Raw genomic sequence first — 57,671 nt, 5'->3', positions numbered from 1 at the left:
TTACCGCAATTATTGGTTTATTTATGGGGGCGTTATCCGCCTTTTTCTTAAAGAGTCTCACCTATGTAACAGATGTTCGTTTAGCAAATCCTTGGTTACTCTTTATCCTCCCCATTAGCGGTGTCGTTTTTACGTATTTCTATACGCGTTTTGGGAAAAATGCTAGCCGAGGAAATAACTTAGTGATTGAACAAGGCAATGGCGGGGAAGAAGATATTCCCTTGCGCTTAATTCCTTTAACATTGTTTGGCACGATTACTACGCACTTATTTGGTGGTTCTGTTGGTCGTGAAGGGACGGCGGTGCAAATGGGGGGCGCAATCGCGAATGCTGTAGGAAAAGTCTTTAAACTGTCCGCTTTGGAACGACAAGTAATTATTATCAGCGGAATTAGTGCAGGTTTTAGTTCTGTTTTTGGCACACCATTAGCGGGAACCGTTTTCGGATTAGAAGTTTTGGCGATTGGAAAAGTTCGTGCAGAGGCACTTTTCCCAAGTTTTTTTGCAGGCTTATTTGCTAATTTTGTGACTGAAAGTTTTGGTGTAACACATACGCATTATCCGATGGGCAAAATTCCGACTTGGTCGGTTGAACTATTTGTAAAATTATTTTTGGCATCGATTTGTTTTGGTTTGGCAGGTTGGGTTTTTAGTCGTTCCATTGTCTTTTTAAAAAAGACCTACGCAAATTGGTTTGCTAATGTCTACCTTCGTGCGTTTCTTGGCGCTGCCATTGTCGTTCTGTTTGTGCTCGTCTTAAACAACCAACGTTATTTAGGCTTGAGTTTACCTTTATTAGAAGATGCTTTTGCAGGCAATGCGCAGCCTTTTGATTTTGTTGGGAAATTATTCTTTACGGTGTTATCCTTGGGTGCCGGATTCCAAGGAGGAGAAGTGACGCCATTGTTTGAAATTGGGGCTACGTTAGGTAGTTCTTTGGCCTCTTTGTTACATCTGTCAATTCCTTTTTTAGCAGGTTTAGGATTTATTGGTGTTTTTTCTGGCGCCACGAATACGCCGATTGCTTGTTTCATTATGGGCATTGAACTATTTGGTAGTGACGCGGCGGTCTATTTTTTCATGGTCTGCTTAATCAGTTTTATGTGTTCTGGGAATAGTGGTATTTATGCTTCGCAACAAAGTTTGTATCGTAAAGGAACAGCAGAATATCCTCTCTTTAATGCATTAAAAAATCGACGTAAATAAGATGTTTTTCTATGAAAATATGCTAAACTAGAGAAGACGAGGTGAAGACATGAAAGACTATCAATATCCATTAGATTTAGATTGGACAACAGAGGAAATGGTGATTGTCACAAATATGTGGACAGCAGTTGAGCAAGCCAATGAAACAGGCTTACCTGTTGAAAAATTTTTAGCAACCTATGGACAATTTAAAACGGTCGTTAAAAGTATCGGTGAAGAAAAACGCTTAGGTCGTGAATTTGAAAATGCTTCAGGATATTCATTATATCGCACGCTTCAACAAGCCAAAAAACAGGGAAGCGGCAAACTAAAGCTGGGGGATGATTAGATGACAGAAATGCAAAAATTTGTTCAAACAATTCAACGTTGGCTTTTTGAAGCAGCCGATGTGATTCGCATGAACTTGGAATCAGAGTTAACCGTTCAACAGAAAAATGGCCGCACCGATTTAGTGACAAATATGGATGAACAAACCCAAGAATTTTTAATGCATAAAATCCAATCAAATTTTCCCGAAGATCAAATTTTAGGGGAAGAAAAAGGCTACAATACTTTAAAAAGTTTTGCTGGTCGCGTGTGGATTATCGATCCGATTGACGGCACAATGAATTTCGTGATGGAAAGAGAAAATTTTTGTATTATGTTAGCTGTTTATGAAGAGGGCATTGGTAAATTAGGCTTTATCTATGATGTGATGCGAGAAGAACTTTATTGGGGCGGCAAAGGTCTTGGCGTTTATCGGAATAATCAAGTATTAAAAGCGCCTACTATGAAAGCTTTGGCAGATGGATTATGGGGCATGAACGCTTACATGCATGGAAAAAATATTCATCACGCAACGGACATCGGACAAGCCAGCATGGGCGTGCGTATTAGCGGTTGTGCAGGCTTGGAAATTATCGCCATGTTAAAAGGCAACCATCATGGCTATTTATCTAATCTAAGTCCTTGGGATTATGCAGCAGGCTTAGTACTTTTGGAGGAGTTCGGGTTTAAATACTCTGGTATTACAGGAAAACCATTAACTTTTGCTGGTCGTGAATACTTTATTGCAGCAACTCCTGAAACCTATGATGAAGTATTTACCCGATATTTAAATGAATCGGAATAATCAAAGAAGAGCGTTGCTGAAAGGTAAGGCTCTTCCTCTTTTAAAAGAGAAAAATTTGTAAAAAAATGTCCTTGTTTTCAGAAAAAGCCGAATAATTTCTAAAACTTTCATTATTTTTGCAGGCGAAAGCCTTTTTTTAATGAAAAAAGTTTGCTATAATAAGCAGTCGGCTTTTATGGACTTAAGTAACATAAGCGTATATAGATAAGGAGCAATTAAATTGAAATACAGAGATGATATTCGTAACGTGGCAATTATCGCCCACGTTGACCATGGTAAAACAACCTTAGTAGATGAACTTTTAAAACAATCTGACACTTTAGATGGACACACACAATTACAAGAACGTGCAATGGATTCAAATGCACTTGAAAGTGAACGTGGAATTACTATCTTAGCAAAAAATACAGCCGTAGATTATAACGGTACACGTATCAACATTCTAGATACACCAGGACACGCGGACTTCGGTGGTGAAGTAGAACGTATCATGAAAATGGTAGACGGTGTTGTTTTAGTTGTCGATGCGTATGAAGGAACAATGCCTCAAACACGTTTCGTATTGAAAAAAGCATTAGAACAAAAAGTAACACCAATCGTGGTTGTTAACAAAATTGACAAACCTTCTGCTCGTCCGGAACACGTAGTAGATGAAGTTTTAGAGTTATTCATCGAATTAGGCGCAGACGACGATCAATTAGATTTCCCAGTTGTTTATGCTTCTGCTTTAAACGGAACTTCAAGTGAATCAGATGATCCAGCAGATCAAGAGCCAACAATGGCCCCAATTTTTGATAAAATTATTGAACATGTGCCAGCTCCAGTTGATAATTCAGACGAACCACTTCAATTCCAAGTATCATTACTAGACTACAACGATTACGTTGGACGTATTGGGATTGGCCGTGTGTTCCGTGGCACAATGAAAGTCGGCGACCAAGTTGCTTTGATGAAATTAGATGGCAGCGTGAAAAATTTCCGTGTAACGAAAATTTTAGGTTTCTTTGGCCTACAACGTGTGGAAATTGATGAAGCAAAAGCGGGCGATTTAATTGCCGTTTCTGGAATGGAAGACATTTTCGTTGGGGAAACAGTTGTAGATGTTCACAATCAAGAAGCATTACCAATTCTACACATTGATGAGCCAACCTTACAAATGACTTTCTTAGTTAACAATTCTCCTTTTGCGGGACGTGAAGGAAAATACATCACTGCTCGTAAAATCGAAGAACGTTTAATGGCTGAATTACAAACAGACGTATCTTTACGTGTTGATCCAATTGGCCCAGATTCTTGGACTGTATCAGGCCGTGGCGAATTGCATTTATCAATTTTAATTGAAAACATGCGTCGCGAAGGTTATGAACTACAAGTTTCTCGTCCAGAAGTTATTGAGCGTGAAATTGATGGGGTTAAATGTGAACCATTTGAACGTGTTCAAATTGACACACCTGAAGAATACATGGGCAGCGTGATTGAATCACTAAGTTTACGTAAAGGCGAAATGCAAGATATGATTAATGCCGGTAATGGACAAATGCGTTTAATCTTCTTAGCACCAGCTCGTGGCTTAATTGGTTATTCAACAGAATTCTTATCAATGACTCGTGGTTATGGTATTATGAATCACACCTTCGACCAATACTTACCAATGATTCAAGGAACGATTGGCGGCCGTCATCAAGGTGCGCTAGTTTCAATCGATACTGGTAAAGCAACGACTTACTCAATTATGAGTATCGAAGAACGTGGTACAGTTTTCGTTGAACCAACGACAGAAGTTTACGAAGGAATGATCGTTGGAGAAAACAACCGCGACAACGATTTAACTGTTAATATCACAAAAGCTAAACAAATGACTAACGTTCGTTCTGCGACGAAAGACCAAACATCAGTCATCAAAAAACCGAAAAAATTAACGTTAGAAGAATCATTAGAATTCTTGAATGAAGATGAATACTGTGAAGTAACACCAGAAAGCATCCGTTTAAGAAAACAAATTCTTAACAAAAACGAACGCGAAAAAGCAAGCAAGAAAAAGAAAAAAGCTGAATAATTTTTCGACAATTAAACATTTAAACCAACTATGCTCGTTTTACTACGAAAATAGTTGGTTTTTTTAATGAAAAAAATGGATTAATACGTATTTTAAGATAAGGATATTTTTTTATGTGTGGATAACTACTCGTTATCCACAACAAGCAAATGTCACTATTTTTAAAAGCTTTTGATAGCAAGCTTTCAAAATTTTTCATTCTTTTTGATGTTTCACGTTAACTGGTGTTTCACGATTGTGTCTTGTTTTAACACACCTTGTTCCTGTTAGATTAGCGTGTTAAAATGACTTGTAGAACAAAGATTGGAGCGCAATAAATGAGTGCATTACAAGAATTATTAAAAGATACATTTGGCTATGATGATTTTCGGCCAGGACAAGAAACGATTATTCGTCATGTATTGCGACAAGAAAATGTCTTAGGCATTATGCCCACAGGTGGAGGCAAATCAATTTGTTATCAGTTGCCAGCCTTACTTTTGGATAATTTAACATTGGTGATTTCCCCATTAATTTCTTTAATGAAAGATCAAGTAGACGCCCTGAATTTAATGGGGATTCCAGCTACATATATTAATAGTACCATTTCTTATCAAGAGATGAATCATCGTATTCAATTAGCGGTTAACAAAGAAGTCAAGCTATTGTATGTTGCGCCAGAGCGATTAGAATCTTATGATTTTCAACAGATGCTGACACATGTACCGATTGATTTATTGGCAGTAGATGAGGCACACTGTATTTCACAATGGGGTCATGATTTTCGTCCAAGCTATTTGCGTTTAGCAGAGATTATCGATCAATTTCAACAGCAACCAACTGTGATTGCACTAACAGCTACAGCAACGCCACAAGTAGCGGAGGATATCGTCAAGCAATTAAGAATTCCATCAGAAAATGAAATAAAAACAGGATTCGCTCGAGAAAATTTATCTTTTCAAGTCGTGAAAGACCAAAATAGAGACGTTTTTCTTTTGGAATATTTAAAGATGAATACTGGGCAATCAGGTATTATTTATGCAAGCACGCGGAAGGAAGTTGAACGAATTTATCATTTATTAGAAAGTAAAAAAATTGCGGCTGGGATGTATCATGGGGGCATGAGTGAACAGTTGCGCAGTGAAAATCAAGAAGCGTTTTTGTATGATCAAGTGCAAGTGATGGTAGCGACTAATGCCTTTGGTATGGGGATTAATAAGAGTAATGTACGTTTTGTCATTCACGCACAAGTACCAGGGAATATTGAATCTTATTACCAAGAAGCCGGCCGAGCTGGTCGTGACGGTCTGCCTAGTGATGCTGTGTTAATGTTTGCTCCACAAGATTTACAAATTCAACAATACTTTATTGAACAATCTGAAATGACCATTGATTATAAGCAGAAAGAGTACTTGAAATTACGGGAAATGTCACAATATGCGAATGCACAAATGTGTTTACAAAAATATATTTTACGCTATTTTGGTGAAGAAGGGACAGACTGCGGTCGCTGCTCGAATTGCTTAGATAATCGAGAATTAGTCGATATTACGGTCGATGCCCAAAAAGTCTTGTCTTGTGTAAAACGTATGGGGGAACGTTTCGGTAAGGGTTTAGTTGGTAAAGTCTTGACTGGCTCAAAAGATCAAAAAATTGATCAATGGCATTTTGATCGGTTGCCAACATACGGACTAATGAAAGGTCGCACCCAAAAAGAAGTCACACAGCTGATTGATTATTTGACAGCAGAACGTTATTTAATTCCTTCTGATGGGCAATTTCCGTTATTATCAGTCTCGACAGAAGGTGTTCAGGTGCTCTTAGGGGAACGGAAGGTCTTCCGAAAAGAAGACCAAAAAGTTCGAAAAGTAGCAGTGGATGATGCCTTGTTTGAACGATTGCGCGAATTACGTATGGACATGGCTCAAGAAGCAGGCGTGCCGCCATATGTAGTCTTTTCCGATAGTACACTTAAAGAAATGTGTGAAAAACTACCGCAAACAACGATTCAATTATTGCAAATAAAAGGGGTCGGTCAAAATAAATTAGATAAATATGGCACCGCCTTTTTAGAAGTAATTAAAGAATATCAAGAGATAAAAAAATGACATAGTTTGTTATTTTATTTAAAATTAAAAGCAGGAAATAAGAAAAAAGTCTTTTAATGTATTTGTTGTTGTATTGATAAAATAAGCTTGTTATATAAAGAGATTTCTTGCTTAATATATTGCTTGGTTTTAGAAAATTTCTTAAAGGAAATTTTCTGAAATCATCATGTATCTAACTGAGAATTATGTTATAATTATTTAATTAAGATAGGGAGGTTCTGTACAAATGGACGAAGGAATTTCAAAGAAATTTGCCATTCAATTATTAGAAGACGATGCAGAACGCATTAAAATGCTTATTCGTAATCAAAAAAACAGTTTGTGCATTTCTCAATGTAAAGCATTTGAAGAAGTGGTGGATACACAAATGTATGGTTTTTCAAGACAAGTGACCTATGCGACCCGTTTGGGGATTTTAACTAATGATGAAGGACATCGCTTACTAAGTGATTTAGAACGCGAATTGAATCAATTATATACAGATGTTTATGAAGAAACACAAGAAAAAAACGAGATTGGCAAGGAGGGTTAAGCTTTGCCAAACAAAGTAAAGAAACGGCATTTGCTAGACTATAGTATTTTTATTCCATATTTAATTTTAAGTATCGTGGGATTGATTATGGTATATAGTTCCACATCCGCATTACAAGTAATGAAAGGTTTTTCACCTACCTCATTCGTTATTAACCAGGTTGCCTTTTGGGTAGTAGGGTTAGTTGCAATGTTTTTTATTTATAAGATGAAAACATCCGTTTTCCAGAATCGAAGTTTTATCATGTTTGCCATTGCAGTAATTACGGTTATGGTTTTAGCCGTTCGGATTCCTGGTATCGGGAAAGAAATTAACGGCGCACGTGGTTGGATTGAGATTGGTGGATTTTCGATGCAACCAGCTGAGTATTTAAAAATTATGGTTGTTTGGTATCTGTCTTATATTTTAGCGCGGCGACAAAAGACAATTAATGGAGGTATGGATCAATTTAAACAAGCTGCTGGGCGGCCGTTAATGCTCGTTTTTGTATTAATTGCTCTAGTTGCCATCCAGCCTGACTTCGGGAATGCGGCCATTTTAACATTAATTACCATCGTGATGGTTTTAGCAAGTGGGATTAATTATATGTATACCTACTTGGTCGGTGGCTTGGGTATTTTAGGTAGTATCACGGCAATTCAGTTATTAATCATGTCTAAAGGAAAAATTTTCCCAGCGCGTTACCAATATATTTATAATCGTTTTGCTGTTTTTAAAAATCCATTTTTAGATGAACGGAACTTAGGGCATCAGTTAGCTAATTCTTATTATGCAATTAGTAATGGCGGCTGGTTTGGTAAAGGTCTAGGGAATAGTGTTCAGAAAAAAGGCTTTTTACCTGAAGCACATACGGACTTTATCTTTGCGATTACTTTAGAAGAGTTAGGCATTATCGGTGGTCTAGCGATTTTAGGATTGTTGATGTTTATGATTGCGCGAATTATTTTAGTCGGTGTACGCTCGAAGAAACCTTTTAATTCACTAATGTGTATTGGAATTGGTACAATGTTATTAATTCAAGTCTTTATTAATGTTGGTGGGATTACTGGGATTATTCCCTTAACAGGAATTACTTTCCCGTTCTTGAGTCAAGGTGGGAATAGTTTGCTGATTATTTCGATTGCTGTGGCCTTTGTCCTAAATATCAGTGCAGATGAAACACGGCAGAAATTAGAAAATGAGTACTATTTATCTTTAGAACAGAACCAATAAATTTGAAGGAAATTGATGGTAGGAGTGACGTTATGAAAAAGGTATTAGTTGCCAATCGTGGCGAAATTGCGATTCGAATTTTTAGAGCTTGTACAGAATTAGATATCCGTACAGTAGCGATTTATGCTGCAGAAGATGAGTATTCTGTTCATCGTTTCAAAGCAGATGAAGCGTATTTAGTTGGTAAGGGGAAAAAACCAATTGAAGCCTATTTAGATATTGAAAATATTATCCAAATTGCCAAAAAATCGGGAGCAGATGCCATTCATCCTGGTTATGGCTTTTTATCTGAAAACTTGCACTTCGCCGAACGTTGTGAAGATGAAGGCATCATTTTTGTCGGACCTAAAACACATCATTTAGATATTTTTGGCGATAAAATTAAAGCAAAAGAAGCAGCTGTAGCTGCAGGGATTGCTTCGATTCCAGGCTCAGATGGTCCAGTAGCAACGGTGGAAGAGGTCGTAGCCTTTGGCGAAACGCACGGCTTTCCTATCATGATTAAAGCAGCTTTAGGTGGCGGCGGTCGCGGGATGCGCGTTGCTCATGATGCTAAAGAAGCACGAGAAGGTTACGAAAGAGCAAAAAGCGAAGCGAAAGCAGCCTTTGGTTCTGACGAGGTTTATGTTGAAAAGTATATTTCTAATCCTAAACATATCGAAGTACAAATTTTAGGCGATCATCATGGGAATGTCTTGCATCTATTTGAACGTGATTGTTCCGTTCAACGGCGCCACCAAAAAGTGGTAGAAGTCGCACCATGTGTATCGATGAATGAAGAGCAACGAGCATCTATTTGTTCGGCTGCTGTACAGTTAATGACGCATGTCGGCTACGTGAATGCGGGAACGGTTGAGTTTTTAGTAGAAGGGGACCAGTTTTATTTTATTGAAGTGAATCCGCGTGTTCAGGTAGAACATACTATCACAGAAATGATTACAGATATTGATATTGTGATCTCTCAATTACAAATTGCGCAAGGGCTTGATTTGCATAAAGATATGCATTTGCCAAAACAAAACGAATTGACATTAAAAGGCGCGGCTATTCAATGTCGGATTACGACTGAAGATCCACTGAACCAATTTATGCCAGATACAGGGAAAATCGATACGTATCGTTCACCAGGCGGTTTTGGTGTGCGGTTAGATGTAGGGAATGCTTATTCTGGCTACGCTGTGACGCCATACTTTGATTCTTTATTAGTTAAAGTCTGTACGCATGGTTTCTCTTTTGAACAGGCAATCAGTAAAATGCAACGCTGCTTAAAAGAATTTCGGATTCGGGGTGTGAAAACAAATATTCCGTTTTTACAAAATGTTGTGAGCTATCCAGCGTTTCAATCTGGCGAAGCAAAAACAACCTTTATTGATAATACACCTGAATTATTTGAATTCCCTCGTATGCGTGATCGTGGCAATAAAACGATGAAATACATTGGAGAAGTAACGGTCAATGGGTTCCCTGGCATCGAAAGAACGGAGAAAAAATATTTTGAAGCTCCGCGTGTGCCGACAGATATTGAAGTTCCAGAAAAAGTGCTTACAGCTAAAAATATTCTAGACGCTCAAGGAGCAACCGCCGTTATCGATTGGGTTAAAAATCAAGAAAGCGTGTTAATGACAGATACCACGTTTCGTGATGCGCATCAAAGTCTATTAGCTACTCGTGTGAGAACACAAGACTTTAAAGCGATTGCTGGTCTAACTGATGCAGCCCTGCCTGAGCTGTTTTCTAGTGAAATGTGGGGTGGCGCTACGTTCGATGTTGCCTATCGCTTCTTAACCGAAGATCCATGGCAACGTTTAAGAAAAATTCGTCAGTTGATGCCAAACACACTTTTACAAATGCTGTTCAGAGGATCTAATGCGGTAGGCTATCAAAATTATCCTGATAATGTTATTGAAGAATTCATTAAAGAATCTGCTCGCCAAGGAGTCGATGTTTTCCGGATTTTTGATAGTTTAAACTGGATTCCTCAAATGGAAAAAAGTATTCAAGTCGTTCGGGATACTGGAAAAATTGCGGAAGCAGCAATTTGTTATACTGGGGACATCAATGATCCAGCCCGAGCAAAATATAATGTTCAATATTACCTTGATATGGCTAAAGAATTGGAAAATTTAGGCGCACAAATCATTGCGATTAAAGATATGGCTGGCTTATTGAAACCACAAGCTGCCTATCGTTTAATTAGTGAATTAAAGGCAGCCACGGATTTACCAATTCATCTACACACTCACGACACTAGTGGCAATGGGATTATCACTTATTCAGCAGCTACTAAAGCGGGCGTTGATATTGTTGACGTTGCAATGAGTGCGATGAGTGGCGCAACTAGCCAGCCAAGTATGAACAGTTTGTATTATGCTTTAGTCAATGGTGAACGAACACCAACTATTAACATTGATAATGCGCAGAAAATCAATCATTATTGGGAAGATGTGCGCATGTATTACCAACCATTTGAAAATGGGTTAAATGCACCGCAAACAGAAGTCTATATGCATGAAATGCCTGGTGGTCAGTACTCTAATCTGCAGCAGCAAGCAAAAGCGGTAGGCTTAGGGCACCGTTGGGATGAAATCAAAAAAATGTATCACACAGTGAATTTAATGTTTGGCGATATTGTAAAAGTGACACCATCTTCAAAAGTCGTGGGAGACATGGCACTCTTCATGGTTCAAAATCATCTGACAGAACAAGATGTTTATGCGCGTGGCGAAGAACTAAGTTTTCCTGAATCAGTTGTGACTTTTTTCCAAGGCGATTTAGGTCAACCAGTTGGTGGGTTCCCGAAAGAGCTCCAACGAATTATTCTAAAAGGTCGACCAGCTTTCACCGAGCGGCCAGGTGACTTAGCAGCATCTGTTGATTTTGCGAAAGTACAAGAAGAATTAGCTGAAAAAATTGGGTATCAACCTAAATTGGAAGAAGTTTTAAGTTATTTAATGTATCCACAAGTATTTTTAGAGTATCGTCAAAAATACGAAACTTTTGGAGATATAACCTTATTAGATACGCCAACATTCTTTAATGGTATTCGTCAAGGAGAGACATTGGAAGTTCAAATTGAACGAGGAAAAACGTTAATTATTCGTTTAGATGAAATTGGCGAACCTGATATTGACGGAAACCGTGTCTTGTTCTTCAATTTGAATGGGCAACGTCGTGAAGTTTTAGTTAAAGATGCCTCCATTAAGTCTGCTGTTCAAGTAAAACAAAAGGCGGAACCAACTAATAAAGAACAAATCGGCGCAACGATGTCTGGTTCTGTTCTACAAGTATTGGTCAAACGTGGCGATAAAGTAGAAAAAGGTCAGCCGTTGCTGATTACAGAAGCCATGAAAATGGAAACGACTATCGAAGCACGTTTTGCGGGCACGGTAGATCACATTTATGTTGAAGAAGGCGAAGCAATCAGCTCAGGTGATTTGTTATTAGAAGTGAAAGAAAAATAAGATGAGAGGGGAAAAAATGAAGCGATTTTGGGCCTTTACTGCTGTTTTTTTTACAGTTCTACTCATTGGATATTTAGAGCCAGTTTTTTTCCCTGCTGAAAAACCAACCGAAACAGCTCAGAGTGGGCGCTTATCCAGCGCTCACACCGCTGTTCCTCATGAAGAATTGCCAGCTTCTGGCTACGCAGTATACATAGGGAAAGATGTGGAAACCTTTATCCGCCAGTTTGGCAATCCTAAAGAAAAAATTAAAACAGGTCGTACGTATGAATTATGGACGTTCGGTTTGACGATGAATGATTACTTAGAAGTCAACGTTCGAGAAAATAAAGTCATCGCAATTAAGGCCTTCAACAATAACCAAATGATAGAACCGTTTAAGATAGATATGAAGCTTGCTGACTTGTCTGATTTAATGACGATTTATTCGAATTTTGCATTTAATTTTCATCATGAAGCTTACGATGTCGAGCTGATGGAAGAAGATATGAACTATCGACCATTGGTTGCTTTTGATAATGGCAGTTTTGCAGTGTTATTTTTTAATCAGCGGACAGGAGGTTTAATGGCAGTTAATTATGTCAACAAAGAGACATTGCTCACAGAAATGCCTTATCAATTAAATGAAGGTTCTCCTTTGCCAGTAGATATAACGCAGTCAATGACCTTCGATCCTGTTCAAAGTAACCAAGCGATTTATGTCATGAATCTGGTTAAACACCAAGAAAATCAAGTTGCTTTTTCAGTTTCCACACAAAGTCAAAAAAATGCCCAAACATTGTATCAAACAATGGCTGACCATACACCAACAATTTTGTCGGCAAATCGACAAGCGGAATTGTTACAAACGAGAGAGGAACATACAACCATTCATCCCTTTCAGTTGACTAAGGACGAATTTTCTTTATTAGTTAAAACGAGTAAACTTTCGTTGAGAGAGACGGCAGGTATTTTCCAAGAGCCTGTTTATGATAGTACCTTTACTATTTTGTCATGGTTTTCGGACCCGCAATATGATAGCTATTTTGCTGAGTCAGAAACGACAGAATTGGGCGTTGCCTTTTCTAATGAAGGTGTGTTAGTCTTATTAGAGAAACGACCAGAAAATAGGCAAATCACGGAGAGTAGTGAAAAGTTATGATTGTGACAGAACATTTATTTGCAATTGAAGATCAAACAGAATGCTTAATTTCAGCACTTTTAGAAAGTGATGCTGTTCAAAACTATAAAGAAACAAAAAAAGCCATGTATGCTTCGGCGGAAGTTGCTCAGTTACAAAAGGCATTTTTAGAAGCTAAGTCAGCTTTTGAACGAGTAGAAGCTTATGGAATTCATGCACCCGACTTTCGGGAGAAACAACGAGCCCTACGTAAAGCAAAGCGGGCGCTTGATTTAAATGAAATCGTTGCAAACTATCGTTTTGCTGAGACAAACGTTCAAACGTTGTTAGATACAATTGGTTTAAAGATTGCGCAACTAATTTCTGAAGATATTAAAGTAGATGCTGGAAATCCTTTCTTTGAACGAGGAAAGAAACATTCAGGTTGTGGAGGAAGCTGCCATGCAAGCTAAAGAAGAAAAAGAATTTACGCTTCAAGAGCGTCGTTGCCTAATTGTTTGGGTATACACATTAAAACCGTTAAAACAGTTACGCCGATATGGACTGATTCACTATGTTTCACGAAAAATGAAATATGTGGTGATTTACATGAATGAAGAAAATATTGAAAGTAACATGGAAAAAATTAATCAGTTACATTTTGTTCGTAGTGTCGATAAATCGTATCGACCAGATGTCGAAATGAATTTTGCTGAAAAAATTGGTACCAAAGCGGCTTATCAAGAACAAGAAGATGATGGCTATGTAGTAGAGGAATTATCTACAGAGATTCGCTTAGCAGAGAATGTCTAATGCAAAAGAGTGAGAAATGTTATGAGAAATTTCAAACATTTTTCACTCTTTTTGTTATAATGAATTATAAAAGAATGATTGATAAAGGAGTCGAAACAATGCGTGTTATTTCTGGAGAATATGGTGGCCGGCGCCTGAAAGCGTTGGATGGCGACAATACTAGGCCCACAACAGATAAAGTAAAAGAATCTATTTTTAATATGATTGGTCCATATTTCGATGGTGGAATGGCGCTGGATTTATATTCAGGAAGTGGCGGGTTAGCGATTGAAGCCGTTTCTCGTGGGATGGACAAAAGTATTTGTATTGAAAAGAATTTTGCTGCACTAAAAGTAATTAAAGAAAATATTGCAATCACAAAAGAACCAGAAAAATTTGAAGTTAGAAAAATGGATGCTAATCGTGCCTTAGAACAGTTTTATGAAGAAAAGTTGCAATTTGATTTGGTCTTATTGGATCCGCCCTATGCCAAACAAGAAATTGTTTCACAATTAGAAAAGATGTTAGAACGACAGTTATTCACAAACGAAGCCGTTATCGTTTGTGAAACAGATAAAACTGTCAAGTTACCGGAAACGATTGGTACACTAGAAAAAATAAGAGAAACCGTTTACGGAATCACTCAAGTAACGATTTATCGTCAGGAGGCGTAGGATGCGTAAAATTGCTCTATTTCCAGGAAGCTTTGATCCGATGACAAATGGTCATTTAAATTTGATTGAACGCAGTGCGAAGTTATTTGACGAAGTCATTATTGGCGTTTTTATAAATACAAGTAAGCAAACATTATTTACGCCAGAAGAGAAAAAATATTTAATTGAAGAAGCAACTAAAGAAATGCCAAATGTGCGTGTTATTATGCAAGAAACCCAGTTAACTGTGGAAAGTGCAAAATCATTAGGGGCTAATTTTTTGATTCGTGGCATTAGAAACGTCAAAGACTACGAGTACGAGAAAGACATTGCTAAAATGAATCAACATCTAGCGCCTGAAATTGAAACGGTTTTTCTATTAGCAGAAGAATCATATGCACACGTAAGTTCCAGTTTACTAAAAGAAGTTTTACGTTTTGGGGGCGATGTGTCTGCTTACCTTCCTCCCAATATTTATCACGCGTTAAAACAAAAGAAGAATGACTGGAGCTAAAATAATGAATAAAAAAACAGAAAAATTTTCGTTTAAATCACTCATTCCAATGGTATTGGCATTGCTGCTAATTGGTTTGTTTATCGTCCCAATTCCTTATTATATTGAAGGACCAGGAACGACAGAAAATTTAAAAGAGTTTGTAACTGTTGATGGGAAAAAAGATACGCAGTCAGGTGCTTTTTATTTAACAACGGTGGGCATTCGTTCGGCCACTATTTTTTCTGCCATAAAAGCAAACTTTTCGGATTTTCAAGAAGTCATGTCCAAAAAAGAATTAATGGGAGATAGTAGTAATAGCGAATATAATCGAATTCAACAATACTATATGGATTCCTCAAAAAACGCCGCAATTGAGCAAGCCTTAAAATTAGCGAAGGTTCCATATGAGATGAAATTTAAAGGCGTCTATGTGTTAGCGATGGAAGACAACTCAAGTTTTAAAGGAAAAATTGAAGTTGGCGATACCGTGACAGGCGTGGATGGTAAATCTTTTAAAAGCAGTGAAGAATTAATGAATTACATTAAAGCACAAAAAGTGAATCAAAAAGTCACTGTTCAATTTATTCAAGATGGCAAAACAAAAGAAGCGACCGGCAAATTAATTGAATTGCCAACAGATAAAAAAGCGGGGATTGGTATTGGTTTGACCGATCATACAGAAATTGATTCTTCTATCCCAGTATCTATTGAAGCGGGTGATATTGGTGGACCATCGGCTGGTTTAATGTTTACTTTGCAGACCTATGAACAATTAAGTCATAAAGATTTACGTAAAGGTCATGAAATTGCTGGAACGGGTACGATGAACAGTCAAGGAATCGTTGGTAGAATCGGAGGCATTGACAAAAAAGTTGTAACTGCCAGTGAGAACGGCGCAGAAATTTTCTTTGCACCTGATGATGAAATAACTTCAGAAATGAAAAAAGTTGAGCCAAAAATCAAATCGAATTATCAAGAAGCACAAGAAGCTGCGAAAAAAATTGGGACAAAAATGAAAATTGTCCCAGTAAAAACGGTTCAAGATGCCTTGAACTATCTAGAGAAATTAAAATAAAAGTACGCCTGGACCAAAAATTACTAGTGATTTTTGGTCCAGGTGCATTTTTTTGTTAAAAAATGCGTAATTATATTTTGAAGGGAGGACAAACGATGGATTGGTTGAAACAGTTACCCAAAAAGTGGCTATTGCTAGGTAGTGGCGCGTCTATAGTTATTTTGATAACTCTATTAGTGGGCATTTATTTGATGGTTAATAAGGAGCCACGAGTAGACACCACAATGTGGGAGGAGACAAGTCTGACCACTACGGCAGAGGTCGCCACAGATGCCACAAAAGAAAGGGCAGAAACAATGATCTATGTTGATATTAAAGGCGCAGTGAAAGTACCAGGAATCTATCAACTAAAAAATCAGCAGCGAATTTGGGATGCTTTAGCTTTAGCTGGAGGCGTGAGCGAGGAAGCTGATACTGCCCAGGTCAATTACGCGCAAAAAGTAAAAGATCAAATGATTATTTACGTGCCCAAAAAAGGAGAATCAGTGGCACAGTCATTAGAAACGCTGCAGGAATCAGCATCTGCTCAGCAAAATCAGGAGGAAAAAATCAACCTTAATACGGCAACAGAAGCAGAGCTACAAACGATTTCAGGAATCGGTGCGAAAAAAGCACAAGAGATTATTCGCTTTCGTGACGAACAAGGACCGTTTAAAACCGTCGAGGAACTGAAAAATGTTCCAGGTATTGGAGAGAAAACAGTAGAACGTTTAAAAGACATGTTGACAGTGACTGGCTAACTTTTAACAGAAAATTCCTGAGAATTCTTGACTATGGGATGCGGATAACATACTATTTGTAATAAGATTAAATGATTTGGCAAATCGAACACAGGAGTCATTAAAAATAAAGGAGGTTTATTATGGAACGAATTCCATGGGACCAATATTTTATGGGACAAAGCGTCTTATTATCATTAAGAAGTACTTGCACACGGTTAACTGTCGGAGCAACCATTGTTCGCGACAAACGAATTATTGCAGGAGGTTACAATGGTTCAGTCAGTGGCGGAACGCATTGTATTGATGAAGGATGTTATGTTGTTGATAATCATTGCGTTCGAACAATCCACGCAGAAATGAATGCAATTTTACAATGTGCGAAGTTTGGCGTCCCTACAGAAGGGGCAGAAATTTATGTGACACATTTCCCTTGTCTGCAATGTACAAAGATGATTTTACAAGCAGGGATTAAAAAGATTTATTATTTAAAGGATTACCGTAATGATGAGTACGCCCTAAATTTAATTGAACAAGTAGGTGCCACGGTTGAAAAAGTGACTTTAGTACCAAAATATTTTGCCGAATTACAATGGGGAGAAGAATTTGCCACACTTGAGGACAATCCTTCCTCAGCTGAGGAATAATTGGTTCTTCGTAGCTCTGCTGACTAGTTGTGGGCTGTGGTGTTTTTTCGCACCTAGTTTATTAGGAGTTCTTCTTCTTTCTATCACTGTTATCCGTATTGTCTGTACAAAAAGTTTTCCTGCTATATTGGGAGGTTTTTTGTGCATTTTAATAGTAGGAGGCGTATTGATTTTCCAGTGGTTAAAGCCAGTCTCTTTGTTGCCTAAAGAAGTCCGATTGTCAGGACAGCTAACGATATTGCCAGATGAAATACAAGTAGATGGCGATCAGGTAAAATTTCCTGCCAATTGGATCGTAAAAGGCAAAAGGCAGAAAGTGATGGCATTTTATCAATTAAAAAGTGTGAAAGAAAAACAGCAATGGCAACAACTAACCACAACCATTCAGGCAGCCGCTGTAGGTATTTTAGACTCGCCCCAAGGTCAAACCAACAAAAATGGCTTCAATTATCAACTATTTTTGAAGAATCAAGGAATCGAAGCTATTTTATTCATTGAGGAGATAGGACAACCACGTTCCTTTTTTTCTTGGCGGTTTAAAGAAATCATTAGCGGCTGGCGGAAATGGGCGATGGTACATATTCAGAAAAATTTTGGTGATACTAGTGCAATGTACATGAATGCGTTGCTTTTAGGTTTTCGTAATGAAGAATTTGCTGAAATAAGCGATAAATTTTCAGCATTAGGCATTTTGCATCTTTTTAGTTTGTCAGGGATGCATGTTTCTTTTTTCCTTCGTTTATTTCGCTTGCTAATGCTAAGAATTGCTCGCCGAACGCAAGAAAGTTATTTTTTGTGGCAATGCGTTTTTTCAATGATATATGCTGGTTTAACAGGATTCTCAGTCAGTGTCATGCGGGCGCTTTTACAAACAAACCTCAATACGTTCAATCAACGGTTTAATTGGCAGGTACCGGCCCTCGATTGTTGGAGTTTAACTCTCTTAGTGCACTTGATTGTTCAGCCAACCCTCTTTTTTTCAGTCGGCGGTCAATTTAGTTACTTACTTTCCTTTGTTCTGCTGTTTTTAGAGCAAACATTGGTTGGTTATTCTTCGTCTTTCATTAAAAATTGTTTAGGCTCTTTCCTATTGGCTGTGGCTTCCTTACCTATTTTAGTCCAATCATTTTATGAATGGCCCTTGTTAGGGAGTTTCTTAACCTTTCTCTTGTTACCAATTTTTGAACGGTTCTTGTTACCGCTTTTGACGTTGAGCTTTTTTCTAGTGATTATTATGCCAGCACGCTATTTAGCAGCCTTGCTCGAACCACTATTTTTAACAATGAATGGCTTATTTGAGTGGGTGCTAGTTCACTTAAATCCGAAGCTGACCATCGGCTATTTAAATTCTTGGATACAAATTAGTTTGTTATTACTAATCGGACTTTCAATGATTTATTTAACAGACAAGTCTAAAAAAATTTTTTTCTCAATCGGACTACTAATTGTTTTGATAAATAGTAAATACCTTTCGCCAATTGGCATTGTTGCAATGATCGATGTAGGCCAAGGGGATAGTTTGTTTATCCAAGCGCCTTTTCACAGAAAAAATACACTGATCGATACAGGGGGTCGGTTGTCTTTTGACAAAGAAGCTTGGCGGCAACGGAAAAATAGTCGATCAGGAGCGGAATATTCAGTGATTCCTTTTCTCAAAAGTCAAGGGGTCAAACGTTTAGATGAAGTGATCATCACACACGCACATGAAGACCATTTTGGCGATTTATTAGCCATTGCGCAGAAGGTTCCAATTTCTGTTCTTTATTTTCCTAAAGGAGCAGCTGAAGCCAATTTTTCGTTTCGCCAAGTCTTGAAACAACTCCAAAAAAGCGGGACAGACTGTCGGCCAATTTTAGCGCCCAAGCGAATTAATGGGCCCGTTTCTTTTCAAATTTTATCACCAAATAAGAGCAGTATTGGGGGCAATAATGACTCGATAGTGTTTTCCACACAATTAGGCGGACGGCATTTTTTATTTACTGGTGACTTGGAAGCCGAGGGAGAAGAACAAATGTTGGCTCGCTATCCCCAGTTGAAAATCGACATCTTGAAAGTCGGTCATCATGGTAGTAAAACGTCGTCTACTAAAAGATTTATCAAACAGCTTAATCCGCAAGAAGCATTGATTTCAGCTGGACTGAATAATCGTTTTAAACATCCTCATCAGGAAACATTAGCGACGCTGGAGGAGCAAAAAATTAATTATTATCGGACCGATTTTCAAGGAATGATTTATTATCAATGGTTACCTTGGCAAGGGCTTTCTAAAGCCAAATTTGTTAAAGAACAAGACTAGTATTTCCAGAAGTAACATGATAGGATAAACAAGAGAAACGAGAAAAGGAGCGAGCCAATGGAGTTACAAAAAGCTTTGAAAGAAGTGCGAGAGCAAAAAATCGCTCCAGTGTATTTATTAATAGGAACAGAACTTTATTTAACTGAATTATTTAAAACAACATTGATGAAAGAATTGTTGACGGAAGAGGATGATCAATTTAACTTTTTCTCATTTGATATGGAGGAAACACCTTTAAGTGCAGCGATTGCTGAAGCGGAAACAATTCCGTTTTTTGGTGATTATCGCCTTGTCTTTGTGGAAAATCCTTACTTTTTAACTGCCGAAAGAAAAACAAACGGTGTGGAACATGATGTCAATCTTTTATTGAATTATTTGGAAAGTCCATCACCAACAACTGTTCTTGTTTTTATGGCCTCTTATGAAAAATTAGATGAACGCAAAAAAATTACCAAAGCATTGAAAAAAAATGCCACAGTAGTTGACGTCAATCCAATGGATGAAAAGGCTATTCGTCAGTACATTTCTCAAACGATTGAGAGCGAAGGATACACTATTCGCTCCGATGCTTTTGATTTATTACTTCAATTGACAGACTTGAACTTATCAAAAATTATGGGAGAATTACAGAAGCTGTATTTATATGCCCTTGAAACGAAGACAATTACACGAGGAGCGGTTCAAGAATTAGTCCCTAAGTCTTTGGAACATAATGTTTTTGACTTAACCAACGAAGTTCTTTCTGGCAACAGTGAAAAAGCTGTTCAATTGTATGAAGATTTACTTTTACAAGGAGAAGAAACCATTAAGTTAAATGCAATCTTATTGAATCAGATTCGCCTTTTTCTGCAAACGAAAATTTTGGCTAAGATGGGTTATCAACAAGCGAATATCGCTGATACATTAAAGGTTCATCCTTATCGAGTCAAGTTAGCGTTACAACAGGTCCGACGATTTGAATTGTCTCGATTAGAAAGACTTTATGATGAATTAGTTGAAAATGATTATCGCATGAAAACGGGCCAAATGGATAAAGAATTACTATTCCAATTATTTATTTTAAAATTGACTGCACAAGTAAAATAAGAAAATGCCAGAGGCAATCGTCATACAACGATTGCCTCTGGCATTTTCTTATTATTTAGCTCCTAATAGTTCTTCTTTTCCGTGAACAAGCTGTGTCAACATGGCACAGAAAGGTGTTGCTACGTTGTATTTTTGTCCTTTGCGCCAAACGGCACCATTAATGTAATCAATTTCTGTGAGACGATGATTTTTAATTAAATCTTGATACATAGACGGATAGTGCAAGCCAATACCGTTTGGATCATAAGTTTGAGCAATATGTGTATAGACTTCTGCTTGATCTAAATGAATGGCTTCTTTTTCTGCGACTGCTGCAAATTCACTGATTAATGTTTTAACAAGGGATTCACTAACAGGTAATGCACCAAATTCGGCAATATTACAATCAAGGATTGTACACAAACCATTTAGCGTGCCATTGACACAGGCTTTCCGCCAAATAGAGTAGCGAACATTGCTACTATAGCTTGGATTTAAACCAGCTTTTTGGAAGACATCAACGACTTCTAAAGCAAATTCTTTACCAGAAGGATCAATATTTTCTAATTCAATTTCGCCATCACCTAAAAGTTTAACACGTCCCGGTCCTTCTAAACCAGCTGTCCACATGGTAATGCCGACCAAGATGTTTTCTTTTGGCACATATTTTTCTAGTACATCTTCATGACCTAAGCCATTTAATAAACATAGTACATACGTTTTTTCAGTAATCATTGGTTGAATCGCTTTAAACATTGCATCTAATTGTTGTGCTTTGGTTAAAGCAATAATTAAATCTACTTGTTCATTTTGATGGTCAATTTCTTCTGGTGAGAAGATTGGTAGTTTTGCGACAACTTCTTCTCCATTAAAATCAGCGATTAAACCATTTTTACGAATGGCTTCAATGTGCGCGGGCCATTGATCGATTAAAGTTACATCATTTCCGCCTTGATGCAACATAATTCCTAAACGGCTGCCCATAGCGCCGGCACCAGCAATTGCAATTTTCATGTGTATCCATCTCCTTAAAAGTTCTTTAACCGTTATTATTATACAGCAACTTTCCTAAAAATGAATAAATGGGACTTGCAAATTTGTTATTTTTTAAATGTTTCCTAAAAAGTAAGGATTGCATCAAATGGTAAAGTAAGCTAAAGTAAAGCGTGGAAAAGTTTATAAATGAAAGTAGAGGAATCGTTAATGACGAAAGAAAAATTTTGTCGAGAATCACGAGTGATTCAAACACATCGTGTATTTCCCTTTGATTTAAATCCCTTTGGTGCACTATTTGGTGGGAAATTAATGTCTTTAATTGATGACGCCGCATCCATTTCCGTTTCACGACATTGTCGGAGAGGGGCAGTTACAGCATCTTTAGATAACTTAAATTTTTTAAAACCTTTAAAAGAAAATCACTCAGTGTGTGTTGAAACGTTTGTTTCTGGCGTGCATCATAAATCGATGGAAGTATTTGTTAAAGTTGTAGGAGAAGATTTAACAACTGGAGAGCGTTATTTAGCGGCGACTTGTTTTACAACTTTTGTAGCCATTCCGTCTCATATGAATCCCGAAAGTGACTTCCAATTAGCGGCAGTCGTCCCAGAAACTGCAGAAGAAAAGTTGATTTGTTCAAATTATGAAACGAGAAGACAACAACGTTTAGCTTTGCGAGAAAAGACTAAATTATTTAGTCAACATCTCACAACAGATTTACCGTGGATTGATTCACCTTTATAAAAAAATGTCCGAGTCTTTGTGAAAACAGACTTGGACATTTTTTGATGAAAAAAGAAGCTAACATGAATGCTAACTTCTATCTCACATTATTTAGCTAATTTGCTTAAACGAATTTTATCGCGGTTAGCTTTGTTTTTATGGATTAAACCTTTAGTTGCAGCCATATCAACAGCTTTAACAGCTTCGTTGTATAAAGCATCGACGTTATCAGCTCCAGCAGCTACAGCTTCTTCAAATTTCTTGATTGCTGTACGCATTGCGTTTGTTTGAGATGAATTTTTCGCATTCGCGTTAGCACTTGTACGTACGCGTTTGATTGCAGATTCGATATTTGGCATTTGTTTCACCTCCGATGATTTAGGTTTTACACTGGTCAGCCAATGTAATTCAACAGTAATCATTATACCTAATCCATTGTTCCATTGCAATAAAAGACGACAAGTTTTTTTCCTTAACAGACAATTTCAAGAAAAAAATAAGAAAATTTGCCAGAGCCTTAAGAAAAAAGCATACATTTTTTTTAAAACATGCTATGATAAAATAGATAAATGAAAAATGGTGGTGTCTTTGTGAGTATTGCATTATTGGTAACGATTACTTTGGTAATGGGTGTGATTTTTGTTAACGGTTGGACGGATGCGCCGAACGCAATTGCAACCGCTGTCTCGACTCGGGTGTTAAAACCGAATGTCGCAATTTGGATGGCTGTTGTGATGAACTTTTTAGGTGCATTAGTCATGACCTTTTTTAATGCTCAAGTAGCTGAAACGATTAGTAACATTGTTAGTTTTGACGCAAATGGAAACGCTTCACAGGTGGCTTTGGCTGCTTCGCTTTTTTCAATTGTGGTTTGGGCAGTTGCTGCGTGGTATTTTGGTATTCCCACAAGTGAAAGCCATGCGTTAATTGCTGGCTTGACTGGTTCGGCAATGGCATTAGGTGGTTTGGGTGCAGTCAATGGCTCGGAATGGATCAAAGTGCTTGTTGGTCTAGTTGTTTCTACCGTTATGGGCTTTGGCGGCGGTTATTTGATTGCCAAACTTGTTGTGAAAGCTTTCTCGGCTGTGCCTAGAAGAAAAGCCAACAAATTTTTTACAGTTGGGCAAGCCTTTGGTGCAGGAGCTAATGCTTTTTTACATGGTGCGCAAGATGGGCAAAAATTTATGGGCGTGTTCATGTTAGTGCTTTTTTATAATAATTTAGTCGAAAAAACAGGTGGCGGTTTTGTGATTCCGTTATGGGTTATGGTTCTGTGTTCCATTACAATGGGCATTGGAACTTCTGTGGGCGGCATGAGAATCATTAAATCAGTCGGGATGGATATGGTAAAACTCGAACGCTATCAAGGCTTCACTGCAGATTTAAGCACGGCTATTTGTTTATTTTTAGCATCGGCTTTTGGGATTCCAGTTTCAACTACTCATACAAAAACGACAGCGATTATGGGAGTAGGTGCTTCTAAGCGAATCTCAAGTGTTGACTGGCGTATCGTGAAAGAAATGCTGATAGCATGGATTTTAACTTTCCCAGGATGTGGGCTGATCGCTTATGTGATGTCAAAATTATTTATTGCAATTTTTTAAGGAGAGAAAAACATGGCACGTAAAAAACAATTTGATTATTTTGGAGAATTAAACCAGTTAGCAACAAATGCTTATGAAGCGGCAAAGGTTTTGCAAGAAATTGTAGACAATTATTCATTAGAAAACTTAGTAAAAAAATCAGAAGCGATTCATCAATTGGAAAAAGAGAATGATGAAATTGTTCGTAAAATTTTAAATGAACTCTATATTTCCTTTATTACGCCGATTGATCGAGAAGATATTGTCGATATTACGGATCACTTAGATAACATTATCGATAGCATTAATAGTTTGTCTTATTTACTTGATCATTTAGTTGTCGAAGAAATGATTGCGCCCGCGCTAGAATTAACTGCTTATATTGTTAAAGCGACAGAAGGCGTTAAATCAGCAACGAAGGAATTTGCAAAATTTAAGAATTCTAAAACGTTAGTTTCATTGATTGATGAAGTGAATACGATTGAATCTCAAGGCGATAAATTATACAGTAGCGCCATGAAAGATTTGATGACTAACGAAAAAGATTTATTAAAAGTTATCAAGTGGAAAGATGTTTACGATCAGCTTGAGCGCACGATTAATGATTGTGAATCAGCTGTTAATATTATTGTCGGAATTGTCATCAAAAATACGTAAAGAAAAGAGGGGGAGCTGTTGGTTAAAGTAATTATTGATGCTGATGATTTTGGGATGTCAGAAGCGATTAATCATGGCATTATCAAAAGTTATGTCGATGGTTTAACGACGTCGACACTTTTGATGCCCAATTTACCAACAGCAGAACATGCCGTTGCGTTAGCAAAAAAATATCCAGGCTTATTTGTAGGTCAGCATACGAATTTTTTATTAGGGAAACCTTGTGCGGACCCATGTATGATTCCTTCACTGGTAGATGAACAAGGCAATTTTCATCGCTCTTCTTATTATCGTCAACAAAAGCAAGTAGCCTTCGTATATGAAGAAGTACGACTTGAAACGATTGCGCAATTGACGCGTTTTAAGGAACTGACTGGACATTATCCTGAACATTTTGATTGCCATTCGATTGGTGATGAAGTGGTTGATCAAGTATTTTTAGAATTAGCAGAAGAGTACGGACTTCATACAACCCTGAAATATAGTGGGGAAAAAGAATATCCACCGCAACAAGGTTATTTTCAGGTGACACATTTGTTAGAGTCTGGCGCGTTATCTTATATTCACGAAGGCGTATCAGTGGAGAATTTTTTAAAAGATGACTTTGGTTTATTACGGATGCCGGAATCGGCAATTGCTGAGATGCATTTTGATGTTGGGTATTTGGATCAATTTGTTTTAGACAATTCTTCATATACCACTTTACGCTGCAAAGAATTAGCAACGATTTGTGATCCTCGTGTTCGTCAGTGGTTTGAAGAACAGGGGATTGAGCGAATAACGTTTGGCGATTTAAAAAAATAAAACCGTTGCTTTCAATAGTGAAAGCAACGGTTTTATTTTTATGAGAATAACCAGTAGCCAATTAAAATCGCACCTAAAATTACACGATACCAACCGAAAACTGTAAAATCGTTTTTCTTCAAGTAATTCAATAAGAATTTAATCGCAATGATGGAAACAACGAAGGCAACAATAGAGCCAGTTAATAAAATAATGATTTCTTCTGATCCAAACGTATTTCCTTTAGCCAAGAATTTAAAGATTTTTAAAAAACTTGCTCCAAACATTACTGGAATTCCTAAGAAAAATGAAAACTCTGTTGCAACAAAACGTGAGGCACCAATTAAGATTGCCCCTAAAATGGTCGCTCCTGAACGTGAAGTTCCTGGAATTAATGCCAGTACTTGGAAAGCACCAACGATTAAAGCGGCTTTATAAGTGAAGTCTTTTAGATTAGTACACTTCGGTGCAACATTTTTATTTCGTTTTTCAATGATAATAAAAGCAATCCCATAAACAATTAACATAATCGATACTGTTAAAAAGTTATAAAAATGTGCATCTAAATAATCATCAAATTTTAGACCAATAACTGCCGCTGGTAAACAAGCGACTAAGACTTTAGACCAAAGAATCCAAGTATCTTTTTTCTCTTCGCCATTTTTCTTTGGTGAGAAAGGATTCAATTTGTGGAAGTATAAAATAACAACCGCCATAATCGCTCCCAATTGGATAACGACGTTGAACATTTCCATAAAATCTTTACTTAGATCGAGTTTAATAAACTCATCCACTAAAATTAAATGTCCGGTACTACTAATTGGAAGCCACTCGGTAATTCCTTCGATAATACCAAGAATAATTGCTTTCCATAGGTTAGCAAAAAGCATGTCACCATTCCTTTCTGAAATAAATGCAAAATACATCAAGTATAAGTATACCCGCTGACAAAGTAAATGCCAATGCAAATTCTTATTTTAAAATAAATTTTAGAATTATACAAAGGTGCCACTTGTAATTCATGAAACTTTTTTCTATACTAGTGATACTTTAAAAAATGGGGGAAGAGAAATGTTTGGATTTTTGAAGAAAAAGAATGAAGTTGTCGAAAATAATACAATGTATGCCGTTGCCAATGGAACCGTTATCCCAATTAGTGAAGTGAATGATCCTGTTTTTTCACAAAAAATGATGGGAGATGGCTATGCAGTAGTTCCAGAAAATGGTGAAATTTATGCACCTATTGAAGGAGAAGTTTTAAGCGTTTTCCAAACAAAACATGCCATTGGTTTAAAAATGACAAACGGTCTTGAAATTTTATTACACATGGGTATCGATACGGTAGAGTTAAACGGGGCACCGTTCACTATTAAAGTGAAAGAAGGCGACCAAGTGACTGCAGATACGGTGGTCGCAATTGCTGATTTAGAAGCAATTAAAGCAGCTAGTAAAGGAACTGAAATGGTTGTCATTATTACAAACATGGATAAAGTAGCACAATTTTCGTTAGAGAAAGCTGGCGTAGTTACAGCTGGTACACCAGTTGGCTCTGCCACAGCCAATTAATGCATTAGACAGATATTTCTAAAAAGAAATATCTGTTTTTTTTCGAACAATAATAAAATTTTATTTTGAAATTAAAAAATATTTAGAAAAATAGTTGAAATTTTATTTCAAACAAGTTATAATGAAAGCGTATTAGAGAGGAGCTAAAAAGATGTATGGTATTTCAGTTTTTCTTGGTGAAGAGATTACAAACGATACAATTATTTATATTAAAAAGATGAAAGCGCTTGGATTTGATGGTATTTTCACTTCTTTACACATTCCAGAAGATGATACCTCCCTTTATCGCCAACGCTTGACTGATTTAGGGGCAATTGCTAAGGCAGAAAAAATGAAAATTATGGTAGATATTTCAGGTGAAGCGTTAAAAAGAGCCGGTTTTTCTTTCGATGAATTAGAACCTTTAATCGAGTTGGGCGTAACTGGCCTCCGGATGGACTACGGCATTACGATAGAACAAATGGCTCATGCTTCACACAAGATTGATATTGGATTGAATGCTAGTACCATTACACTTGAAGAAGTGGCTGAGTTAAAGGACCACCAAGCTGACTTTTCTCGCTTAGAAGCTTGGCATAATTATTATCCAAGACCTGAAACAGGCATTGGAACAACATTTTTTAATGAAAAGAACCGCTGGCTTAAAGAATTAGGCTTACAAGTTTTTACTTTTGTGCCAGGTGACGGGCAAACAAGAGGCCCAATTTTTGCTGGTTTACCAACATTAGAAAAACATCGGGGGCAAAATCCTTTCGCCGCTGCCGTTGGCTTGATGGCTGATCCTTATGTTGATGCTGTTTATATTGGTGATCCCACAATTAGTGAGCGAACCATGATTCAATTTGGTTATTATCACCAAACCAATCAATTTCTGTTAGAAGTAGCACCTAGCGAGAGCCGTTATTTGAAGCGAATACTTGGAGCTCATACCAATCGTTTAGATGCTGCAAGAGATGTTTTGCGAAGTGAATTATCAAGAACGAGTGAAATGTTCAGGAAAGATGAAATTGCAACGATTGAGTCAGAGGAGACTGAAGCCCGTCCTGTTGGGACCGTAACGATTGATAATGAAAGGTATGGTCGCTATATGGGAGAAATTCAAGTCACACTTGTGGACTTGCCGAAAGATGAAAAAGTTAATACGATTACACGAATTATTGAAAAAGATCAAACGATATTGCCGTTAATTAAGGCGGGCAATCAATTTAAGCTAGTCACGGAAGGAACGATAGAGAATGAATTTAGAAAACTTAACGACTGAACGTAGAAATGAAAATACAATGGGTTTAGATGAAATGAGTATCAAAGAAGCTTTACAAAAAATGAATCAAGAAGACCAAAAAGTTGCAATTGCAGTGGGTCAAGAATTAGCGGCCATTGAACCAGTGGTAAAAGCTATCATCAAAAGCTTCAATCAAGGCGGCCGCTTAATCTATATGGGTGCTGGTACGAGCGGTCGATTAGGTGTCTTAGATGCAGCCGAATGCGTACCAACTTTTGGCGTCGAGCCAGAGATGGTTCAAGGCCTCATCGCTGGTGGCCAAAAAGCAATGACTGTTGCAGTAGAAGGGGCCGAAGATTCAAAAGAACTAGGTCGTCAAGATTTAATGGATTTAAAATTATCAGCAAATGATATTGTTGTCGGGATTGCAGCCAGTGGTCGGACACCTTATGTAATTGGCGGTTTGGAATATGCTGCAACAGTGGGTGCCGCAACTGCCACAGTGTCATGTAATAAAAATGCTGAAATTAGTAAGTATGCACAAATGCCGATTGAAGTAGATGCAGGACCTGAATTTTTAACAGGTTCGACTCGCTTGAAATCTGGAACAGCTCAAAAATTAATTTTAAATATGTTATCAACTATTTCCATGATTGGTATTGGGAAAGTCTACAATAACTTAATGGTTGATGTAAAACCAACCAATGAAAAATTAGTGGAGCGTTCCAAACGGATTATTATGGAAGCAACTGGTTGTAGCTATGAAGTTGCCGAACTAAAATTTGTAGAAGCAGAAGAAAATGTGAAATTAGCAATTGTGATGATTTTAACCGATAGTACCAAAGAAGAAGCAACACAAAAATTAATTGACGGGAATCAATTTATCAAGAATACATTAAATTAAGGAATTAGGAGGGTGTTTTAACATGGCAGAAGAAAGAATTAAACGCATTGCTGATGGGATTTATAAAGAAGTTGGTGGTCAAGAAAACGTGGACAAAGTTATCCATTGTATGACTCGAGTTCGTATGGATATCCGCGATTATGACAAAGTGAATATTGAAGGACTGAAAAAAATTGATGGCGTTATGGGTGTCGTAGAAGATGATACGTTACAAGTAGTTGTTGGTCCAGGGACTGTTAACAAGGTTGCGCAAGAAATGGTAGATCAAGCTGGTGTCAAATTGGGAGAACCATTTAATCATGGCACCGCAACTGATGATTCAGCAGGCAAATCTGGAAAAGATTTAGTAGAAGAAAAAGCCGCTCAAATGAAAGCGCAACAAAAAGCGAAGCAAAATAACACTTCACCATTTAAAAAAGTGTTAAAAGCCATTTCTAGTATCTTTGTTCCGATGATTCCTGCCTTTGTTGGGGCTGGTATTATTGGCGGGATTGCAGCTGTTATGTCTAACTTAGTTGTGGCCGGTGATATTTCAGCTTCATGGCAACAATATATTGATGTCTTAAATATCATTAAAAATGGGATTTTTGCTTATTTAGCTCTTTATACTGGGATTAACAGTGCCAGCGTTTTTGGTGCAACACCAGCATTGGGTGGTGTTATTGGGGCAGTCACAATGTTAACAGGAATGAATCCAGATGCACCAATCAGTAATATTTTTACTGGTGGAACATTATCTGCAGGGCAAGGCGGAATTATCGGTGTTATTTTTGCCGTATGGTTATTATCATTGTTAGAAAAACAATTGCATAAAATTGTTCCAGAATCAATTGATATTATCGTAACGCCAACCATTTCACTTTTAGTGATTGGCTTAGCAACTATTTTCTTAATCATGCCTGTAGCCGGAGCTATTTCTAATGGCTTGGTGGGTATTATCAATGTTGTTTTAGAAAAAGGCGGCATGTTCGCTGGCTTTACTCTTGGTTTAACTTTCTTACCAATGGTAATGTTTGGTTTACATCAAATTTTGACACCAATCCATATTGAAATGATTAATCAAACAGGGATGACTTTGTTATTACCAATCCTGGCAATGGCTGGTGCAGGACAAGTCGGTGCTGCTTTAGCTTTATGGATTCGTTGTAAATCAGATAAAAAATTAGTTGAAATGATTAAAGGAGCCTTACCAGTTGGGATTTTAGGTATTGGTGAACCATTAATCTACGGAGTTACTTTACCATTAGGACGTCCATTCATTACTGCTTGTATCGGCGGTGGTATTGGTGGTGCGGTGATAGGCGCTTTCGGTAATGTTGGTGCGATTGCTATTGGACCAAGTGGTGTGGCTTTAATTCCATTAATTGCCAACAACCAATGGCTGGCTTATGTATTAGGTTTATTGGCCGCTTACGCAGGTGGTTTTGTAGCAACATTATTCTTTGGGATTCCTAAAGATATGCAAACAACTAAATAATAAATAGAAAAAAGGAGAACTTGGCTTCTCCCTTTTTCTTTGTTAAAATTTAATTGCGTAGGAAATCGTGTATCAGGAGGGGTGTTTATGCAACAAAATATTGTCTTATCTATCCAAGATCGTCTACAACAATTACCAAAATCAGAACGAAAAATCGCAGAATACATTTTAAAAAATACAGAAACAGTTATTTCAATGAATGCACAAGAGTTAGCAAAACAAGCTGGATCAAGTCCAGCAGCAATTATTCGCTTTTGTCATTCTATGGATGTGAATGGTTTCACAGAATTGAAACTTTTATTATCAGCAAATCTGGGCCAAATGAAACAGCAAATGTACACAGAAGTTACTATGGGCGAATCAACAGCTGACATTAAACAAAAGCTACAAGCGCGCTTTGTTCATGTGGTCGAGCGAAGTGGTCAGACATTAGAGGATGTCGCGGTGAATGCAGCCGTTGATTTGTTGGAAAAAACAGAAGTAATTTTTGTCTACGGTCTAGGGGCCTCTTCGTTAGTTGCTCAAGATATTTATCAAAAGTTTACGCGATTAGGCCGAACGGTATTTACAACATTGGATCATCATTTATTTGCTTCTATGTTAGGCTCAACAGAGAAGCCTAGTGTTTTTATTGTTATTTCTAATTCTGGAACGAATAAAGAAGCAAGTGCTTTAGCTGATTTAGCGAAGCAGCAAGGGATTCCTATTATTAGTATCACACAAGATGAAAAATCAGTAATTGGTGAAAAAAGTGATATCGTCCTCCAAACCTCTAGTGGGGAAGACGTACCACTGAGAAGTGCGGCTACCGTTTCCTTGGTGGCGCAATTGTATGTAGTCGATGTTTTATTTTTTGCTTATGCAGCAAAAAACTATAAAGAAACCTTAGAAAAAATTCAAATCTCAAGAAAAAATGTAGAACGTTTAAAAGAATAAACAAAAAGAGAAGGTTATCTGTCATTTTGACAGATAACCTTCTCTTTTTGTTTACTATGAACGGCGCTTTTCAGCGATCTTTTTTCCTTTTTCGATATAAGAAATATCATTAATTCCTTGAATGGTAAATGTTCCTTTTTCGTAAGTTAAGGTCGTTACGCTACCATTCTCCAACGCCATCTGCATAGGCAAACTTGCATCAATTAAGGAAAGTAAAAAGGAAATTGTTAATCCATGGGAAACCACCATGACTTTGCCGCCACCATTTTTTTCCCGATGATGAGCGATATCTTCGAAACCAGACCAAACACGATCACGAATAACTTCATAAGGCTCCGCCCAATCAGCAGTATCGGCTTCAATAATAGCATTTGCTAAATCGCGATAGGTGATTTTTGTGGTCATCATATCCTCATAACTTTTAAAAGCTAGAATGCGCGGCACCACACCCCAAAGTTCACCATCATAGCCACCATCTAAAGAACCAAAACACCACTCACGAATCCGTTTATCGGTTAGGTAAGGAATCTTTTGGTGGTTTTGATGTTCTTGTAAAATAATTTGAGCGGTTTGCATGGCACGGCCACTATCACTACTATAGGCTTCCTTGAAGTCTATGTCTCTAAGACCTAAGCCTAAATGATAAATGCCTTCTTCTCCTTGTTTGGTTAAGGGGGTATCTGACCAGCCTTGGGTACGGCCAATCGTATTAAACATCGTTTTTCCATGACGAATAATATAAAGTGTCGTTGCTTCAGTCATTGCTACTCCTCCTAGGTTTCTTTAAATAGTGAATAAATCTCTAATTAAAAAATGGGTTTGTGGCTTTTTCGTGTTGAATGGTTGTGGCATCACCGTGACCTGGATAAACAGGAAATTCTTCCGGTAAAGTGAATAGATAGGTCGTAATGCTGTGTAATAATTGTTGCATATCACCAGTGTGTAAATCGGTACGACCAATACTGCCTTTAAACAACGCATCCCCAACAACGACAAAATCATCAAACACAAAGCTAACGCTACCAATTGAATGACCAGGTGTTGGGACTACGGAAAATTTCATGCCACCAATTTCATAATCGGTCAGTTTAAATTCATGTTCGGCGGGTTGAACAATAATATTTGCTATATCATCATGTCTGCCTAATCCTGAAAGATTCAAAATAGGATTGGGAAGCCACGCTTGTTCTAATGGACTAACATAAACAGGGATGTGATAATGATGTCGCAATTCTTCTACCGCACCAATATGATCATAGTGAGTATGTGTTAATAAAATAGCGGCTGGTTTCTTCCCTAAACGGGTAATTTCTTGAATTAGTTTTGCTCCTTCTGCACCTGGATCAATAATTAATAATGCTTCTTCATTATAAACAAGATAACAGTTTTCTTGAATAACACCTGTTCTAATTTGTTCGATCTGTATCATCTCAGGACCTCCTAAAGTTCTAACGATTCTCTTCAAGTATACCGAAGAATCTTAAGAATAGAAAGTTTTCTTGTTTATCCAAAGAAAAAATATATCTTTCTTAGAATGTTCGGTTTTTGATTGTTTCAACGTGGATTTTTATAAAAAAAATCACATTTTTATAGTTATTAAGCGAAAGTTTATGTATAATCGTCATGTGATAGTAAGGAGGAGTGTTAAATGTTTCATTTTGTAATAAAAGGAACCGGTTTTTCTAGTAAAAATTTGCAAGAGATTAAAGTTTATGAAAAGACACTTTTTTGTATAGATGAGGCAGGAGTAATTCAGGAAATAATTGAACCAGGTGCTGAAGCGTATGAAACTGTGCTAGCAGAACAAAAAGAGGCACAACGTTTTCAAGAATTGCCCCAAGATTCTTATCTTTTACCTGGCTTTGTTGATTTACATGTCCATGCACCTCAGTGGGCACAATCAGGGACCGCCTTGGATATTCCGTTGTATAAATGGCTGAATACGTACACGTTTCCTTTGGAGTCCAAATTTGCAGATCTAGCATTTGCCCAACAAGTCTATGATGAATTGGTAACCCAATTGTTAGCTAATGGGACAACAACAGCCCTTTATTTTGCAACCATTCATTATGAAGCCAGCCGTCGTTTGGCAGAGATTTGTGCGGAAAAAGGGCAGCGTGGCTTAATTGGTAAAGTTGTAATGGATGATCTTAATGAGAATCCTGAGTACTATCGTGATCAAACAACGCAACAAGCATTAGAAGAAACGGAGCGGTTTATTCAAGAAATTCAAACATTAGCGCAGCAAACAAAACAAGGTGTGTATCCTGTTGTAACTCCGCGTTTCATTCCTAGTTGTACAGAGGAAGCACTTAAAGGATTAGGAGAATTAGCAGCGAAATATCAAGTCCATGTTCAAAGTCATTGTAGTGAGAGTGATTGGGAACATCAATTTGTTCAAGAACGTTTTGGAAAAAATGATGCGCAAGCATTGAATGATTTTGGTTTATTAACAGAAAAAGCAGTGATGGCACATGCAGGCTTTTTAGAAGAAGCAGATATGAATTTATTTCATGAAACAGGGACGGCTGTGGCGCACTGCCCAATCTCCAATGCTTATTTTGGTAATGCAGTAACACCGATTGCAAAATTAGTACATCAACATCAAGTAGAAGTTGGTTTAGGTAGTGATCTTTCAGGTGGTTTTTCACCAAGTCTTTTTGACAACTTAAAGCAAGCGGTTATTTCTTCTAGAATGTTAGAAGATGGCGTCGATGCTACAAAAAAACCAGAAGTACGAGGTGTTAAAACAGCACGGATTACAGTAAATGAAGCGTTTTATTTAGCTACTGCTGGCGGTGGCCAAGCGCTAAGTTTACCAATTGGAAAATTAGAAAAAGGGTATGCTTGGGATGTTCAAATTATTAATACAAACTTGTCACAAGCACGAATCCCTAAAAATCCAGGGGAATCATTGCTTGATATTTTCCAAAAAATCTTATATTTAGCACGACCAGAAAATATTCGAGAAGTCTGGGTCCAAGGTGAAAAAGTGCATGATAAAAATTTAATGTCAGCAACTAAAGGAGCATAAAAAATGAGTGAAAAGAAACAAACTAATCTTCATTTAACAGTGGGGCCAGAAGATTCAGTATCTTTTGGGCAAGCCACTATGTTAGGGATTCAGCATGTCTTAGCGATGGACGTGTACGTCGTACCTGTGATCATTGCTTCAATTATTGGGATTAGCACAGCACAAACGTCTTCTTTAATCCAAGCAACATTCATAGCAGCCGGACTTGCCACGATTATTCAATCTCATTTTTGTATGAGATTACCAGTTGCGCAAGGCCCTTCATTTATTCCAATCGGGGCAATTGCAGGAATTTATTTTGCCAATAACCAACAAGGAAATGGCTGGGGCGCAGTTTTAGGTGCTAGTTTAGTAGGAGCAATTGTTGTTATTATATTAGGATTTACTGGTATCTTTAATCGTTTAATCACTAAATTTGTTCCACCAATTGTGGGAGGAACAATTATTTTTGTGGTGGGTCTTTCGTTAATGCCAGTCGCTTTATCGGATAATATTTACCATGCAAAAGGAGAATTAGGACAAAATATTTTATTAGCATTTATAGCAGCGGGGACGTTGATCTTCTTTGCACTCTTAGGTTCTGCTTTGAAAAAAGGGCGGATTTTCCGCGTTTCTTCTGTCATTTTGGCATTATTATTTGGGAGCATCGCGGCACAATTATTAGGGGTACTTGATTTATCAGCCGTTAGTGAAGCGGCTTGGTTTAGTTTGCCTCAGTTACCATTAGTTAACTTTTCTTTCCAATTTGATTGGTCAGCCATTGCCACGATGTTAGTTATTTATCTGGTTTTAATGGCGGAAACAACAGGCACTTGGTTTGCTGTGAGTCATGTTGTCGCTGAACCTTTGACCGAAGAAAAAATTAATCGCGGCGTAATTGGTGAAGGCTTAGGTTGCTTAGTTTCTTCATTCATTGGCGGCACGCCAGTAACTAGTTACTCTACAAATGCTGGGATTATTTCAATCACTGGAGTTGCTAGTCGCAAGGTTTTTGTGGCTGCAGGTGCGTGGTTTGTCTTATTTGGCTTATCCGGAAAACTTTCTACCTTAATTTCGGCCATTCCGGCACCAGTTATCGGCGGTGTTTTTGTGGTTGTTTGTGGCATCATTTCTGTAAGTGGAATGAAAGTTATGAGTGATGTAACGATTCATGAAAAACAGATGTATGTAATTGCCGTTCCGATTATTATGACGTTAGCGTTAACATTGTTACCAAAAGAGTTTTTGGAAACTTTACCACAATTTTTACAATATTTGTTTAGTTCACCCGTGGCAACTGCCTCGATTGTTGCTATTTTATTGCAGGCCATTTTACCAAACGTTCAAGAAGGATAAAAAGATTAATTTTCGTTAAAACGCCTTTGACAAGTGGCGGTAAATAGTGTAAATTAACAATGGTGTTTGTAAACACGAACGTTAAATGACCGAATGTTCGGTTTTTACGTTATTTTTGTAAATAACTAGGAGGCAGTAAGTATGAAAGTTTTTGATTATGAAGATGTCCAATTAATTCCCAATAAATGTATCGTGAATAGTCGTTCTGAATGTGATACGACGGTAACTTTAGGAAAACATTCGTTTAAAATGCCTGTCGTTCCAGCGAACATGCAAACAATTATTGATGAAACGATTGCGGAAACCCTTGCTGAAAATGGTTATTTTTATATCATGCATCGGTTTGATGAAGAGGCACGAATTCCATTTATTAAAAAAATGCAACAAAAAGGCTTGATCACGTCAATTAGTGTGGGCGTGAAAGAAGGGGAATACGCTTTTGTTGAAACGTTAGCCCAAGAAGGTTTAGTCCCTGACTACGTGACGATTGATATCGCACATGGACATTCAAATGCGGTGATTAACATGATTCAACACTTAAAAAAATCTTTGCCCGAAACGTTCGTTATTGCTGGTAATGTTGGAACACCAGAAGCCGTTCGTGAATTAGAAAACGCTGGGGCCGATGCCACCAAAGTTGGAATTGGACCAGGAAAAGTTTGTATTACTAAAATTAAGACTGGCTTTGGAACAGGTGGCTGGCAGTTAGCGGCTTTACGTTGGTGTGCCAAAGCTGCTCGGAAACCAATTATTGCAGACGGTGGGATTCGGACCCATGGAGACATTGCAAAATCTGTGCGTTTTGGTGCAACTATGGTTATGATTGGTTCATTATTTGCCGGACATGAAGAATCGCCAGGTGAAACAAAAGTGGAAGATGGCGTTGTTTACAAAGAATACTTTGGTAGCGCCTCTGAATTCCAAAAAGGCGAAAAGAAAAACGTTGAAGGCAAAAAAATCTGGTTACGCCATAAAGGGAAGTTGGCAGATACTTTAGTCGAAATGCAACAAGATTTACAATCTTCCATTTCATACGCAGGTGGTCGTGATTTAGAAGCGATTCGTAAAGTTGATTATGTGATTGTAAAAAATTCCATTTTTAATGGTGATACCATTTAACATTCAACGATAGACTGAAAAGAAGACAGCACGTAGTGCAGAAATCAAAATGATTTCTGCATTACGTGCTTTTTTTACTTTACCTATCGTAGTAATCATGTTAAGATAATTACAACGACAGACGTAGTACGATAGTTGAAGTACTTGAGGGAGGAATTTATGTGATTGGTAGTGATGCAATTCGAGGATACAACGATACCTTTATTCTCTCAATCTTACAATCCGGCGCTTCATATGGTTATGCGATTTCTAAACGCATTCGTGAAATTTCTAAAGAACAATATTCGATTAAAGAAACGACACTTTATTCTGCTTTTACACGTTTAGAGAAAAATGGCTACATTGAATCATTTCCAGGAGAAGTAACGCATGGCAAAAAGCGGACCTATTATCAAATAACCCATGCAGGAGAGCGTTATTTAGAGGAAAAGTTACTAGAATGGGAAGTAACAAAAGACGTCGTCGAAGCATTTGTAAAGGAGATGGGAAAATGAAAATTATAGAAGAATTTATTGATAGCTTATTTTCAGGCGTTGTTGAAACATCTGAAACAAAACAATTAAAGGCGGACTTATTAGCAAATGCTGAGGATCGTTATGAAGATTTGCTCAGCCAAGGAAAATCGGAAAATGAAGCAATCGGTACAATTATTTCTGAATTTGGTACTATTGATGAATTAATGGAAGAATTGAATTTAGAAAATAAACATGTTAATGAAACAAACGATTCAATGAACGATTTGCCAGAAATTTCAGTGGAGGAAGGACTTGACTATTTAGCTGTCCAACGCAAAGGTGCTATTCAAATTGGTCTTGGCGTTGTTGCAATCATGGTAGGTGTTGGCTTGCTGGTTGGTATGCGTGGTGTTCTTTCTAACGGTCTTGGTTTAGTTTGTCTTTTCATAGGTGTGGCAATCGGCGTTCCATTATTTATTGTTGCTGGTAATCGGTTTGTTGCAATGGACAAACAACTAGGACAACGATTGATTCCGACTAAGTTAAAAAAAGAAGTTGCACAAAGAGAACAAAGTTTTCAACGATCATTTATTTTTTGTATGGCAGCGGGGGTAGTTTTTTGTATTTTGGGTTTAATCCCAGTTGTTGTCTTTAGTAGTGGCCTTCATCTGATGATGCGCCGTTCCATGCATCAAATGATGGGCGGACAATATTATAATGGAACGCTGGGGATTAGTTGGCTCTTCTTTTTAGTATCGATTGGCGTCTTCTTGTTTATATTTGGTGGAGTAATTAAAGGCAGTTTTAATAAATTGTTAAATGAAACTTATTTTTATTCAGAACATGTCGGTCATCCTGATTTTACCCCTCAGCAAACAAAAACAGAGGAAGGTCCTGTGGGGAATCCTGTCGGTGCAATTATTGCATCCGTTTATTGGCCCTTAGTTGTAGCGTTCTATCTATTTATTAGTTTTGTTTTAGGGGATTGGCGGTTCAGTTGGTTAATCTTTATGTTTGCAGGAATCTTTTATAACACCATCCAAGCATTTTTACACAAGTATTGAGAAAAACCTGTTAATAGTAAAACAGAAAAGTGGGACATTCGTCAAAACGACTGTCCCACTTTTCTTGTATTTTCGATTGACAAAAGCATTGAACTGGATTACTTTTAACTCATCCAATTGTTGAGGTGATGGCTATGTGGCAACTTAAAAAAGAACAAAATGTTCCCATTTATCGGAGTATTATGGAAATGATTGTTCAAAAGATTCAAACAGGCGAATTATTACCAGGTGAAAAAATCCCTTCGGAACGTAAACTGGCAGAATACTTGTCTGTCAATCGTTCAACCGTTGTTCATGCATTAGATGAACTGGTGGACTTAGGCTGGATTGTGCGAAAAAGAGGGAGCGGAACGATCGTCAACGAAGGAAAATGGGGGGTAATGATGACGCCACGAACGGATTGGCATCGTTATTTAGAACAAAATGTGTTCAAACAAGTTCATCCCTTGGTGGCAGAGATTGAGTTACGAGCTAAACAAAATTTACCAACTGACTTAGATATGTATACAGGTGAGTTGCCGTTAGACTTAATTCCCAGTTTCGATTTTCCAGCATTAAATTGGAAACAATTTTTAAAAGAGGAAGCACAAGATGAATTAGGTTATTTGCCGTTAAGAAAAGAAATCCAAGCCATTACAGCAACGGAATATCAGCTTCATTTACCAAGTGAAAGTTTATTGCTTACTTCAGGTGCGCAACAAGCACTTTTTTTAGTTTTGCAAGTTTTATTGAGACAAGGAGATAGTGTTGCCGTAGAAGATCCATCTTTCTTCTATGCCTTACCAATTTTCCAAGCTGCTGGTGTGCGCTTATTTGGTGTGCCCATGACAGAGGAAGGGATTGATCTTGAAGCGCTAGAACAAACAATTCGACAACATCGCATCAAAATGGTTATGGTTAATCCTTCCTTTCAAAATCCCACTGGGACAGTGATGCCTTTGAGAAAAAGAGAACAGCTTGTGAAAGTCTGTCAAACGTATCAAGTTCCTATTTTAGAAGATGATGTTTTTGGGCAGTTAAGTTTTATCCCGAAAACAGAAATTCCTCCTTTAAAAAAATTAGATCCAGATAATGTCTTGTATATCGGTTCGTTGTCAAAAATTTTAGGTTCGACCACGAAAATTGGTTGGTTAAGTGCGCCCGCCTCCGTGACGAAACAAATTGCAGAAGCCAGAAAAATGATGGATGTATCGTTGAGTATTTTTCCGCAGATGCTCGCTAAAATGGCGATTGAAGATCCTTCTTTTTCTGAAAAAATTACGTTATTAAATAAACAAGTGGAACAACGAGCAACAGCTGTATATCAAGTGTTTAAATCGTTGCCAGAATGGGAAGTTTCGCCAGTAAAAGGTGGTTTTTATTTATGGGCACATTGGCGTCAAGGGGTGCTTAAGCCAGAAGATTGGCAAGTATTTTTACGAGAAGGTGTTTTGGTAGCGCCAAGTGTAGCTTTTAGTGAAAAACGTGGAAGTATTCGCTTGAACTGTTCCCGGATTTCACCAGAAGAAATGCCTCTTTTTTATGAGCGAATGGTACGGATTACACGACAGCTTTCTGAAAATAGACAAACAAAAATAGAACAGTAAGTAAGATTTTTCTTATAAAAATCATTTGCTGAGAGAAAACGCTACAACTTCCCTTTTCTAAACGAATATCCAATGCTATACTTAAAAAGTAAAAACAAAAAAACAAATGAGGTGTTTTCCATGTCTTGGGAACAAGTTTACCAACAATGGTTAAATGAAGAAAATATTCCAGAAAATTTAAAAAATGAATTAAAGGACTTAAATACAGACCCTGAAAAATGTGAAGATGCATTTTACGCACCATTAGAATTTGGGACTGCCGGGATGCGCGGGATTTTAGGCGCCGGTATTAATCGGATGAATATCTTTACAGTTCGTCAAGCGACAGAAGGGCTTGCACGTTTTATGGATACGCAAGATCCTGAAACAAAACGTCGCGGTGTAGCTATTGCCTATGATTCACGTCATATGTCTCCAGAATTTGCAATGGAAGCAGCTAAAACATTAGCTAAACATGATATTCCTTCTTTTGTGTTTGAAAGCTTACGACCAACACCAGAATTATCTTTTGCGGTCCGTTACTTTAAAGCTTTTGCGGGAATCATGATTACGGCTTCTCACAATCCAGCTGCTTATAATGGCTACAAAGTCTATGGTGAAGACGGTGGTCAAATGCCGCCAGCTGATGCTGATGCATTAACTAAATATGTTCGTAGTATCGAAAATCCTTTGAAAATTGATGTCTTATCAGATGAAGAAGTTGCCCACAGCGGTTTAATTAACATTATCGGTGAAGAAGTCGATAACGCATATTTGAAAGAAATTAAAACAGTTACGATTAATCAAGAATTAATTAACGAAATGGGTAAAGAATTAAAATTAGTTTACACTCCCTTACATGGAACTGGGAAAATGTTAGGAGAAAAGGCATTAAAACAAGCCGGTTTTGAAAAATTTGTTTTAGTACCTGAGCAAGCCATTGCTGATCCTGATTTTACTACAGTTAAGTCACCAAACCCTGAAGAACATTCAGCTTTTGAATACGCGATTCGTTTAGGGGAAAAAGAAGGCGCTGATTTATTGATTGCAACAGATCCAGATGCTGATCGTTTAGGCGCTGCTGTGCGGATGCCAAACGGCGAATACCAAGTATTAACAGGAAATCAATTAGGCTCAATTATGATTCATTATATTTTAGAAGCCCATCAACAAGCAGGCACGTTGCCTGAAAATGCTGCGGTTCTAAAATCAATCGTTTCTAGTGAACTTGCTACAGCGATTGCTGAGAAATATAATACGAAGATGTTTAATGTTTTAACAGGTTTCAAATTTATTGCGGAAAAAATTCAACAATACGAAGAAGACCACAGTCAAACGTTTATGTTTGGTTTTGAAGAAAGTTATGGTTACTTAGTGAAACCTTTTGTTCGTGATAAAGATGCGATTCAAACGTTAGTTTTATTAGCGGAAGTAGCGGCCTTTTATAAAAAACAAGGAAAAACGTTATACGATGGCTTACAAGATATCTTTGAAGAATTTGGTTACTTTGAAGAAAAAACCATTTCAGTAACAATGAGTGGAATTGAAGGAAGCGGTAAAATCAAAGCTTTAATGGCAAAATGTCGGGAACAAGCGCCAACTGAGTTTGCCGGGATTCAAGTTGCTCAAACGGAAGACTTTAAAGAATTAACACGTACTTTTGCAGATGGTCAAACAGAACAATTACAAACGCCTCCTTCTGATGTGCTGAAATATCATTTAGAAGATGGCAGTTGGATTGCTATCCGACCATCAGGAACAGAACCAAAAATTAAATTCTATCTAGCGACAAAAGCAACAAGTAGTTCAGAAGCTTCTGAAAAAATTGCTGCGTTTGAAGCAGTCGTTAATGAATTAACAAAATAAAATAAACGAAATAGGCTGTACGAATGTTAGTGTTTGTGTCAAAATTCAATTAGCTTTTGACACAAACACTTTATTTAACTAAGGAGGGAATGCTATGAAAATTGGCTTTATCGGTGCTGGCAGTATGGGCGGTGCCATGATTAAAGGGTTACTGAAAGCTGAGGCAGTCAAGAAGGAACATTTATATGTGAAAGGCGGCTCAAGTGGAACAGCAGAAGCACTTCAAAAAGAGTGGGGCTTTCAACTTGTCACAGATTATGCACTTTTCCAAGAGTGTAAGGTTATTTTTATTGCGACAGGAGCAAAGGTCGTGTTACCTGTCCTTCAGGAATTAGCTCCTCATTTTTCCAACGAAAGTCTATTGATTTCTGTTGCAACAGGTCATACCATACAAGAAGCACAAATGGCCCTTGGCAATAAAGAAGCCAAAGTTGTTCATGCCATTCCTAATACACCAGTTAGCGTGAATCAAGGCGTGCTTGGTGTAGCCTTAGCACCAACAATTGAAGGCCAAACGAAGGAACTGGTAATGGAACTTCTTGCTACTTTAGGGTTAGTCAAAGAAATTCGCGAAGCGCAACTGGAAACTTTTGGCACTGTGGCTGGTTGCAGTCCAGCTTTTGTTGATATCTTTATGGAAGCATTGGGAGATGCAGCAGTCTTAGAAGGGTTACCAAGGGACTTATCTTATGAAATTGTCGCTCAAATGATAAAAGGAACGGCGACCTTAGCCTTAGACACGAAAAAACACCCAGGAGCATTGAAAGATGAAGTGACTTCTCCAGGAGGAAGTACGATTCGCGGTGTCGTAGCTCTAGAAAAAAATGGCTTCCGTTATGCCGTGATGGATGCAGTTCAGCAAGCCAACCACGAATAGATGAAGAAAGTTGGAAAATCGACAAGTTTGTCATTTTTCCAACTTTCTTTGTGCCATATTTTTCGTAGGAAAGAACAATCGCAGTTCTTATTTTAAAAAACTCTGTGTTATAATGAGTGCAAAGTGAGGCGACTATAATGAAACAAATGGAAGAAATCAAACAAGTAAGTCAATTATATAAAGTATTAAGTGATCCAACACGTTTAAGAATTTTGCTACTTTTAAAAGAAGGCGAGCATAACGTAACGGCGATTAGTGAACAATTGGGAATGGAACAGTCCGCCGTTTCTCATCAATTAAAATTATTAAGAGATAGCCGGGTTGTCAAGGCACGTCGCGAAGGAAAAACGATTTTTTATACATTGGATGATCATCATGTAATAGATATTTTAAATCAGACCTTTGAGCATATTGAACATCGATAAAAAGTAGGAAAAAAAGCGTAACTAGAATAGCGCTGTTGATGGAGGTAAAAATGAAGGATACCTTAAAGATCGGGTTACTAGGATTAGGGACTGTAGGCACTGGCGTTTTAACTCTCTTGAAAGAACATCAAGAGAAAATTTCACAAGTGACAGGAATGAATGTAGTCATTGAAAAAGCATTTGTCCGAAATCTTGAAACGAAACAAGTGCAAGCGGAAGAATACGGTCTTTCTTTGACAACTTCAATTGATGATATTTTAGAAGATAAAGAGATTCAAATCGTTGTGGAATTAATGGGAACCATTGAACCAGCCAAAACGTATATCATGAAAGCTTTAGAAAAGGGCAAACATATTGTGACTGCCAATAAAGATTTACTGGCGCAACATGGGAGTGAATTAGTAGCGTTAGCCCAAAAACATCATTGTGATTTATATTACGAAGCAAGTGTTGCTGGCGGGATTCCAATTTTAAGAACAATTGCTAATAGCTTAGCGGCAGACAATATTCAAAAAGTTTTAGGGATTGTGAACGGTACGACGAATTATATGCTTACGCAAATGGTTTCTGCTGATAAAAGTTATGAAGAAGCTTTAGCAGAAGCGCAAGCGTTGGGATTTGCTGAAGCGGATCCGACAAATGATGTCGATGGAATTGACGCAGCCTATAAAATGGTTATTTTAAGTCAATTTGCTTTTGGGATGAATGTTTCATTACCACAAGTTGATATTCGTGGAATTCGCGGATTGTCTTTAGATGATGTCGCCATGGCTAAACAACTGGGATATGAAATCAAATTGATTGGCTCTGCTGAACAAAATGAGCATAGTATCTCGGTGGAAGTGGCGCCTATGCTAGTCAATCAAAAGCATCCTATTGCATCTGTTCGGAATGAGTACAATGCAGTATTTATAAAAAGTGCAGGTGTGGGCGAATCAATGTATTACGGTCCAGGAGCTGGCGCTAAACCGACAGCAACCAGTGTTGTCAGTGATTTAATTACGATTGCTAAAAACATTCGCTTGGCAACGACTGGCCATATGTTCAATTCGTATCAACATAAAACCCAATTGACGAGTTCCGAAAATGTATTTGGGCAGTACTATTTTTCATTAGATGTTCCAGATACACCAGGACAATTTTTGCAGTTGACGCAATTAATGACTAAAGCAGAAGTCAGCTTTGATCAATTAGTTCAACAGAAATCAGATGGACAGCGAGCAAGAATTGTTGCCATTACGCACCAGATATCAAAAGCACAAATGCAACAAGTTGTGACAGCTATTCAAAATACGGAAGCCTTTCAGTTATTGAATGTAATGAAGGTTATAGGAGATGAGTAAACATGTATGAAGGTTTGTTAAAACAGTATCAAGCGTATTTGCCAGTAACAGAAAAAACACCAATGATTTCTTTAGCCGAAGGAAATACGCCACTGATTCCTTTACCTAATTTATCCAAAGAATTAGGTATTCAATTATATGGAAAATACGAAGGCTTAAATCCCACTGGCTCATTCAAAGATCGCGGGATGGTGATGGCTGTAGCAAAAGCGGTAGAAGAAGGTGCCAAAGCGATTGTTTGTGCTTCTACAGGAAATACTAGTGCTGCCGCTGCTGCGTATGCCACACGAGCAGGCATTAAAGCGTATGTAGTGATTCCAGAAGGTAAAATCGCACTGGGAAAATTAGCGCAAGCTATTATGTATGGGGCGGACATTATTTCGATTCCAGGTAACTTTGATGAAGCATTAAAAGCGGTGCGAGAAATTGCGAAAACTGAGGCAGTTGCGCTAGTTAATTCAGTGAATCCTTATCGTTTAGAAGGGCAAAAGACAGCAGCTTTTGAAGTTTGTGAACAATTGGGTCAAGCGCCTGATGTTTTAGCGATTCCAGTTGGAAATGCCGGCAATATTTCCGCTTACTGGAAAGGCTTTAAAGAATGGCATGAAAAACAAGGAACAACTTTACCAAGAATGCATGGTTTTGAAGCAGAAGGTGCCGCGGCAATCGTGAAAGGCCAAGTGATTGAGCAACCTGAAACCGTGGCAACAGCGATTCGGATTGGAAATCCTGCTAGTTGGCAATTAGCAGAACAGGCACGCGATGAATCGGGTGGTTTCATTGATCCCGTGACAGATCAAGAAATTTTAACGGCTTACCGAAAAATTGCTGCTCAAGATGGGGTTTTCATTGAACCTGGTTCGGCTGCCTCATTAGCTGGAGTTATTCAACACGTTAAAAGCGGTAAAATCAAAGCAGGTGAAACCGTCGTGGCAGTCTTTACTGGTAACGGACTAAAAGATCCTGATACAGCAATGGAGACAGAAGTAGCTATTTCAAAAATGAGTGACGTGGAAGAAATGCGTCTGCACTTACGAAAAGGAGTCGCAACACTATGAAAATAAGAGTACCTGCCACTAGTGCCAACTTAGGACCTGGCTTTGATTCATGTGGCATTGCATTATCCGCTTATTTAACAATCAACGTTTTAGGTGAAAGTGAATTTTGGGAAATTCAACATTCTTTGGGAGAAGAGATTCCTACTAATGAAGAGAATTTATTAATTCAAACGGCATTGAAAATTGCACCAGAATTGACACCAAAAGTTATTCGGATGGTTTCTGACATTCCCCTTGCAAGAGGCCTAGGCAGTAGCTCAAGTGTGATTGTAGCAGGCATTGAATTAGCTAATCGACTAGCACATTTAAATTTGTCGCCTAAAGAAAAAGTCCGTTTAGCCACAGAGATGGAAGGCCATCCAGATAATGTTGCCCCAGCTATTTTAGGGGATTTCGTGGTGGCTAGCCATGTAGAAAATCAAGTCTACCATGTCAAACATCACTTTCCAATGTGTGATGTCATTGGTTTTATTCCAGAGGAAACGTTATTTACCGAAAAAAGTCGCGCTGTTTTGCCAGAAAAATTGGCTTATAAAGAGGCGGTCGCGGCCAGTTCAATTGCCAATGTTATGATTGCCGCAATTTTAAACGGGGATTTACCTTTAGCAGGCAAAATGATGGAACAAGATAAATGGCATGAAACGTATCGGCGTTCCTTGGTTCCTCATTTAAAAGAAATTCGTCGTTTAACTCAGCAAAAAGGTGCTTATGGCTCTTTCTTAAGCGGAGCTGGTCCCACTGTTCTGATCTTGTCGCCAGAAGAACGAACCAACGAAATTGTTCAAAGCTTGGAAAAATTATCTACCAAAGCGAGCATCCAAATTTTCAATATTGATCAAGAAGGCGTTCAAGTCTTTTAAAAAAACGAGAAAAAATCACTAGTGATTTTTTCTCGTTTTTATTAATCCTCGGATGTTTCCGTGGAATAATAACTATGATCTTCTAAGTTCAAAGCATTAAGAATCATTGAGGCAGTTTCTTCAATTGAAAGAGAAGCGACATCAATAACGATACAACCTAATTTTTGGTAAAGGTCATTAGCAAAAGCCAGTTCTCGCCGAATTTTTTCAATATCTGAATAAGAAGTATTTTCAGGTAAACCATATGCGCGCATTCGTTCTTTACGAATACCGTTTAAAACATTGGGATCGTTGGTTAAGCCAACAATTTTTTTAGGGTCCATTTCGAATAATTGTTTTGGTAAATGTGCTTCAGGAATTAGTGGCAAATTAGCAACTTTTAAGTTCTTGTTGGCTAAAAAGAGACTTAGTGGTGTTTTAGAAGTTCGGGAAACGCCAAGAAGTAACACATCCGCTTCTAAAAAGCCTCGTGGGTCCTTGCCATCGTCATATTTGACAGCAAATTCCATCGCTTCAATTCGTTTAAAATAATTTTCATTCAGATGATGTAAGGCACCTGGTTCCCGCATGGGTGCAACACCTGTTAAACGTTCGATTTCCGCAACTGGTGGTGTCAAAATGTCAAAATGAAACAATTGATGCTCATTGAAAAATTGATTAGCAATCGCCACGAGATGATCATTAATAATAGTATGCAGTACCATGGCCTCTGCTTTTTTGGCATCTTCTAACGCTTGCACTAGTTTATCTTCGTCTTTAACGAATGTTCGTCTAATCAAAGTAAAATCAACAGTGGGGTACTGAGCCATTGAGGCAGCCGCCAATTTTGAAGCGGTCTCGCCAGCAGAATCTGAGATGACAAAAATCGTCACACATTTTTTTTCTTCAGAAATAGTCATAGAGGGTAAGTCCTTTCTTGCATTTTTAATAATTTTATTATACCATAAGTCCAGAATCTATTTCGTAATCATTCTGATTTAGGTTGGTGAGGGAGGAAATGGCGATGGCACCAGTAAAGACTAATATTGAGCAAGCCTTAGAAACCATGAAAGCCAGTGGATTAAAATATACCAAAAAACGAGAATTGCTGATGAGTTATTTGATTAAGCGAAATCGCTATGTTTCTGCACGTGAAGTGTATGAATTTATGAATGAAACCTTTAAAGGAGTCAGTTATGATACGGTTTATCGCAATTTACATGACTTTGAGCGCTTAGAATTACTGGAAAAAACAGAATTAAATGGCGAGCAAAAGTTTCGCTTCCGTTGTTGCCAAGAGGTGGAACATCATCATCACTTTATTTGTACGGTTTGTGGCAAAACGGAAGAAATTCACATGTGTCCGATGAATTTTTTTGAAGAACAGTTAAAAGGTTGTTCAATTGAAGGACATCGCTTTGAAATACTTGGTCGTTGTGCCGATTGTTGCGAAAAATAGCGAATAAGACGAAAAATCAAACAAAAATTTCGTATTTTATCAGTAGAGTGGTTGACGGTTATTTATGCTTTAGCTATAATATAACAAGGACAGTATTTTAATTTGTGGGTTTTTCCCACAAATAAGAAAAACGGTTACTTTTTAAGCTCGGAGGGAGGGAATAACATGTCAAAAACAGTCGTTCGTAAAAACGAATCTCTTGATGATGCTCTTCGTCGCTTCAAACGTTCCGTTTCAAAAGCGGGTACTTTACAAGAATCACGTAAACGTGAATTCTACGAAAAACCAAGTGTAAAGCGTAAGAAAAAATCTGAAGCAGCTAGAAAACGTAAAAAATTCTAGTTTTGAATGAATTGGAGTTGGTGGTATGTCATTGCTAACCACATTGAATGACGACATTAAAACAGCGATGAAAGCTAAAGACAAAGAAACTTTAGCCGTACTTCGTATGTTAAAGACTGCCATTCAAAATGATCAGATTAAAGCGGGCCGTGAATTGAACGGAGAAGAAGAACTCACTGTATTGTCTCGTGAGATGAAACAGAGAAAAGATTCTTTATCAGAGTTTGAAAAGGCGGGACGCGACGATCTTGTTGAAAAAGTAAAAGTTGAAATAGCAATTGTTGAAAAATATATGCCTCAACAACTAACAGAGGAAGAAATTCGTCAACTAGTTCAAGAGGTAATGACGCAAACTGGCGCCACTTCACCAAAAGATTTTGGTAAAGTGATGGGCGCTATGATGCCGAAAGTCAAAGGCAAAGCCGATGGCAACCAAGTTAACGCAATTGTGAAAGAATTATTACAAGAAAACTAAGAGCGTTATCGAAACTAGGACAGGATACTGTCCTAGTTTTTTTATGCAAAGAGAAAACCAGTAGCTTTTTACGGTTTTCTCTTTTTTGACTTTCAAAGTCAAATCAGGTACGACTTCTTTTTAAACAGATAAGAATGTGGTATCATTGTAAAGGACTATATAATAAAGGAGATGGACGTTTTTTGACAGATAATCAGTCAAAATCTTTGGAATTAATACTTACTGATTCTGATGATGCACACATGCTTTTAGGAACACATGATAAACATATCAAATTTTTAGAAGAGAATACCCACGTAACGATTAATAGTCGTGGCGAAGTTATTCAGTTAATTGGCGAATCATCAGAGGTAGAGTTAGTCGCTTCCGTGTTAAGAGCGCTACAAACATTAATTCAACGAGGCATTAAAGTGCATACGCCAGATGTCGTTTCTGCTTTAAAAATGGCCAAAGCTGGAAATTTAGAGGCGTTTATTGCCATGTATGAAGAAGAAATTATGAAGGACCATCATGGTCGGGCGATCCGAATTAAGAATGTTGGTCAAAAAAAATATATCGATGCAGTTAAAACTCATGACGTCATTTTCGGGGTGGGACCTGCGGGGACAGGAAAAACCTTTTTAGCCGTGGTGATGGCAGTAGCAGCCTTAAAAAAAGGCGAAGTACAAAAAATTATTTTAACTCGTCCAGCGGTGGAAGCTGGCGAAAGCTTGGGCTTTTTACCAGGTGACTTAAAAGAAAAAGTCGATCCTTATTTACGTCCAGTTTACGATGCCTTGTATCAAATTTTTGGTATGGATCATACAAATCGTTTAATGGAACGCGGCGTTATTGAAATTGCCCCGCTTGCTTATATGCGTGGTCGTACATTGGATGATGCTTTTGTCATTTTAGACGAAGCACAAAATACCACGGTTGCCCAAATGAAAATGTTTTTAACTCGTTTAGGGTTTAGTTCAAAAATGATTGTTAATGGAGATACTAGTCAGATTGACTTGCCACGTGGTGTAACAAGTGGTTTAGTTAACGCCGAGCGTACGTTAAAAGACATTGAAAAAATTGCCTTTGTAAATTTTGAAGCCAGTGACGTTGTGCGTCATCCGGTTGTAGCACAAATTATTCAAGCCTATGAAAAAGAACAACAAAAGCATTCCTAAGCAGTTAGGGAAGGAGTGAAAGTCCCTTTTGAAAAAAGTACTTACAAAGTTAGGGGATCGTTTAGGTAAGGCCTATTTACCTATTTTATTAGCCGTTTTTTCTCTTCTTTTATTTATGATTATGTTTGGCAGTGTCCATCAGAAAAGAGTAGAAATTAAAGAAGGTCAACTGGCCGAGAAAACCATTCGTGCAAATAAAAATATCGAGAATACCTACGAAACAGAACAAAGAAAAAAATTGGCAGCAGAAGCTGTCACACCCGAATATATTTATCAAGAAGATACGGCATCTGTCCAACATAATCGTATTGATAAATTATTTAAATTGATTGATTCTGCGAATGAAAAAGTAGACAAAGAATACAACAATAAGCAAGCGAAGGCCAAAAAGGAAGAAACGATTCCTGCGCCGACCGTAGAAGAACGAGTAGCTAGCTTAAAGTCATTGTTTGAATCTTTACCGCAAGATGAAGTTACGTTTTATCAAAGTTTTCCTAATGTTTTTTATCAAACAATCTTTACATTAACCTCTGAGCAATTGGATAAGGTTCGTTCAGAAAGTTTGATGTTGGTGGATGACGCAATGCAAAATCACGTTCGAGAATCTGATTTGGATAAAATTCGCCAAGAAGCTAACGGTAAAATTCAATACTTAGATATTACGAGTACCATGCAACAAGTCATTCGTTACATTGTTAATCAAGGGATTGTGGTAAACGATATTGCCAATGAAAAACGAACAGAAGAGCTACGCCAAAAAGCGATGAATGCTGTTCAACCCGCCATGATTTATCAAGGCGAAATTATTGTTCGTGAAGGGACTCAAATTGATGCAAAAGCGGTCGAAAAACTTGAGTTACTAGGAATGACTAGTCAAAATACGTCTATTTTTCCGATGGTGGCATTAGCATTAGCTATTTTACTTCAAGTTGAAGTGTTGATTTTCTTTACAAAACAAGTGACTGAGCCTTCGCGACAACGCTCGTTTATTATCTTTTACACAGGTGCTATGCTAATCAGTGTTATTTTAATGAAATTCTTCCAGATTTTCCAAACAGAGCAGTTGATGTATATTCCCTTGTTCTATCCGGCAGCCTTTGCACCGCTGATTCTAAATCATTTTGTGAATCGTCGTTCAGGGATAATCGCTGCCATTTTCCAAGTCGTTTTTGCGTTATTTATCTTTTATAATTCTATTGGCACAAACTCGTTGACGGTTATTCTGATTATGTACTTATTCTCAGGATTTCTAGCAACAGTTGTTAAACGGAAACGGATGAGTGAGCAAGTTTTCCCAGCGTTAATGTGGGTAGTTGTCTTTCCTGTTTTCATGGCGGTTGTCTTAATGATTTATCAAGGGATGAGTTTAACAGATGGTAAAACGTGGACGGCTTTAATTTGTGCAGGTGCAGGAACGGTCCTTTCATTTTTAGCAACAATGGGCTTGCATCCATATATCGAATTATTAGTGACCGATGATAGTATGATTGTCTTGAATGAATTAAGTAATCCGAACCATCCGTTGTTAAAACAACTGTTAGAAGAAGCGCCAGGTACCTATCATCATAGCATGATGGTGGCTAGTTTGAGCGCTAACGCTGTTGCTGAGATTGGCGGTCGGTCGCTATTAACACGAGTTGCTTGTTATTACCATGACATTGGCAAAATTAAACACGCAAATTTCTTTGTGGAAAACTTACCTGCTGGAGCAGAAAATCCACATAACTTTTTATTACCAGAAGATAGTAAACAAATTATTTTTGGCCACGTAATTGATGGCGCCAAAATTTTAGAAGAGTACAATATGCCGCAAATGGTTATTGACATTTGTCGTCAACATCATGGCACAACATTGATGAAATTTTTCTATGTGAAAGCAAAAGAACGCAATCCTGAAATTAAAGAATCAGACTTCCGTTATCCTGGACCACGTCCACAAACACGAGAAGCAGGGATTGTTAGTATTGCTGATACTTGTGAGGCTGCTGTGCGGGCGATGGATCATCCGACCAACGAAAAAATTCAAGCCTTTGTGCATAATGTGATTCAAGATAGAATTTCAGATGGCCAATTAGATGAATGCGGGTTAACGATGAAAGAGATTCGCATCATTGAAAAATCATTAATTAATGGATTATGCAGTACCTTCCATTCACGGATTAAGTATCCAAAAATGAAAGCTGAAGCAGAAGAAATGAAAGATGAACAAGAAAAGAGAGATGACTAATGGATATTACTTTCATTGATGAAACCGAGAAAGTACCAACAGAAGAAATCAAAGAAATCGAAAACTTGCTGCAATTTGCAGCGGGTTTTCTAGAAATTGCCGAAGATACGGAGATGTCGGTGACTTTTACAGATAACGCAGGTATCCAAGTGATTAATCGTGACTATCGGGGCAAAGATATGCCTACAGATGTCATCAGTTTTGCTTTAGAGGATGAAGGGGAAGACGAATTGCCAATTATTTTTGATGATGAAGAAATGGCAGAGCTACCACGGAATCTAGGTGATTTAATTATTTCAACAGAGCGAGCAGCAGAACAAGCAGTTGAATATGGGCACACATTGGAGCGAGAAATGGGCTTTTTGGCAGTACATGGCTTTTTACATTTGAATGGATACGATCATATGGAACCTGAAGATGAAAAAGAAATGTTTGGTTTACAGAAAGAGATTTTAGATGCGTATGGCCTTAAAAGATGAGCAAACAGGAAAAAATAAACATTTTATTCATTCATTAGAATTTGCCTGGCAAGGAATCAAAACAGTTTTTCGAGAAGAACGTAATATGCGCAAACATGTGGCGTTTGGCGTCACTGCGATTGTGTTTGGTTTCTTGTTTTCCTTAACACTTGCTGAATGGCTGTGGTTGTTATTGGCCGTTTTTCTTGTCTGGTTGGCAGAAATTATCAATACAATTTTTGAAAATGTCGTAGATATGTTTACGGATTTTCACTTTCATCCAATCGGAAAAAAAGTTAAAGACATGGCCGCAGGAGCTGTTTTATTAACAGCCGGTTTCGCAGTGCTAGTAGGACTAATTCTATTTGTACCAAAAATTTTACAAATCATTCAAATGTGGAAATAAGAGGAGAAATACAATGACAACTGAACATAAATCTGGTTTCGTAGCCATTGTCGGCAGACCAAATGTTGGAAAATCAACATTGTTAAATCGAATTGTCGGCCAAAAAATTGCAATTATGAGTGACAAAGCACAAACAACTCGTAATAAGATTCAAGGAATTTATACAATTCCTGAAGCACAAATTGTTTTTATCGATACTCCAGGGATTCACAAACCTAAACACCGCTTAGGCGATTTCATGGTGGAAAGTGCCTACAATGCGATGCGTGAAGTAGATGCTACTTTATTTATGGTAAGTGCTGATCAAAAACGCGGGAAAGGTGACGACTTTATTATTGAACGATTGAAAAATAATAATAGTCCAGTCTACTTGATTATCAATAAAATTGACAAAGTCCATCCAGATGATTTATTGAGTATTATTGAAGACTATTCGAAACAAATGGACTTTAAAGAAATTATTCCCATTTCTGCTACTGAAGGAAATAATTTTGAGCATTTGATGGATGTTCTCGTTGAGCAAATGCCAGAAGGACCTCAGTATTTCCCTGATGACCAAATTACAGATCATCCAGAATATTTTATCGTTTCCGAATTAATTCGTGAAAAAGTGTTACTTTTAACAAGAGATGAGATTCCTCATTCTGTCGCTGTCGTTGTGGACTCAATGAAACGGGATGAAAACGATAAAGTCCATGTCCAAGCAACCATTATTGTGGAACGGGACAGTCAAAAAGGCATCATCATTGGCAAAGGCGGAAAAATGCTGAAACAAATTGGTACCAAGGCGCGTCAAGATATTGAATATTTATTAGATGACAAAGTGTATTTGGAGTTGTGGGTAAAAGTCCAAAAAGACTGGCGTGACAAAAAAATCTATTTACAAGATTTCGGTTATCGCAAAGAAGAATATTAAGAAAGTAGTGTTTGGGAAGCGAGTGTATAAATGAACTTCCCAAACACTACACTAATTTACATAAGAAATGGAAGTGAATTGAATGGCATTAGGGGAGACTAAAGGTATTATTTTATTTACGAAGGATTTTAAAGAGAAGGATAAACTCGTCAAAATTTTTACAGAATCCTATGGAAAATTGATGTTTTTTGTGAAAGGCGCGCATCGAAAAAATAATCCTCTTTTGCCAGCGATCCTGCCATTTACAGAAGCCGTCTACATCGGAAATTTTAGAGAAGAAGGCTTATCTTTTCTCAATAGCAGTAAAGAAGTTCAACCTTTTCGAAACATTCAACAAGATATATTTATTAACGCGTATGGAACATATATTTTAAACTTAGTCGATGCAGCAATTGAAGATCAGCACTATGATCCGAACTTATTTCAATTTACCCACATGGCATTATCCGCTTTAAATGAGCATAAAGATCCGGAAATCATTACAAATATTTTTGAAATTCAATTGTTAGAACGGTTTGGTGTACGACCAGAATGGCATCATTGTGTGGCTTGTGGCGAAACACAAGGGAAATTTGATTATTCCTCAAAATATAGCGGTGTGCTTTGTGAAAAACATTGGCATTTAGATGAACAGCGCTACCATGCAGATCCTAGAGCGATTCATTTTATTCGCTTATTTTCGCAAGTCTCCTATGAAAAAGTCCAAAACATTCAAGTAAAAGAAGAAACTAAGAAGAGTATTCGAGAAACGATTGATATGTTATACGATGAATATGTTGGTTTGCACTTAAAAAGCAAAAAATTTATTGATCAAATGAAAACGTGGGAAAATACGTTAAAAATTCCACCACGAAAGAAGGAAGAAAAAGAAACATAAACAAGCAGTCATTTTTCTAAAAAAAATTTGACAACTTCCCTCAGACACCGTATTATGATAGAGAAGTTAAATACGTACGAAGAAAAAGAGAAGTAAAAAGAACCCTCTGTTAAGCGAATCTGGGAGAGTGGGAGCCAGAAACACGGAACTTTTGAAAGGCACTTTGGAGTACGACAAACGAAGCTGCCGATGAACGCATCGGAAGTAGGGTGGAACCGCGATAATTATTCGTCCCTATGTCTATTAATAGGCATGGGGACTTTTTGCATGTTCCTCACTGCGACTGACACAAAGTGTCAGAGCAGATGTGGAACAGCACAAGGTGACCAAAGGGAACGTTGTAACCGAATAAAAAAAAGCAAACAGTTAACACCAAAAGAAAAAATAGTAACGTTTATTCAAAAAAGCTCAATTGGCGCAAAAGTGTCAGAGCAGATGTGGAACAGCACAAGGTGACCAAAGGGAACGTTGTCTCCTCTATTTTAAAACAAACTGTTTAGCCAAAAACATGGAGCAGATGTGGAACGTTGTAACCGAATAAAAATGACCCCATTCTACAAAATTGTTTCTCTGTAGCCCTTTTTAAATTTACATTCCCGAAGCAAAGCCAATCCCTATGTCTATAAAAAATATTCCAAGGAGGAAAACAATGAAAAACAAGTTAACCGTACAAGAAATGATTTTAACCTTGCAAAAATTTTGGTCATCTAATGGCTGTATGTTAATGCAAGCCTATGATACAGAAAAGGGAGCCGGTACTATGAGTCCTTACACGTTTTTACGTGCCATTGGACCTGAACCATGGAACGCTGCCTACGTAGAACCTTCTCGTCGTCCAGCTGATGGACGCTATGGTGAAAATCCGAACCGTCTATACCAACATCATCAATTCCAAGTTGTAATGAAGCCTTCTCCTGAAAATATCCAAGAACTTTATCTAGAAAGTTTGAAATTATTAGGAATTGATCCATTAGAACATGACATTCGTTTTGTAGAAGATAACTGGGAAAATCCTTCAATGGGTTGTGCTGGTTTAGGTTGGGAAGTTTGGCTAGATGGCATGGAAATTACTCAATTTACGTATTTCCAACAAGTTGGCGGCTTACAATGTCATCCTGTCACTTCTGAAATTACTTACGGGTTAGAACGCCTGGCATCATACATCCAAGAAGTCGAAAGTGTCTATGATTTAGAATGGACACAAGGCGTTAAATATGGTGAAATTTTTGTCCAACCTGAATATGAGCATTCAAAATATTCCTTTGAAATTAGTAACCAAGAAATGCTTTTAGAAAACTTTGACAAATTTGAAAAAGAAGCTAAACGCTGTATTGAAGAAAGCTTAGTTCATCCAGCCTATGATTATATTTTAAAATGTAGCCATACATTCAATTTATTAGATGCTCGCGGTGCCGTCTCTGTAACAGAACGTGCAGGATATTTAGCCCGCATTCGGAATATGGCTCGTTCCGTAGCGAAAATTTTTGTGGCTGAACGTGAAAAATTAGGGTTCCCATTATTAAATAAAGATCAAAGTGTATCCAAGGAGGCAGAATAACATGGCAAAAGATTTATTATTAGAAATTGGCTTAGAAGAAATGCCCGCACATGTTGTCACACCAAGCCGTATCCAACTTGAAGAAAAAGTAATCAAATTTTTAGATGAACATCATTTAGACTATGAGACAGTGCAATCCTTTGCCACACCTCGTCGTTTAGCCGTGAAAGTAACTGCGATTCCTGAAAAACAAGCGGATGTTGAAGAAGAAGTAAAAGGTCCAGCGAAAAAAATTGCTTTAGATGCTGAAGGAAATTGGTCAAAAGCTGCACAAGGTTTTGTACGCGGCCAAGGAGTCACAACTGAGGACATTGTTTTCAAAGAATTAAATGGTGTCGAATATGTCTATGTGACGAAGTTTACCAAAGGCCAAAGTGCCAAAGAGGTATTAACAAAATTAAATGACGTGATTACAAGTCTAACTTTCCCGGTAACAATGCACTGGGCAAACTATGATTTCGAATATATTCGTCCAATTCATTGGATTGTGGCACTACTTGATGATGAAGTAATTCCTTTCAAAGTGTTAGACGTGACGACAGGGCAAACTTCTCGTGGCCACCGGTTCTTGGGAGACGATGTGACGTTCCAACATGCCAATGAATATGAAGCAAAATTAAAAGAACAATTTGTAGTGGTGCTACCGAATGAACGGAAACAAATGATTGTTGATCAAGCGAACGCACTTGCTGCTGAAAAAAATTGGCAGTTGGCTTTAGATGAAGAGTTATTGGAAGAAGTTACGAATTTAGTGGAATATCCAACTGCATTTGTAGGCAGTTTTGATGAAAAATATTTATCTGTTCCAGATGAAGTATTAGTGACTTCTATGAAAGAACACCAACGTTACTTTGAAGTTCGTAACGACCAAGGCTTATTAATGCCGCATTTTATCGCTGTTCGCAATGGGGATAATGTTCACCTTGAAAACGTGATTAAAGGAAATGAAAAAGTGTTAATTGCTCGTTTAGAAGATGCAGAATTCTTTTACAATGAAGATAAAAAATTAACGATTGAAGCATGTGTTGAAAAACTAAAAAATGTGACTTTCCATGAAAAGATTGGCTCAATTTATGAAAAAATGCAACGGGTTGCTTTAATTGCACAAATCATTGGTAGAAAAGTTGGCTTATCTGAGGAGGAATTGGAAGATTTAAAACGTGCCTCTGAAATTTATAAATTTGACTTAGTAACAAATATGGTTGGTGAATTCCCAGAATTACAAGGTATTATGGGAGAAAAATATGCTTTATTACAAGGCGAAAAACCAGCCGTAGCGACGGCGATTCGAGAACATTATTTACCAACTTCCAGTGAAGGTGAATTGCCAGAAACAGCAATCGGAGCTGTTTTAGCTTTAGCTGATAAGCTTGACAGCGTCTTTTCATTCTTCTCAGTTGGTATGATTCCAACGGGTTCTAACGATCCTTATGCACTTCGTCGTCAAACCTATGGCGTTATCC

At 37.7% G+C, this 57,671-nt stretch carries 56 protein-coding genes (2 of these 56 running past the window's edge); 50 read left to right on the top strand and 6 right to left on the bottom strand.

Annotated features, from left to right (window positions below; all coding sequences use genetic code 11):
- From IGI87_RS09845 to holA, 18 genes are all read left to right on the top strand, one after another.
- Positions 1–1,205, top strand: the 3' portion of a protein-coding gene (locus IGI87_RS09845; protein WP_438736863.1) for a voltage-gated chloride channel family protein. Its footprint begins 61 nt before the window's first position; only the last 1,205 of its 1,266 coding nucleotides appear in the window; the start codon falls outside the window, past its left edge; its stop codon occupies positions 1,203–1,205.
- Positions 1,206–1,254: 49 nt separating this feature from the next.
- Positions 1,255–1,533 carry a UPF0223 family protein gene (locus IGI87_RS09840; protein ID WP_104854956.1) on the top strand — a complete coding sequence of 93 codons (279 nt, stop codon included), beginning with the start codon at positions 1,255–1,257 and terminating at the stop codon, positions 1,531–1,533.
- On the top strand, positions 1,534–2,316 hold the full coding sequence (locus IGI87_RS09835; RefSeq protein ID WP_104854957.1) for an inositol monophosphatase family protein: 783 nt from the start codon (positions 1,534–1,536) through the stop codon (positions 2,314–2,316).
- 220 nt (positions 2,317–2,536) lie between these two features.
- The gene (gene typA / locus IGI87_RS09830; protein WP_002356682.1) at positions 2,537–4,372 is read left to right on the top strand and encodes a translational GTPase TypA; all 1,836 of its coding nucleotides are present in this window, start codon (positions 2,537–2,539) and stop codon (positions 4,370–4,372) included.
- A gap of 317 nt (positions 4,373–4,689) precedes the next feature.
- A complete protein-coding gene (gene recQ, locus IGI87_RS09825) occupies positions 4,690–6,459 on the top strand; it encodes a DNA helicase RecQ (protein WP_010817514.1) in 1,770 nt (589 codons plus the stop codon).
- A 226-nt stretch (positions 6,460–6,685) separates the two neighbouring features.
- Positions 6,686–6,991, top strand: coding sequence for a YlaN family protein (locus IGI87_RS09820; protein WP_002356684.1), 306 nt, complete (start codon positions 6,686–6,688; stop codon positions 6,989–6,991).
- A 3-nt stretch (positions 6,992–6,994) separates the two neighbouring features.
- Complete coding sequence (locus IGI87_RS09815; RefSeq protein WP_002356686.1) at positions 6,995–8,203, top strand: FtsW/RodA/SpoVE family cell cycle protein; 1,209 nt, start codon at positions 6,995–6,997, stop codon at positions 8,201–8,203.
- A gap of 32 nt (positions 8,204–8,235) precedes the next feature.
- Complete coding sequence (locus IGI87_RS09810) at positions 8,236–11,664, top strand: pyruvate carboxylase (RefSeq protein ID WP_438736861.1); 3,429 nt, start codon at positions 8,236–8,238, stop codon at positions 11,662–11,664.
- Positions 11,665–11,680: 16 nt separating this feature from the next.
- Positions 11,681–12,805 carry a CAP-associated domain-containing protein gene (locus tag IGI87_RS09805; protein WP_438736859.1) on the top strand — a complete coding sequence of 375 codons (1,125 nt, stop codon included), beginning with the start codon at positions 11,681–11,683 and terminating at the stop codon, positions 12,803–12,805.
- On the top strand, positions 12,802–13,236 hold the full coding sequence (locus IGI87_RS09800) for a YlbF family regulator (protein ID WP_002356689.1): 435 nt from the start codon (positions 12,802–12,804) through the stop codon (positions 13,234–13,236). Before IGI87_RS09805 ends, IGI87_RS09800 begins: the two co-directional genes overlap by 4 nt.
- A complete protein-coding gene (locus tag IGI87_RS09795; RefSeq protein ID WP_002359714.1) occupies positions 13,226–13,576 on the top strand; it encodes a YlbG family protein in 351 nt (116 codons plus the stop codon). Before IGI87_RS09800 ends, IGI87_RS09795 begins: the two co-directional genes overlap by 11 nt.
- A gap of 59 nt (positions 13,577–13,635) precedes the next feature.
- Complete coding sequence (rsmD, locus tag IGI87_RS09790) at positions 13,636–14,229, top strand: 16S rRNA (guanine(966)-N(2))-methyltransferase RsmD (RefSeq protein ID WP_113794766.1); 594 nt, start codon at positions 13,636–13,638, stop codon at positions 14,227–14,229.
- A gap of 1 nt (position 14,230) precedes the next feature.
- On the top strand, positions 14,231–14,722 hold the full coding sequence (coaD, locus tag IGI87_RS09785; RefSeq protein WP_438736857.1) for a pantetheine-phosphate adenylyltransferase: 492 nt from the start codon (positions 14,231–14,233) through the stop codon (positions 14,720–14,722).
- A complete protein-coding gene (locus IGI87_RS09780; RefSeq protein WP_002394720.1) occupies positions 14,709–15,779 on the top strand; it encodes a SepM family pheromone-processing serine protease in 1,071 nt (356 codons plus the stop codon). The genes coaD and IGI87_RS09780 overlap by 14 nt, the downstream gene beginning before the upstream one ends.
- A gap of 62 nt (positions 15,780–15,841) precedes the next feature.
- A complete protein-coding gene (locus IGI87_RS09775) occupies positions 15,842–16,519 on the top strand; it encodes a helix-hairpin-helix domain-containing protein (protein ID WP_431447749.1) in 678 nt (225 codons plus the stop codon).
- Positions 16,520–16,641: 122 nt separating this feature from the next.
- Positions 16,642–17,145 carry a ComE operon protein 2 gene (locus IGI87_RS09770; RefSeq protein WP_002395327.1) on the top strand — a complete coding sequence of 168 codons (504 nt, stop codon included), beginning with the start codon at positions 16,642–16,644 and terminating at the stop codon, positions 17,143–17,145.
- Positions 17,146–17,179: 34 nt separating this feature from the next.
- A complete protein-coding gene (locus IGI87_RS09765) occupies positions 17,180–19,441 on the top strand; it encodes a DNA internalization-related competence protein ComEC/Rec2 (protein WP_438737423.1) in 2,262 nt (753 codons plus the stop codon).
- A 57-nt stretch (positions 19,442–19,498) separates the two neighbouring features.
- Positions 19,499–20,527, top strand: a complete 1,029-nt coding sequence (gene holA, locus IGI87_RS09760; RefSeq protein WP_431447746.1) for a DNA polymerase III subunit delta — start codon at positions 19,499–19,501, stop codon at positions 20,525–20,527.
- Between the two features lie 51 nt (positions 20,528–20,578).
- On the opposite strand, the gene IGI87_RS09755 is transcribed toward holA, so the two are convergent.
- The gene (locus IGI87_RS09755; RefSeq protein ID WP_078126961.1) at positions 20,579–21,520 is read right to left on the bottom strand and encodes a ketopantoate reductase family protein; all 942 of its coding nucleotides are present in this window, start codon (positions 21,518–21,520) and stop codon (positions 20,579–20,581) included.
- A 168-nt stretch (positions 21,521–21,688) separates the two neighbouring features.
- Here IGI87_RS09755 and IGI87_RS09750 point away from each other — a divergent pair, with 168 nt between their 5' ends.
- On the top strand, positions 21,689–22,246 hold the full coding sequence (locus tag IGI87_RS09750) for an acyl-CoA thioesterase (RefSeq protein ID WP_438736854.1): 558 nt from the start codon (positions 21,689–21,691) through the stop codon (positions 22,244–22,246).
- 86 nt (positions 22,247–22,332) lie between these two features.
- On the opposite strand, the gene rpsT is transcribed toward IGI87_RS09750, so the two are convergent.
- Positions 22,333–22,584: a 30S ribosomal protein S20 gene (rpsT, locus tag IGI87_RS09745; protein ID WP_002356703.1), complete on the bottom strand. Its 252-nt coding sequence runs from the start codon at positions 22,582–22,584 to the stop codon at positions 22,333–22,335.
- 210 nt (positions 22,585–22,794) lie between these two features.
- Between rpsT and IGI87_RS09740 the strand changes: the two genes are divergently transcribed.
- Genes IGI87_RS09740 through IGI87_RS09730 form a run of 3 tightly spaced genes read left to right on the top strand, consistent with a single transcriptional unit; the run spans position 22,795 to position 25,269 of the window.
- Complete coding sequence (locus IGI87_RS09740) at positions 22,795–23,829, top strand: inorganic phosphate transporter (RefSeq protein ID WP_002356704.1); 1,035 nt, start codon at positions 22,795–22,797, stop codon at positions 23,827–23,829.
- A gap of 12 nt (positions 23,830–23,841) precedes the next feature.
- On the top strand, positions 23,842–24,465 hold the full coding sequence (locus IGI87_RS09735) for a DUF47 domain-containing protein (protein WP_002356705.1): 624 nt from the start codon (positions 23,842–23,844) through the stop codon (positions 24,463–24,465).
- An 18-nt stretch (positions 24,466–24,483) separates the two neighbouring features.
- Positions 24,484–25,269, top strand: a complete 786-nt coding sequence (locus IGI87_RS09730; protein ID WP_010823048.1) for a ChbG/HpnK family deacetylase — start codon at positions 24,484–24,486, stop codon at positions 25,267–25,269.
- A 38-nt stretch (positions 25,270–25,307) separates the two neighbouring features.
- Here IGI87_RS09730 and IGI87_RS09725 read toward each other — a convergent pair whose 3' ends face one another.
- Positions 25,308–26,138, bottom strand: a complete 831-nt coding sequence (locus IGI87_RS09725; protein WP_002356708.1) for an undecaprenyl-diphosphate phosphatase — start codon at positions 26,136–26,138, stop codon at positions 25,308–25,310.
- A 115-nt stretch (positions 26,139–26,253) separates the two neighbouring features.
- Here IGI87_RS09725 and IGI87_RS09720 point away from each other — a divergent pair, with 115 nt between their 5' ends.
- From IGI87_RS09720 to IGI87_RS09700, 5 genes are all read left to right on the top strand, one after another.
- The gene (locus tag IGI87_RS09720) at positions 26,254–26,814 is read left to right on the top strand and encodes a PTS sugar transporter subunit IIA (protein ID WP_438736852.1); all 561 of its coding nucleotides are present in this window, start codon (positions 26,254–26,256) and stop codon (positions 26,812–26,814) included.
- Between the two features lie 151 nt (positions 26,815–26,965).
- A complete protein-coding gene (locus IGI87_RS09715) occupies positions 26,966–28,075 on the top strand; it encodes a DUF871 domain-containing protein (RefSeq protein WP_438736850.1) in 1,110 nt (369 codons plus the stop codon).
- Positions 28,050–28,940, top strand: a complete 891-nt coding sequence (gene murQ, locus IGI87_RS09710; protein ID WP_104854695.1) for an N-acetylmuramic acid 6-phosphate etherase — start codon at positions 28,050–28,052, stop codon at positions 28,938–28,940. Before IGI87_RS09715 ends, murQ begins: the two co-directional genes overlap by 26 nt.
- 22 nt (positions 28,941–28,962) lie before the next feature.
- On the top strand, positions 28,963–30,417 hold the full coding sequence (locus IGI87_RS09705) for a PTS transporter subunit EIIC (RefSeq protein WP_104854696.1): 1,455 nt from the start codon (positions 28,963–28,965) through the stop codon (positions 30,415–30,417).
- 87 nt (positions 30,418–30,504) lie between these two features.
- Complete coding sequence (locus IGI87_RS09700; protein ID WP_104854697.1) at positions 30,505–31,353, top strand: MurR/RpiR family transcriptional regulator; 849 nt, start codon at positions 30,505–30,507, stop codon at positions 31,351–31,353.
- Positions 31,354–31,407: 54 nt separating this feature from the next.
- Here the strand turns inward: IGI87_RS09700 and IGI87_RS09695 are convergent, their stop codons facing one another.
- Both IGI87_RS09695 and IGI87_RS09690 read right to left on the bottom strand, forming a co-directional pair.
- Positions 31,408–32,115, bottom strand: a complete 708-nt coding sequence (locus IGI87_RS09695) for a histidine phosphatase family protein (RefSeq protein WP_317095063.1) — start codon at positions 32,113–32,115, stop codon at positions 31,408–31,410.
- 40 nt (positions 32,116–32,155) lie between these two features.
- Positions 32,156–32,782: an MBL fold metallo-hydrolase gene (locus tag IGI87_RS09690; RefSeq protein ID WP_438736847.1), complete on the bottom strand. Its 627-nt coding sequence runs from the start codon at positions 32,780–32,782 to the stop codon at positions 32,156–32,158.
- Positions 32,783–33,001: 219 nt separating this feature from the next.
- Here IGI87_RS09690 and guaD point away from each other — a divergent pair, with 219 nt between their 5' ends.
- From guaD to thrB, 12 genes are all read left to right on the top strand, one after another.
- Positions 33,002–34,387, top strand: coding sequence for a guanine deaminase (gene guaD, locus IGI87_RS09685; protein WP_438736845.1), 1,386 nt, complete (start codon positions 33,002–33,004; stop codon positions 34,385–34,387).
- Between the two features lie 3 nt (positions 34,388–34,390).
- A complete protein-coding gene (locus IGI87_RS09680; RefSeq protein WP_104854784.1) occupies positions 34,391–35,722 on the top strand; it encodes a nucleobase:cation symporter-2 family protein in 1,332 nt (443 codons plus the stop codon).
- 141 nt (positions 35,723–35,863) lie between these two features.
- Positions 35,864–36,841 (top strand): GMP reductase, encoded by a 978-nt coding sequence (guaC, locus tag IGI87_RS09675; protein WP_104854783.1) that lies wholly within the window; start codon positions 35,864–35,866, stop codon positions 36,839–36,841.
- A 161-nt stretch (positions 36,842–37,002) separates the two neighbouring features.
- Positions 37,003–37,335, top strand: coding sequence for a PadR family transcriptional regulator (locus IGI87_RS09670; RefSeq protein WP_002356722.1), 333 nt, complete (start codon positions 37,003–37,005; stop codon positions 37,333–37,335).
- The gene (locus IGI87_RS09665; RefSeq protein ID WP_438736843.1) at positions 37,332–38,360 is read left to right on the top strand and encodes a permease prefix domain 1-containing protein; all 1,029 of its coding nucleotides are present in this window, start codon (positions 37,332–37,334) and stop codon (positions 38,358–38,360) included. The genes IGI87_RS09670 and IGI87_RS09665 overlap by 4 nt, the downstream gene beginning before the upstream one ends.
- Before the next feature lie 134 nt (positions 38,361–38,494).
- Positions 38,495–39,946: a PLP-dependent aminotransferase family protein gene (locus tag IGI87_RS09660; protein WP_438736841.1), complete on the top strand. Its 1,452-nt coding sequence runs from the start codon at positions 38,495–38,497 to the stop codon at positions 39,944–39,946.
- Positions 39,947–40,066: 120 nt separating this feature from the next.
- Positions 40,067–41,791, top strand: a complete 1,725-nt coding sequence (locus IGI87_RS09655; RefSeq protein ID WP_438736840.1) for a phospho-sugar mutase — start codon at positions 40,067–40,069, stop codon at positions 41,789–41,791.
- Between the two features lie 94 nt (positions 41,792–41,885).
- Positions 41,886–42,668 carry a pyrroline-5-carboxylate reductase gene (gene proC, locus IGI87_RS09650; protein WP_438736838.1) on the top strand — a complete coding sequence of 261 codons (783 nt, stop codon included), beginning with the start codon at positions 41,886–41,888 and terminating at the stop codon, positions 42,666–42,668.
- A gap of 116 nt (positions 42,669–42,784) precedes the next feature.
- Positions 42,785–43,093, top strand: coding sequence for an ArsR/SmtB family transcription factor (locus IGI87_RS09645; RefSeq protein WP_002356730.1), 309 nt, complete (start codon positions 42,785–42,787; stop codon positions 43,091–43,093).
- Between the two features lie 50 nt (positions 43,094–43,143).
- Entirely contained in the window at positions 43,144–44,436 is a 1,293-nt protein-coding gene (locus tag IGI87_RS09640) for a homoserine dehydrogenase (protein WP_438736836.1), read from the top strand.
- Between the two features lie 2 nt (positions 44,437–44,438).
- Positions 44,439–45,494, top strand: coding sequence for a threonine synthase (gene thrC / locus IGI87_RS09635; RefSeq protein WP_113794412.1), 1,056 nt, complete (start codon positions 44,439–44,441; stop codon positions 45,492–45,494).
- On the top strand, positions 45,491–46,354 hold the full coding sequence (gene thrB, locus IGI87_RS09630) for a homoserine kinase (RefSeq protein ID WP_438736834.1): 864 nt from the start codon (positions 45,491–45,493) through the stop codon (positions 46,352–46,354). Before thrC ends, thrB begins: the two co-directional genes overlap by 4 nt.
- A 41-nt stretch (positions 46,355–46,395) precedes the next feature.
- Here thrB and IGI87_RS09625 read toward each other — a convergent pair whose 3' ends face one another.
- Positions 46,396–47,253, bottom strand: coding sequence for a pyruvate, water dikinase regulatory protein (locus tag IGI87_RS09625; RefSeq protein WP_002382760.1), 858 nt, complete (start codon positions 47,251–47,253; stop codon positions 46,396–46,398).
- Positions 47,254–47,351: 98 nt separating this feature from the next.
- Here IGI87_RS09625 and IGI87_RS09620 point away from each other — a divergent pair, with 98 nt between their 5' ends.
- The 11 genes from IGI87_RS09620 to glyS form a co-directional block, all read left to right on the top strand.
- A complete protein-coding gene (locus tag IGI87_RS09620; protein WP_002387080.1) occupies positions 47,352–47,792 on the top strand; it encodes a Fur family transcriptional regulator in 441 nt (146 codons plus the stop codon).
- A 165-nt stretch (positions 47,793–47,957) separates the two neighbouring features.
- On the top strand, positions 47,958–48,134 hold the full coding sequence (gene rpsU / locus IGI87_RS09615; protein WP_002356740.1) for a 30S ribosomal protein S21: 177 nt from the start codon (positions 47,958–47,960) through the stop codon (positions 48,132–48,134).
- Positions 48,135–48,159: 25 nt separating this feature from the next.
- Positions 48,160–48,609 carry a GatB/YqeY domain-containing protein gene (locus IGI87_RS09610; RefSeq protein ID WP_002356741.1) on the top strand — a complete coding sequence of 150 codons (450 nt, stop codon included), beginning with the start codon at positions 48,160–48,162 and terminating at the stop codon, positions 48,607–48,609.
- 242 nt (positions 48,610–48,851) lie between these two features.
- Complete coding sequence (locus tag IGI87_RS09605; protein ID WP_369810298.1) at positions 48,852–49,766, top strand: PhoH family protein; 915 nt, start codon at positions 48,852–48,854, stop codon at positions 49,764–49,766.
- A 28-nt stretch (positions 49,767–49,794) separates the two neighbouring features.
- Positions 49,795–51,993, top strand: coding sequence for an HD family phosphohydrolase (locus IGI87_RS09600; RefSeq protein WP_317095077.1), 2,199 nt, complete (start codon positions 49,795–49,797; stop codon positions 51,991–51,993).
- Complete coding sequence (gene ybeY / locus IGI87_RS09595) at positions 51,993–52,472, top strand: rRNA maturation RNase YbeY (RefSeq protein WP_104854773.1); 480 nt, start codon at positions 51,993–51,995, stop codon at positions 52,470–52,472. Before IGI87_RS09600 ends, ybeY begins: the two co-directional genes overlap by 1 nt.
- On the top strand, positions 52,456–52,857 hold the full coding sequence (locus IGI87_RS09590) for a diacylglycerol kinase family protein (RefSeq protein ID WP_174108292.1): 402 nt from the start codon (positions 52,456–52,458) through the stop codon (positions 52,855–52,857). Before ybeY ends, IGI87_RS09590 begins: the two co-directional genes overlap by 17 nt.
- 13 nt (positions 52,858–52,870) lie before the next feature.
- Positions 52,871–53,773 (top strand): GTPase Era, encoded by a 903-nt coding sequence (era, locus tag IGI87_RS09585; protein WP_002359745.1) that lies wholly within the window; start codon positions 52,871–52,873, stop codon positions 53,771–53,773.
- A gap of 82 nt (positions 53,774–53,855) precedes the next feature.
- Positions 53,856–54,650 carry a DNA repair protein RecO gene (gene recO, locus IGI87_RS09580; protein ID WP_104854771.1) on the top strand — a complete coding sequence of 265 codons (795 nt, stop codon included), beginning with the start codon at positions 53,856–53,858 and terminating at the stop codon, positions 54,648–54,650.
- A 649-nt stretch (positions 54,651–55,299) separates the two neighbouring features.
- A complete protein-coding gene (gene glyQ / locus IGI87_RS09575; RefSeq protein ID WP_002379669.1) occupies positions 55,300–56,208 on the top strand; it encodes a glycine--tRNA ligase subunit alpha in 909 nt (302 codons plus the stop codon).
- Between the two features lies 1 nt (position 56,209).
- On the top strand, positions 56,210–57,671 hold the 5' portion of the coding sequence (gene glyS, locus IGI87_RS09570; RefSeq protein ID WP_438736830.1) for a glycine--tRNA ligase subunit beta. Its footprint extends 623 nt past the window's final position; the window shows 1,462 of its 2,085 coding nt (coding positions 1–1,462); the start codon lies at positions 56,210–56,212; its stop codon lies beyond the right edge, outside the window.

This window comes from Enterococcus sp. DIV1444a (genome assembly GCF_051712125.1).
GTDB classification, from domain to species: Bacteria; Bacillota; Bacilli; order Lactobacillales; family Enterococcaceae; genus Enterococcus; species Enterococcus faecalis.
This window is presented reverse-complemented; position numbering and strand designations above follow the sequence as displayed.

What these genes read in the sequence shown, in the direction of transcription:
- IGI87_RS09840 (WP_104854956.1), top strand. Translation starts at nt 1,255, where the DNA reads ATGAAAGACTATCAATATCCATTAGATTTAGATTGGACAACAGAGGAA.
- IGI87_RS09835 (WP_104854957.1), top strand. Translation starts at nt 1,534, where the DNA reads ATGACAGAAATGCAAAAATTTGTTCAAACAATTCAACGTTGGCTTTTT.
- recQ (WP_010817514.1), top strand. Translation starts at nt 4,690, where the DNA reads ATGAGTGCATTACAAGAATTATTAAAAGATACATTTGGCTATGATGAT.
- IGI87_RS09820 (WP_002356684.1), top strand. Translation starts at nt 6,686, where the DNA reads ATGGACGAAGGAATTTCAAAGAAATTTGCCATTCAATTATTAGAAGAC.
- IGI87_RS09810 (WP_438736861.1), top strand. Translation starts at nt 8,236, where the DNA reads ATGAAAAAGGTATTAGTTGCCAATCGTGGCGAAATTGCGATTCGAATT.
- IGI87_RS09805 (WP_438736859.1), top strand. Translation starts at nt 11,681, where the DNA reads ATGAAGCGATTTTGGGCCTTTACTGCTGTTTTTTTTACAGTTCTACTC.
- IGI87_RS09800 (WP_002356689.1), top strand. Translation starts at nt 12,802, where the DNA reads ATGATTGTGACAGAACATTTATTTGCAATTGAAGATCAAACAGAATGC.
- IGI87_RS09795 (WP_002359714.1), top strand. Translation starts at nt 13,226, where the DNA reads ATGCAAGCTAAAGAAGAAAAAGAATTTACGCTTCAAGAGCGTCGTTGC.
- rsmD (WP_113794766.1), top strand. Translation starts at nt 13,636, where the DNA reads ATGAATTATAAAAGAATGATTGATAAAGGAGTCGAAACAATGCGTGTT.
- coaD (WP_438736857.1), top strand. Translation starts at nt 14,231, where the DNA reads ATGCGTAAAATTGCTCTATTTCCAGGAAGCTTTGATCCGATGACAAAT.
- IGI87_RS09780 (WP_002394720.1), top strand. Translation starts at nt 14,709, where the DNA reads ATGACTGGAGCTAAAATAATGAATAAAAAAACAGAAAAATTTTCGTTT.
- IGI87_RS09775 (WP_431447749.1), top strand. Translation starts at nt 15,842, where the DNA reads ATGCGTAATTATATTTTGAAGGGAGGACAAACGATGGATTGGTTGAAA.
- IGI87_RS09770 (WP_002395327.1), top strand. Translation starts at nt 16,642, where the DNA reads ATGGAACGAATTCCATGGGACCAATATTTTATGGGACAAAGCGTCTTA.
- holA (WP_431447746.1), top strand. Translation starts at nt 19,499, where the DNA reads ATGGAGTTACAAAAAGCTTTGAAAGAAGTGCGAGAGCAAAAAATCGCT.
- IGI87_RS09755 (WP_078126961.1), bottom strand. Translation starts at nt 21,520, where the DNA reads ATGAAAATTGCAATTGCTGGTGCCGGCGCTATGGGCAGCCGTTTAGGA.
- IGI87_RS09750 (WP_438736854.1), top strand. Translation starts at nt 21,689, where the DNA reads ATGAAAGTAGAGGAATCGTTAATGACGAAAGAAAAATTTTGTCGAGAA.
- rpsT (WP_002356703.1), bottom strand. Translation starts at nt 22,584, where the DNA reads ATGCCAAATATCGAATCTGCAATCAAACGCGTACGTACAAGTGCTAAC.
- IGI87_RS09740 (WP_002356704.1), top strand. Translation starts at nt 22,795, where the DNA reads ATGAAAAATGGTGGTGTCTTTGTGAGTATTGCATTATTGGTAACGATT.
- IGI87_RS09735 (WP_002356705.1), top strand. Translation starts at nt 23,842, where the DNA reads ATGGCACGTAAAAAACAATTTGATTATTTTGGAGAATTAAACCAGTTA.
- IGI87_RS09725 (WP_002356708.1), bottom strand. Translation starts at nt 26,138, where the DNA reads ATGCTTTTTGCTAACCTATGGAAAGCAATTATTCTTGGTATTATCGAA.
- IGI87_RS09715 (WP_438736850.1), top strand. Translation starts at nt 26,966, where the DNA reads ATGTATGGTATTTCAGTTTTTCTTGGTGAAGAGATTACAAACGATACA.
- murQ (WP_104854695.1), top strand. Translation starts at nt 28,050, where the DNA reads ATGAATTTAGAAAACTTAACGACTGAACGTAGAAATGAAAATACAATG.
- IGI87_RS09705 (WP_104854696.1), top strand. Translation starts at nt 28,963, where the DNA reads ATGGCAGAAGAAAGAATTAAACGCATTGCTGATGGGATTTATAAAGAA.
- IGI87_RS09700 (WP_104854697.1), top strand. Translation starts at nt 30,505, where the DNA reads ATGCAACAAAATATTGTCTTATCTATCCAAGATCGTCTACAACAATTA.
- IGI87_RS09695 (WP_317095063.1), bottom strand. Translation starts at nt 32,115, where the DNA reads ATGACTGAAGCAACGACACTTTATATTATTCGTCATGGAAAAACGATG.
- IGI87_RS09690 (WP_438736847.1), bottom strand. Translation starts at nt 32,782, where the DNA reads ATGATACAGATCGAACAAATTAGAACAGGTGTTATTCAAGAAAACTGT.
- guaD (WP_438736845.1), top strand. Translation starts at nt 33,002, where the DNA reads ATGTTTCATTTTGTAATAAAAGGAACCGGTTTTTCTAGTAAAAATTTG.
- IGI87_RS09680 (WP_104854784.1), top strand. Translation starts at nt 34,391, where the DNA reads ATGAGTGAAAAGAAACAAACTAATCTTCATTTAACAGTGGGGCCAGAA.
- guaC (WP_104854783.1), top strand. Translation starts at nt 35,864, where the DNA reads ATGAAAGTTTTTGATTATGAAGATGTCCAATTAATTCCCAATAAATGT.
- IGI87_RS09665 (WP_438736843.1), top strand. Translation starts at nt 37,332, where the DNA reads ATGAAAATTATAGAAGAATTTATTGATAGCTTATTTTCAGGCGTTGTT.
- IGI87_RS09660 (WP_438736841.1), top strand. Translation starts at nt 38,495, where the DNA reads ATGTGGCAACTTAAAAAAGAACAAAATGTTCCCATTTATCGGAGTATT.
- IGI87_RS09655 (WP_438736840.1), top strand. Translation starts at nt 40,067, where the DNA reads ATGTCTTGGGAACAAGTTTACCAACAATGGTTAAATGAAGAAAATATT.
- proC (WP_438736838.1), top strand. Translation starts at nt 41,886, where the DNA reads ATGAAAATTGGCTTTATCGGTGCTGGCAGTATGGGCGGTGCCATGATT.
- IGI87_RS09640 (WP_438736836.1), top strand. Translation starts at nt 43,144, where the DNA reads ATGAAGGATACCTTAAAGATCGGGTTACTAGGATTAGGGACTGTAGGC.
- thrC (WP_113794412.1), top strand. Translation starts at nt 44,439, where the DNA reads ATGTATGAAGGTTTGTTAAAACAGTATCAAGCGTATTTGCCAGTAACA.
- thrB (WP_438736834.1), top strand. Translation starts at nt 45,491, where the DNA reads ATGAAAATAAGAGTACCTGCCACTAGTGCCAACTTAGGACCTGGCTTT.
- IGI87_RS09625 (WP_002382760.1), bottom strand. Translation starts at nt 47,253, where the DNA reads ATGACTATTTCTGAAGAAAAAAAATGTGTGACGATTTTTGTCATCTCA.
- IGI87_RS09620 (WP_002387080.1), top strand. Translation starts at nt 47,352, where the DNA reads ATGGCGATGGCACCAGTAAAGACTAATATTGAGCAAGCCTTAGAAACC.
- rpsU (WP_002356740.1), top strand. Translation starts at nt 47,958, where the DNA reads ATGTCAAAAACAGTCGTTCGTAAAAACGAATCTCTTGATGATGCTCTT.
- IGI87_RS09610 (WP_002356741.1), top strand. Translation starts at nt 48,160, where the DNA reads ATGTCATTGCTAACCACATTGAATGACGACATTAAAACAGCGATGAAA.
- IGI87_RS09605 (WP_369810298.1), top strand. Translation starts at nt 48,852, where the DNA reads ATGCTTTTAGGAACACATGATAAACATATCAAATTTTTAGAAGAGAAT.
- ybeY (WP_104854773.1), top strand. Translation starts at nt 51,993, where the DNA reads ATGGATATTACTTTCATTGATGAAACCGAGAAAGTACCAACAGAAGAA.
- IGI87_RS09590 (WP_174108292.1), top strand. Translation starts at nt 52,456, where the DNA reads ATGGCCTTAAAAGATGAGCAAACAGGAAAAAATAAACATTTTATTCAT.
- era (WP_002359745.1), top strand. Translation starts at nt 52,871, where the DNA reads ATGACAACTGAACATAAATCTGGTTTCGTAGCCATTGTCGGCAGACCA.
- recO (WP_104854771.1), top strand. Translation starts at nt 53,856, where the DNA reads ATGGCATTAGGGGAGACTAAAGGTATTATTTTATTTACGAAGGATTTT.
- glyQ (WP_002379669.1), top strand. Translation starts at nt 55,300, where the DNA reads ATGAAAAACAAGTTAACCGTACAAGAAATGATTTTAACCTTGCAAAAA.